The sequence below is a fragment of the Erythrobacter aurantius genome, assembly GCF_023823125.1.
Classification (GTDB): domain Bacteria; phylum Pseudomonadota; class Alphaproteobacteria; order Sphingomonadales; family Sphingomonadaceae; genus Erythrobacter; species Erythrobacter aurantius.
The window spans coordinates 2,045,772-2,100,455 of record NZ_CP090949.1 but is presented as its reverse complement, the minus strand read 5'-3'; the positions used below and the strand labels follow the sequence as shown (position 1 = coordinate 2,100,455).

Genomic DNA, 54,684 nt, shown 5'->3' with positions numbered 1-54,684 from the left:
TGCCGACGAATTGTTCGCGATCGCGAACGAACTGCGTCGACGTGACAGGATTGGCTCAGATGGGAAGGGACCCATCAATCTTGAGAAACCCTCCGGCTGGCCCAAAGCAACAGCCAGGTTTGCGGCAATCCCGCAGGGTCCATCAGTTCAAGAGCAAAACCGCGCCGCTTTTGCAGCCGCAGCCCGCCACACCTATGCAAGGCGGCGTACGAGAGCATCAATTTTCGGCAATGGCGACATCTTCGGCGAACCGGCCTGGGATATATTGCTCGATCTCTACATCGCCCATGCCGAGAAAAAGCCGGTTTCTGTGTCGAGCGCCTGCATCGGCTCTGCCGCCCCTCCGACGACGGGCCTGCGCTGGCTGGGTGTTCTCGCCGATATCGGACTTGTCATGCGCGAGCATGACAAGGAAGACCAACGCCGGGTTCTGGTGCGGCTGACCGAACGCGCCGTTGCCGCCATGGACGAATATTTCGCCAATGCGCTGAACGCTGCGCCCTAGCCTGTTGCCTTAGCTGTCCGGCTTGATCGTCTGTCCCCACTGTCGATCAGCCGGGCAGTGAACCGAAGCATCCCTTGCCCGCATAGACCGCACTGTCGCCCAGTTCTTCCTCGATACGGATCAGCTGGTTGTACTTTGCAAGCCGATCTGATCGCGCGAGCGAACCTGTCTTGATCTGACCGCAATTGGTGGCAACCGCCAGATCGGCGATAGTCGCGTCCTCGGTTTCGCCCGAACGGTGACTCATCACGCTGGTGTAGCGTGCGCGGGTCGCCATATCGACTGCGGCCAGCGTTTCGGTGAGCGTGCCGATCTGGTTGACCTTCACCAGCAGAGAATTGGCAAGGCCCCGCGCGATACCATCGGATAGGCGGACCGGATTGGTCACGAACAGGTCGTCACCCACCAACTGGACGCGATTGCCGATCAACTGCGTCACCGCGCCCCAACCTTCGAAATCGTCCTCGCTCATGCCGTCCTCGATCGACTTGATCGGGTAATCGTCGCACAGCTTGGCCAGATATTCCGCCATTTCCGCACCTGTAAGGCTGAGGCCTTCGCCCGAAATTTCGTATTTGCCATCGCGATAGAATTCGGTCGCCGCGCAATCGAGCGCGAGCACGATGTCTTCGCCCGGCTTGAAACCGGCTTCCTCGATCGAAGACATGATGAAATCGAGCGCCGCACGCGTGCTGGCAAGGTTGGGGGCAAAGCCACCCTCGTCCCCGACACTGGTGGCAAGCCCCTTTGCCGCAAGACCCTTCTTGAGCGTGTGGAACACTTCCGAACCCCAACGGACCGCTTCGGCGATGCTGTCTGCACCCACGGGCATGATCATGAATTCCTGGATGTCGATCGGATTGTCCGCATGTTCACCACCGTTGATGATGTTCATCATCGGAACCGGAAGGACATGCGCCGAAACCCCTCCGAGATAGGAATAGAGCGGCAGACCGCGCGCGTTGGCTGCGGCCTTTGCCACGGCCATGCTCACGCCAAGGATCGCGTTGGCCCCCAGCCTTCCCTTGTTCGCCGTTCCGTCGAGAGCGATCAGCGACAGGTCAATGTCGCGCTGGTCCTCGGCATCGAAGGCGCCGATCAGCAGATCGCGAATTTCGCTGTTCACCGCCTCGACCGCCTTGAGCACGCCTTTGCCCTTGTACCGGGCGGCATCTCCATCGCGCAGTTCCACAGCCTCGTGCGCACCGGTGGAAGCGCCGGACGGCACAGCGGCACGCCCGAAACTCCCATCGTCGAGCAGAACATCGACTTCGACGGTCGGATTGCCCCGGCTGTCGAGAATTTCGCGGCCATGGATGTCAATGATGGTGGTCATGGTTGGCTCCGGACGGAAAGTGTTGTATATGAATAAGACACCCGGAGTTATCTCGATTCCGGGTATCGAACGCTTGCCCGCGCACCCCTATTCCCCGGAACAAGCCGGCGCAAGCGACGTAGAGAATTATGTGGCTACACAGCGCTTTCGCACTGGCAAAGCGCATGAATGGAGGGCAAATACGCACCATGGCAGAGACAAAAACCACCAAGACCCCCGCGAAGTCATCGACCAAGGGCGCGACGACGCGTTCATCCGGCGCCAAGAAGGCCGCTCCGAAGAAAACCGGCGCGAGCGCGAACAAGCCCGATGAAGCGACCGCAACCGGCACTGCGGAAGCAAAGAGCCGCTTCAACGCAGCGCTCGAAGAGGCAAAGGCCGGTGCTGCTGCGCTGCGGGCCGAGGCCGGCAACCGTGCGGGTGAATATCGCGAACAGGCCAAGAGCCGCGGAGACGATTTGATGAACGAAGCAAAAGTGTACGGCGAGAAAGCCAAGACCCGCGCAGGCGAGCTTGCCACCGAAGGCAAGTCGGCAGCGAGCGATGCCTTGTCCTCGCTCGGCAAGGTCGTGGGTGACACCGCCAGCCAGATCGATGAACGTTTCGGCGAACAGTACGGCGACTATGCCCGTTCGGCATCGCGCAGCCTTGCTGAAACTTCGGCCAAGCTGGAAGCGAAGAGCGTCGAGGAACTCGGCGAAGATGCCCGCGAAATGGTCCGCAAGAGCCCGGCAGTGGCCGTTGGCATTGCAGCGGTTGCAGGATTCCTGCTGGCACGCCTGTTCCGCGGATCGCGCGACTAGGATCGGCTCCGTCGGAATGACCGACGGGACCGGCTGGAACGGGACGGGGGCATTTGATGGATGATCAGAACCGGCAAGATGGCGCTGGGCAGGAAGACGCTGTCCTGCCCGATGCCCCGGCTGACATCCATGCCCCGGCCGACGATACAGCCGCAACGCCAGAGGATGATTTCGACGATTCGCTGATGGGAGAAATCGGCGCGCTGATCGACGACGGGCGCACCTATGCCGAAGCCGAAATCGCGTTTCAGAAAACCCGGGCAAAACTGGCCGGTCGCACAATCGGTGTCGCGGCAGGCAGTCTCGTCCTCGCCATTATCCTGCTGCACATTGCCCTGCTCGCGCTCGCCGTGGGTCTGGTCATCGCGCTGGCGCCCTTGGTGACGATCTGGGGTGCGATCGCCATCGTGGTCGGAGGTTTGCTTGCCGGAATGGCGTTCTTCGTCTGGGTGGCGGCAAAAAGCGGCTCGAAAGTGTCCGGGCTGTTTGCCGCATCATCATCGGATAATGCATCATGAGCCCGCTTGAGCAGCAGTTCATTGAAGACCGTGCCCTGCGCGATGCCGCAAAGGCCGTGTTGCTGGCCGATATCGAGCATGCCCGCACAAACCTGACCGCTAAGGGATTCGCTGACCGGGTCGGCGGCCGCATCGGTGACGGGGCAAAGGACGTTTTCGAAGCCGCCAAGGCGCAGGCCGAAGACAATCGCGGCATCCTCGCCGTACTGATCGGCGCGGTGCTCTTGTGGCTAGCGCGCGAACCGATCATGGAATTGCTCGGCCTTGCGGACTTGGCGGAGGATGCCGACATCGAGCAAGGAGCAGCGTCGTCGGATGGATTGCCCGAGGTAGACATACCCCCCCAGACTTCGGCAGCAATGCCGAGTGGAGATGACAATGAGCAGTGACCTCACCCCTACCCCGCGCGACGAATTGCGCGCCCGGATCGAAGCGAGCGAACGTCGCATTGCGCAACGAACGCTCGCAGACCAGGCACAGGAAGCCGCCGAAGCCGCAGTCGAATACACCCGCAAGAACCCGCTTTCCGTGATTGCGGGAGCCGTCGCTGTCGGCCTCGTAGTCGGGGCGATGACCAGCCCCGGTCGCCGCGTCGTCCGCACGGCAGCAACCGGCGCGGCCAGTGCGGCCAGCGCGGTTGGCGGCACAGTATCCGGCGCTGCGAAAGGCGTTGGCGATGCCGCGAAGAAGCGGGGATCGGCTATCGGCGCGCTCGTCACCGATGCTGTTGTGGCTTACGGGATCAAGCTGATCGACGAGGCTCTGGACGGAGCGCGCGCCGGTCAGGACAAGTTCGAGGATATTTCCGACAGCGCCACTGCAAAGGCACGGGAACTACGCCGCGACGCCGCCTATTACGCGGGGACCGCGAGCGACAAGGGACGCGCCGTTACCCAGCGCACCCGCAGGCGTGCCGAACGGGCCGTGCGTGATCTGACGGACCGGATCAGGAACTGATCGCCGGTCAGCCGGGCCTTGGACCTTGCCAGATACGCGCGCTTCGCTAAAGCGCGCGCATCAACAGGCAAACCTCCCCAGGGATATTGATCATGGAAGAAACCACCCCCGCCCAGCGGCTCCACCTTGTCATGGGTGGACGCGTCAAGGATCCGCGCGGCCACGAATTCGCCGATCCCGAAAGCATCCACGTCGTCGGCGTTTACAGCACGTATGACGCGGCAGTCGACGCATGGCGCGCGCAGGCGCAGCGCACCGTCGACGATGCCGAAATGAAATACGTCGTCGTCCACATCCACAAGCTGCTGACGCCCGACGCCTAAGCTGCGCTTGGGCCGGAGCCTGCATGGCCTATTCCATCCGCCTGTATCGCGACAGCGACGCGGAACAGTTGTCGCAAATCGCGCTGGCGGCGATCACGGCGATCGGCTCACACGCTTATACGCCGGAACAGGTCCGCGCATGGTCTGGCCGACATGGCGGTGCGCAGATGTACCGCCGACGGGCAGCAGAAGGCCACATTATCTTTGTTGCGGTTGACAGTGATGATGTGGCCGTGGCCTACGCGCTGCTGGAGCCGGACTGGCATCTCGACAGGCTTTACAACCATCCCGACCATTCCCGACGCGGCCTTGCTTCACAGCTTCTCGCACAAGCAGAGCGCCATGCGCGGGCGGCGGGACTAACCCGGCTTTTTACCGAAGCGAGCGAACTGGCCCGGCCAGCGTTCGAACGCGCCGGTTACGCTGTGCAACATCGCAGAGATTTCGAAATCGAACACGACGGTACAGCCGTCGCGATCCATAATTACGCGATGGAAAAGCTCCTTTCCTGAGGAGCTTTTCCTCGGTTTCTCAGATGAATTCGATCTTTTCGACGAGATAGAACTTGTCGCCCGACGGGACAGTCACCTCGATCTCATCATCAACCTGCTTGCCGATCATGGCGCGTGCCAGAGGCGACGAATAGGAAATGCGCCCCTTTGAAGCATCAGCCTCGGTCTCGCCGACGATCTGATACTTCACCGGCTTGTCGTCTTCGTCGAGCAGGGTCACGGTGGCGCCAAAAATGATCTTGTCGCCCGAAAGCGACTTGGGATCGATGATCTGGGCGCGGCTGATCTTGCCTTCGAGATCGCCAATCAGAGCCTCGACCTGGCCCTGACGCTCCTTGGCCGCGTGGTATTCGGCGTTTTCCGACAGATCGCCATGCGCCCGAGCTTCCTCGATCGCATCGACAATCCGAGGGCGTTCCTCGCGCAGCGCCTTGAGGTCGGCGGTCAACCGCTCATACCCTTCGGCCAGCATCGGAACCTTTTCCATCGTCGCCATCCCCGTTTCTTTCTTTGTCTGTGCCCGCCCCGAAATCTCAATTCAGTGATTTCGACTGTGACCGCTTCGAAAAGAGGCGGCCTTGAAATCTTCTGAATTTCAGGAGGGGCAGCTTGAATGCTTAGGTATAATAGTCCTGCAACGAACGGACTTCAAGTTGCGATGGCGTAATCGCCGCAATCGCCGCCGATGCTGCGCGTGAAGCGGCTGCCGTGGTGTAATACGGCACCTTCTTTTCAAGCGCAGTCGCCCGGATCGACTTGGAGTCCAGCAAGGATTGCCACCCTTCGGTGGTGTTGAAAATCAGCGCCACTTCCCCGTCGATGATCTTGTCGACGATATGCGGCTGACCTTCCGCCACCTTGTTGACGCGTTCGACCGGTAGGCCCTGTTCGGCCAGATAGCTTTGCGTGCCACCGGTGGCGATCACGCTGAAGCCCTGATCGATCAGGTTCTTCACCGCCGGCACGATCCCGGCCTTGTCCGAATTCTTGACCGATACAAACACCGTTCCTTCACGCGGCAGGATCATGCCGGCGCCAATCTGCGATTTCAGGAAGGCGGCTTCGAAATTGGTGTCGATCCCCATCACTTCCCCGGTTGATTTCATTTCCGGGGTCAGGATCGGATCGGCTCCGGGGAAACGGCTGAACGGGAAGACCGCTTCCTTCACCGCCATATAGGGCAGATCGCGGCGGAACGGTTCGAATTCGGCGAGCTTCGCCCCTGCCATGACCCGCGCAGCGATCTTGGCGACGGGCTGGCCGATAGCCTTGGCGACGAAAGGCACGGTGCGGCTGGCACGGGGGTTCACCTCGATCAGGTAAACCTCCCCGTCCTTCACCGCGAACTGCACATTCATCAGCCCGCGAACACCCAGCGCGCGGGCAAGCGCTTCGGCCTGCCGCTCCATCTCGGCGACGATTTCTGCGGGCAGCGAATAGGGCGGCAGAGTGCAGGCGCTGTCGCCCGAATGGACCCCGGCTTCCTCGATATGCTGCATAACGCCCGCGATGCGGACTTCGTCTCCGTCGCACAATGCATCGACATCGCATTCGATCGCATCGCGCAGATATTGGTCGACCAGAACCGGGCTGTCGCCGGACACGGTCACGGCGGTCTTGATGTAGTCATCGAGCTGGGCTTCGGAATCGACGATCTCCATCGCCCTCCCTCCAAGCACGAAGCTGGGGCGCAGCAGCACCGGATAGCCGATCCGCGCAGCCACCGCTGCCGCTTCGTCGCGGGTATAGGCGATGCCGTTGTCGGGCTGTTTCAGCTTCAGCTTGTCGACCAGCTTGGCAAACCGTTCGCGGTCTTCGGCATGGTCGATCGCGTCGGGCGAGGTGCCAAGGATCGGGATGCCTGCATCTTCCAGCGCCTGCGCCAACTTAAGCGGGGTCTGTCCGCCGAACTGGACGATCACGCCCAGCAATTCGCCCGCCTGCTGTTCAACCCGCAGGATTTCGAGGACGTCTTCGGCGGTCAGCGGCTCGAAATAGAGACGGTCGGAAGTGTCGTAATCGGTCGAGACGGTTTCCGGGTTGCAATTGACCATGATCGTCTCGAACGCTGGGCCGTGCCACTCCTCGCCGAGCGCAAAGCAGGCGTGGACGCAGCAGTAATCGAATTCGATCCCCTGCCCGATCCGGTTCGGTCCGCCGCCGAGGATGACGATCTTCTTGCGGTCAGACGGCGCAGCCTCGCATTCGGCCTGCCCGAAGGTGGGCGCTTCATAGGTCGAATACATGTACGGCGTGATCGCCTCGAACTCGGCAGCGCAGCTGTCGATCCGCTTGAACACGGGCAGCACGCCAAGCTTGTGGCGCAGTTTGCGCACTTCGTCCTCGCTCGTCGCACCGGCCATCGCCACCAGCGCATCGTGGAGCAGACCTGAACGGCGCGCCTGCGTTTCCGCAAGACCGCCCGCCACACCAACCGAACGCACCGCCAGTGTCGCAAGCCGCTTGTCGGAGAAACCCATCGCCTTCAACCGGCGAAGCGCGGCGGCATCGTTGGGTAGACCGTCCGACTGCACTTCGCGTTCGGCCGCGATGATCGCCTCGATCTGACGCAGGAACCACGGATCATATCCGGTGACGGCGTTGATATCCTCAACGCTCAATCCTTCGCGGAACGCCTGCCCCACTTTCAGCAGCCGGTCGGGCGTGCGGCGCGAGATCGCGGCGGTGATGACATCGCGGGCCACGCCTTCGAGTTCTGGCACGCGGTTGAACCCGTCCAGCCCCGTCTCCAATCCCCTCAGCGCCTTTTGCAGGCTTTCCTGGAAGTTGCGGCCAATCGCCATCACTTCGCCGACCGATTTCATCGCCGTGGACAGAGCGGCTTCGGATCCCTTGAACTTTTCAAAGGCGAAACGCGGGATCTTGGTGACGACGTAATCGATCGTCGGCTCGAAACTGGCAGGCGTCGCGCCGGTGATTTCGTTGGTGATCTCATCCAGCGTGTAACCGACCGCCAGTTTCGCCGCGACACGCGCGATGGGGAAGCCGGTGGCCTTGGACGCGAGCGCAGACGAACGCGACACCCGCGGGTTCATCTCGATCACGATCAGACGGCCATCCTTGGGATTGACCGCGAACTGCACGTTCGAGCCGCCCGTCTCCACGCCGATTTCGCGCAGCACCTCGATGCTCGCGGTGCGCATGATCTGGTATTCCTTGTCCGTCAGCGTCAGTGCCGGGGCGACGGTGATGGAGTCCCCGGTGTGCACGCCCATCGGATCGACGTTCTCGATGGAGCAGATGATGATCGCATTGTCCTTGCGATCGCGCACCACTTCCATCTCGTACTCTTTCCAACCGAGCAGCGATTCCTCGATCAGCACTTCGGTGGTGGGGGACGCGTCGAGCCCTTCGCGTACGATCCGTTCGAATTCCTGAGTGTTGTAGGCGATACCCCCGCCCGTCCCGCCAAGCGTGAAGCTGGGACGGATGATCGCGGGCAGCCCGGTGCGTTCCAGCACTTCACGCGCCTGATCCAGCGTGTTGGCCACGCCCGAACGCGCGCTTTCCAGCCCGATCTTGTCCATCGCCTCACGGAAACGCTGGCGGTTTTCGGCCTTGTCGATCGCATCGGCTTTCGCGCCGATCATCTCGACCCCGTATTTCTCCAGCGTCCCCTCCGCATCCAGCGCCAGTGCGCAATTCAGCGCTGTCTGCCCGCCCATCGTCGGCAGCAGCGCGTCGGGCCGTTCCTTGGCGATGATCTTGGCCACGATTTCGGGCGTGATCGGCTCGATATAGGTGGCGTCGGCAAACTCCGGATCGGTCATGATCGTCGCCGGGTTCGAATTGACGAGGATGACGCGATAGCCCTCCTCCTTCAGCGCCTTGATCGCCTGTGTGCCCGAATAATCGAACTCGCAGGCCTGCCCGATGATGATCGGGCCAGCGCCAATGACGAGGATGGAGGAGATGTCGGTGCGTTTGGGCATCAGTTCTGGTTCTCGTTTTCGCCGGAATTGTCTGTGTCGCCAGAGGCGTCGGGTTCTGGTTCAGCGGGCACGGGGCTCGCGGTAAAATCGATCAGGCGCATTCCGGCCTTCTGCCGTTCGCACCCGGCCGTTGCGATTTCGCCTGCTGCAATCGCTTCGCCGCGCACGCGGTAAAGCGCGGGGTCGCGGCCCATGTAGAAGGCGCCATTTTCATCAACAGGCGTCGCCATGAAATTGTCTACAGCTGTGGAGGCTTGATTGGTCTGCCTGCGTTCGCGCGTTCCGGCGGTTTCGTCCGCCCCCGCAACCGTCAACGCCTGCAAATCCTCAAGGCTGAGCTTGGTAATGTCATAGGTGTAAGTCGGAACCAGCACATCTTCGTCAGCGGCTTCAGCCAGCAAATCGCGCTGTTTTGCGGCAACACGGCCAAGGCAGGCTTCCAGCGTTTCCTCGCCCTCACGCGGGTCTTCGGGAAACAGCAATTCGCAGCCTGGGAGCGCGGCAAGTGCGGTGATTGCAATGGCAGCCCGGATCATCCCTCGCCTCCCATAGCTGGCTCGAACGCGAAGCTGATGCGGGTGTAGCGCCCGACATAGGGCAGCACATCGGGCCGCGAAATCGCATTGCCATAAACAAAGGTGCAATTGCGGCGAATATCGATCAGCCGATCCCCGTCGCGCACGAGGATATAGCTGAGGACGTAATGCTGGCGCGGATTGGCACGGCGGCCGACCACGTCGAGCTGGCGCATCGTATCCGAATAATCGCGCAAGGCATCCATATCGACAAAGCCCTGCGCCTCCCGCAGATCGGCGTTGATCGCGTGCTTGGCTTCGGGATCGAATTCGTCCTCGGAAAATGCTCCGTCAGCGGCGACCACGCGGCAATCCATGCGCCCGGCAACGGGTTTGTCGCTGTCTTCGCGAAACAGGATTGGCCGCCAGAAAGCGACCACCGGAAGGCCGCTCGCCCCCCGTTCGATAGTCACTCCGCCATCACCCTGAAACGCCACGCCCTCGACGATTTCCGCACCGGGCCATTCAGACACGGGAGGCGGGATCATCGCCGGGTTCTGAGCGATCAGGCCCGACGACGTAAGTAGAGAGGCAAAGGCGATCAGACGCGTGATCACCCCAGCCCCCCAACAAACTTCTCGAACAGGTAGAAACTGTCCTGCGGCCCCGGCGATGCCTCGGGGTGATACTGCACGCCGAACGCGCGTTTGCCTTTCACCGCGATGCCGCAGTTCGATCCGTCGAACAGGCTGACGTGGGTCTGCTCGACCTCGGGCGGGAGGGTGTCGGCATCGACTGCGAAGCCGTGGTTCATCGAAGTGATCTCGACCAGTCCTGAAGTCTCACCCCAGCCTTCACCCACGCGCTGAACCGGGTGGTTCGCGCCGCGGTGGCCCTGATGCATCTTCACCGTCTTTGCACCCGCTGCCAGCGCCAGCATCTGGTGGCCAAGGCAGATGCCGAACAGCGGCATGTCTGCATCCAGCAGCGCCTTGATCACCGGCACGGCATATTGACCCGTCGCCGCCGGATCGCCGGGGCCGTTCGAGAGGAACACGCCATCGGGCTTCAGCGCCATGATCTCGTCAAACGAAGTCTTGGCCGGAACTACCGTCACCTTCGCCCCGGCCTTCACCAGATTGCGGAAGATGTTGTCCTTCGCGCCGTAGTCCACCGCGACAACGTGCGGCTTGTTCGACCAATCCGCACGGGCATAGCCGTGGCCCAGACGCCAGTATCCCCCGGCCCAATCCTCGCGCTCCTCACGGGTGACGCGCACGGCGAGATCCATCCCTTCAAGCCCCGCCCACTCCTGCGCGCGGGCGATCAGCGCGGGAATGTCGAACTTGCCATCAGGCGCATGGGCGATCACCGCATTGGGTGCGCCCGAGAGGCGGATGCGGCGGGTCAGTGCACGGGTATCGACACCCGACAGGCCGATCTTGCCGTTGCTTTCCATCCACTTCGCGAAACCTTCCACGCTGCGGAAATTGCTCGGCGCGGTCACATCTTCGCGCACGACGCAGCCGACTGCTCCTTCGACCCGGCTTTCGATATCTTCGGGATTGGCACCGACATTGCCGATATGCGGGAAGGTGAAGGTGACGATCTGCGCCGCGTAACTGGGATCGGTCATCACTTCCTGATAGCCCGTCATCGCGGTGTTGAAGCACACTTCGCCTACCGAGCTGCCCTCGACGCCGAAGCCCTTGCCCCAGATTACCGTGCCATCGGCCAGAACGAGACAACCCGTCGCATCTTTCGGTTGCGCAGGAGTAGATGCGGTGTCGGCCATGAGGCGCTCCGTTCAGAGTGATTTCCAGCAATGTCGCTAAGTCTCACCCGCTAAGCGCACACCGCCCCCTCGTCAACCTAGGCGAGACCCTCGCAATGCGTTAGAGCGCGCCCATATACCGATCCATCCACAGTTAAACCCAGACACAAGAGTTCAAGAAATGATCCGCGACGACATCAAGGCCGCCACCATCACCGCCATGAAAGCCGGCGAAAAGGACCGCACAGCGGCGCTTCGCCAGATCTCGGCCAAGATCAAGGACCGCGATATCGAGGAGCGCACCAGCGGCAAGGAAATCCCTGACGACGAACTGGTGACGAGCGTGCTCCAGAAAATGGCGAAGCAGCGCCGCGAATCGATTGAGATGTACGAAAGCGGCGGTCGTCAGGAACTGGCTGACAAGGAAAAGGCCGAGCTTGCCGTGATCGAGGAATTCCTGCCGCAGATGATGAGCGAGGAAGAAACCAAGGCTGCGATCGAGGCGATCAAAGCCAAAACCGGCGCTTCTTCAATGGCCGACATGGGCAAGGTCATGGGCGCGCTGAAAGCGAAGCACGGCGCGGTGCTCGACGGGAAGCTGGCAAGCGGCCTCGTCAAGGCTGCCCTGAGTTAAGAACAGACTGCTCCACAATGTGCGCTTGAACGCTGCGGCGTTCGGGCGCACTAAACGCTGATGGCCATCACCCCGCAATGGAAGGACGAGCTGCGCGCGCGGATCACGCTATCCACCGTGATCATGCGCACGACCAAGCTCACCAAGGCGGGTCGCGAATGGAAAGGGTGCTGCCCGTTCCATGACGAAAAGACGCCAAGCTTCTACGTTAACGATCAAAAGCAGTTCTATCACTGCTTTGGCTGCGGCGCGCATGGCGATGTCATCAGCTGGATGACGGAACAGCGCGGCCTGTCCTTCATCGACGCGGTAAAGGAACTGGCGGCGGAAGCCGGGATGGAAGTCCCCGCACCTGATCCGGTCGCGGCGCAAAAGGCGGAAAAGCGCGCCGAACTGGTCGATGTGACAACAGAGGCGCAGGACTGGTTCGTGCACAATCTGCACAGCGGCGCGGGCCGTGCGGCGGCGAAATACCTCAATGATCGCGGGCTGAAGCCGGAAACCCTGCGCGAATTCGGTTTCGGATACGCTCCTGAAAGCAAACAGGCACTGCCAAGTGCCCTGCCCCGTTTCGATGACAGAATGCTGGTCGAAAGCGGGATGAGAATCCGCAAAGATGACGGCACCACCTATGATCGCTTTCGCGACCGGATCATGCTGCCGATCCAGGACGCGCGCGGCCGGGTGATCGCGTTCGGCGGGCGCATTCTCGAAAAGCGCGATGGGGTCGCCAAGTATCTTAATTCGCCCGACACGCCGTTGTTTGACAAGGGGCGCACGCTCTACAATCTGCACCGTGCCGCGCCTGCTTCGCGTCAGACAGGCCGGGTCGTGGTGGTCGAAGGGTACATGGACGTGATCGCGCTGGCTCAGGCCGGGATCGCCGATGCCGTCGCGCCGCTCGGCACTGCTCTTACGGAAATGCAGCTGGAGATGCTTTGGCGCATGGTGGAAGTGCCGGTGCTGTGCTTTGACGGCGACGCCGCGGGACAGCGCGCCGCTATTCGTGCCGTCTCTCGCGCCCTGCCGATGCTGGCGCCAATGCGGTCACTTGCCATCGTACGATTGCCTGCGGGGCTCGATCCGGATGACCTGATCAGGCAGCAAGGGGCTGCCGCAATGGAAAAGCTGCTCGCCCAGCCCGCCAGCCTGCTCGACACGCTGTGGGAATACGAACGCGACGCAAAGCCGCTGAACAGTCCAGAGGCCAAGGCCGGATTGAAAGCGCGGCTGATGGAGCATGTCGATACGATTCAGGACAGCGACATCCGCGCGCTATACCGCCGCGAATTGCTCGATCGGTTCTCTGCCTTCGCCTATCCGCCGCGTGAACCGCGCCAGCAACGCTCGCACGGTGGCTGGACGGCTGCCAAACCGGCGCAATCGGGCCTTTCGCAATCGGCTCGCGACTTGTTGCAACGAGCCATGGCGGGCGGCCAGCGCGAAGGCCTTTTGTCGGCGGTGATTGCCGGACTGGTGCGCCATCCGGGAGAAATTTCGCGCCACTCGGAGAGCCTCTCCCGGCTCGCCCGGCTTGACCCAAAAGTCGCGCCTGCAATCGAATCGTTGATTGAACTGTCGGAAACGCTTGATTCGCAGCCGCCAAACGCCATATCTGGCGTGCAAGGCTATCCTGCCCCACCGGAAGACCAACGCTACGCCTTCCTCAGAGAAGGCACATCCCCCGGTGAAGCGCGCGAGGAATTGGCCGAAGCTGTATCGCTGCTGGCCCTCAAGCCAGCGCTCGAAGCTGCTATGGCGGCAACGATCGCTCGGTTTGACGAGGACCCCGAAGGGTGCCTTGCAGAACAGGCTCGCTTGCGTGAACAGCTCACGACAGTTGACGAGCGGCTGAAGGCATTCGGGCGCAGGAAGGCCGGGACCCCGGCCGAACAGGATTAAGCCGGCACAATATTTGCCGGTGTGGGATAAACATTTGTGGCTTGGCCGATGCTGCTCGCGGCATTGAACAACTCCGGACAGGTCACACGGGAACGGACTGAAAAGACTACATGGCCTCGACCGCAAATTCCGCCGACAAAGACGACGCCCCGCTGATCGATCTCAACGAAGCTTCGGTGAAGAAGCTGATGAGCAAGGCGAAGAAGAAGGGCTACATCACCTATGATGAGCTGAACGAGGCGCTGCCCTCTGGCGAGATGAGCCCCGACCAGATCGAGGACATCCAGACCGCGCTTTCGGAAATGGGTGTCCAGATCGTCGAGAATGACGAGGAGGCGGAAGCCGAGGCAGAGGCCGATTCCGAAGTCGATGAAGTTGATGTCGACGACGATGATGAGGACAAGAAGGCGTCTCGCAAGGACGCCAAGGCCAGCCCGGCCAAGAAAGCGGCAACCGGTGAACGCACCGACGATCCGGTGCGGATGTACCTGCGCGAAATGGGCGCGGTCGAACTGCTCAGCCGCGAAGGCGAAATCGCCATTGCCAAGCGGATCGAGGCCGGGCGCGACATGATGATCATGGGCCTGTGCGAAAGCCCGATCACCTTCCACGCGATCATCCAGTGGTCCGAAGCGCTCAATTCCGAAGACATGCAGCTGCGCGAGATCCTCGATCTCGACGCGATGCTTTCCAAGGAACCGCCGGCCGACAAGATGGCGGACGATGCCGACGATGACGATGACGACGGCGAAATCTCAGAAGCCACCGCAGGCCCGACCATCCGCGAGGATGACGAAGTCGAGGACGAACCCGAGGAAGACGGTGACGACGAGGACGGCGAAGGCCGGTCCAAGCGCGACGATGATGACGAGGAAGACAACACGCTCTCCCTCGCGCAGATGGAAGCCGCGCTGAAGCCTGACGCGATTGAACGCTTCGCCCGCATCACCAAGCTGTTCAAGACCTTCGAAAAGCTTCAGGCCGAGCGCGTCGAAACCCTTTCCGCCGGCAATGAATTCCCCAAGGCCAAGGAAAAGAAGTACGAGGAACTGTCCGAACAACTCACCGCCGAGGTCGAGAGCGTCCAGTTCCACGCGACCAAGATCGAATTCCTGGTCGACAACCTTTACGCCTTCAACCGTCGCCTGACCGCGCTTGGTGGTCAGATGTTGCGCCTTGCCGAAAGGCACAAGATCAAGCGCATCGACTTCCTCAATTCCTACGTCGGAAACGAGTTGGACGACGCATGGATCAAGGAAAAGGCAAAGAAGGACAAGAAGTGGGCCGCCTTCGCCGAGAAGGAAGAGGACGCGATCGAGCGCATCCGTTCGGAAATCGCCGATATCACCTCACAGACGGGCATGTCGCTCCCGGAATTCCGTCGCATCGTCAACATGGTGCAGAAGGGCGAGCGTGAAGCCCGCATCGCGAAGAAGGAAATGGTCGAGGCGAACCTGCGCCTGGTGATTTCCATCGCCAAGAAATACACTAACCGCGGCCTGCAATTCCTTGATCTTATTCAGGAAGGCAACATCGGCCTGATGAAGGCGGTCGACAAGTTCGAATACCGTCGCGGCTACAAGTTCAGCACCTATGCGACGTGGTGGATCCGTCAGGCGATCACCCGCTCGATCGCCGATCAGGCGCGCACCATCCGTATTCCGGTCCACATGATCGAGACGATCAACAAGCTGGTCCGCACTTCCCGCCAGTTCCTGCACGAGGAAGGCCGCGAGCCGACCCCTGAGGAAATGGCAGCACGCCTTTCGATGCCGCTCGAAAAAGTGCGCAAGGTGATGAAGATCGCCAAGGAGCCGATCTCCCTCGAAACGCCCATCGGGGACGAGGAAGATTCACACCTCGGCGATTTCATCGAGGACAAGAACGCGATCATTCCGGTGGATGCCGCGATTCAAGCGAACCTCAAGGAAACCGTTACCCGCGTCCTTGCATCGCTCACCCCGCGCGAAGAGCGCGTGCTGCGCATGCGTTTCGGCATCGGCATGAACACCGATCATACGCTGGAGGAAGTCGGCCAGCAGTTCTCGGTGACCCGCGAACGTATCCGCCAGATCGAAGCCAAGGCGCTGAGGAAGCTTAAGCACCCGAGCCGGTCGCGCAAAATGCGGTCGTTCCTGGATCAGTAATACACGAAAGGCCCCGCTTCGGCGGGGTTTTTCACGGACTGCGCGCGAACGGCCACACCAGCTGCCGTGCCCAGCCTACAGGTCCGCGCTCCCCGGTGAGGCCATAGCCCGCAGGCCAGCGGTATTCCGGCATGTGGTATGTCCCGAACCAGCGATCGATCATCGGCAGGTGCACGGCGAAGTTCACGTCCCGCGCTTCCTCCTCCACCCCATGATGCCAGTGGTGGAACCGGGGCATGGCAATCCACCGCTCCAGCCCGCCCAGGCGCGGTGCAAAATTGGCATGGATGAACACCGCGTGGAAGCTCACCAGTGCTAGATAGGCATAGACCACGCTCTGGGCGAAACCCGCTACCAGCAGCGCCAGCAGCACCAGCCCGCGCGTGACGATGACGTCAAACAGATGGAGGCGCGATCCGGCAAGCCAGTCCATCGCCTCGATGGAGTGGTGCACCTTGTGGAAGCGCCACAGGAACGGAACGGCGTGAAAGGCGCGGTGCACGCCATATTGGGCGAGATCCGCCACCAGCACCGCCAGGCCGAACTGAACCAGCCACGGCAGGCTCTGGACGAACGCCTGCGCCGAAGGCACCGCCAGCAGCGCGCCCAGCACCACAGCAGGGGCGAGCACCGCCACACTCATTACCTGCACGAGCCCATGGCTCGCAAAGAAATACTGGGTGTCGGTAAGCCAACCGGCCCGAAACGCGCCCTGCCCGCGCCGTAAGGGAAAAGCCTTCTCCAGCGGCACGAACAGGCCCGCCGTCGTCAACACGCCCAGCACAAACCAATCGAGGCCGAGATAGATGTCTTCACCTTCGTTCGGGCCAAGGGGCGCATCACCTCCGCCCAATGCCATGGCAATCGCCGCCATCGCCAATCCGGTCAGCCCCAATCGCTTGCGCTTTCGAAGCACCATCGACAGGCCCGCCAGTGCCAGCGAAGCCCAGATGCCTGCATTGATCGCCAACCGGATGTATTCGAGCGGATAGAGTGCGCGCAGTTCCGGAAGCGTCAGCCATTGGGGAAATCGCAGCGCAAGCACCGAAAGGCTCGCGAGAATGCCGAGCACGATGGACAGCACGCCGCTCAACCAGCCATGGCCGAAACTGCGTTTGGCACCATCGGAAAAGATGCGATTGAGCCAGAGCTCCAGAGCCTGCGTCAGTCCCGCCTCCTGTTCCCGGCAATTTCTTTCGAAAAGTGGACTATTGCAAGCAAGACTGACAAATACGTGATTGGGAGAAAAAGAAACGTCCAGTCTCGTTCAAGGGTTCAGCCTGCCATGTCCAAATCTGCTCCCACAACTATCGCCATCGTCTCCCAGAAAGGGGGCTCGGGCAAAACAACGCTCGCCGTCCATTTGGGCACGCGCGCTGCGCAGTCCAAGCATGAGAGTTGCATCATCGACCTCGATCCGCAGGCGACAGCGGCGGCATGGTCGGACTGGCGCGGGGACTTTTTGCCCGTTGTCGTTACCGCGCCCCCTGCCCGGCTGACTCGCACCATCGAAAGCGCGAAAAAGAACGGCGTTGATTTCGTCGTGATCGACACGCCTCCGCACGCCGATGCAGCCGCGCGAGAGGCCATCAAGGCGGCGGACATCGTGCTGATCCCGACGAAGCCGCGTGCCTTCGATCTGGCCGCGCTTGAACCGATTGCCGATCTGGTCGGCTTCGCCAAGACGCCTGCCTTTGTGGTGCTCAACGCGGTTCCGTCCGGCGCGACCGTGCTGGCGGAGGAAGCACGCAAGGTCGCCGGCGGCATGGGGCTGGAAATCTGCCCGGTCGAAATCGGCGATCGCGCCGCGTTCCATCGCTCCAGTGCAAAGGGCGAAACCGCGGCGGAAATCGATCCCTCGGGCAAAGCTGCGGAAGAGATAGAGGCGCTGTGGAAATGGCTGAAGAAGACGCTCAAGAAACAGAAGAAGTGACCCCCAAGGCGCCGCAGCGCCTGCCCACTCCCGAAGAACGCGGCTGGAGCGCGGGCGATCTGCTCGCCAATCGCCCCTTCGTCATCTGCGTCCTGTATCTTTGCACCTATTTCACGGTGTTTTCCTGCGTCGTCGGCGTGGTGCTCGCTTATGTCTTTTACGACAGCAAGTCAGAGGAATGGGAGCGCAGCCAGTTCCAGTATCTGATCCGGACGTTCTGGATCATGGTCGGATCATTCGTGATCGCGGTTTTCTGCGGTCTCGCCGTGCTGATCAGCAAGGGTGAAGATGGCGGCATAGTCGGCGTGCTGCTGATTGCATTGATGGCATTTGCTGCGTTCATTCTGGCCGCGGCGCGCACTGTCTACGCAATGCTGAACGCGGTGCGGCACAAGCCGATGCCGCGCCCGCGCACCTTGCTGATCTGACGGGTCTAATACCGCCGGTAACGATCATCCTCGAAAGTCCGGGCGTGAAGGCCGTATTTCAGCTTGAAATCCTCGGGCACTTCGGGCGCGGGCGCTATCGGCAACCGGGCAAAGCCTCTGCGAGCGCGGTCGATTTCATGCGCCGGGATCGGAGACCACTCGATCGTGTTGCGCGCCGTAAGTGCGAAATCGCCCGCATCGGTCAGCGAACCCGCACGAACCTCGAAGCTGGGCGCATCTTCGCCATAGCCGCGTGACGGGCGCGAGAGCACTTCGGCCCCGGCAATCCCCTGAACGTCGATCAGGCAGCGTTCGTCCTCTGCAGGCACCTTGGGACAATTCATGCCGTGCGCGACAAGCCGGTAGGTGCCCGGCGCAAGCTGATACGCCCTGATCTGGTATTCGACCGTGTCGTTGCCGAAAGCGAAGAAGCCCTGCCGCCGCTCAAACCGCACGACATCGCGATCATTGGTGATGCTGCCCCCTTCACGCAGGAAATACACCTGCAGCGGATCGTCAAGATACAGCTCGCTGCGGATCGAAATGATCACCGCGCCATAGCCGTCATCCACCGCGCTGGCGCGAGACACGCGCTCTGCCGCCACGCCCGGATCGGCCAGTGCAGGCGCAGCCGCTAGGCCAGTCATGCAGGCAAACAAAAGGGCGGGGAGAATGATGCGCATGGATGCGATACCCGGATTTCTTTGAGCGACGGCCAAAGGAATGAAACATGATGACCTGCGGCACAAGGGGCACAATCGGCGAAATCTCAGCGTCAGGCTGCTTCTGGCGTAGAAAAGCGGCATTCGCGGGGTGGAGTTGCGACCGGAGGCCCTCTATGGAGCGCGCATGCGTATAGCCATTGCATCCGATCACGCCGCCACTGATCTGAAGGCCGAACTGGCCGAATGGTTGATGGACGAAGGCCACGAAGTCGCCGACCTCGGCCCCGACGAAGGGGAGAGCGTCGATTATCCCGATTACGGCTACAAACTTGCTGAAGTGGTGGCCGACGGCACCGCGCAATTCGGCATCGCCTTGTGCGGCAGCGGGATCGGCATATCGATTGCGGTGAACCGTCACCCGGCGGTGCGATGCGCCAACGTGTCCGAGCCGCTTTCTGCGGCGCTGGCACGGGAACACAACAACGCCAATTGCATTGCCCTTGGTGCGCGACTTGTCGGCATCGAAATGGCGAAGTCCTGCGTAGCTACATTCCTGAACACCGATTTTGCCGATGCGGACAATCCGGCTGGCCGCCACCAGCGTCGCGTCGCAAAACTCGGCAATCCACCCACCGGCCCCGACCATATCGAGACCCACCAATGAGCACCCAGCCTGATCACTCGACCGACCCGATGCACGGTTTCTGGCACGATGACCTTGCCACTGCCGATCCCGAAATCGCAGCCGCCATCGGCAAGGAACTGAAGCGGCAACAGGACAAGATCGAACTGATCGCGTCGGAAAACATCGCATCGAAGGCTGTGCTCGAAGCGACCGGCAGCGTCTTCACCAACAAATACGCCGAAGGGTATCCGGGCAAGCGGTATTACGGCGGCTGCGACTATGCCGACGTGGTCGAAACGCTGGCGATCGAACGCGCCAAGCAGCTGTTCGGATGCAACTTCGCCAACGTCCAGCCCAACAGCGGCAGCCAGATGAATCAGGCCGTGTTCCTCGCCCTGCTCAATCCGGGCGATACCTTCATGGGCCTCGACCTGAATTCAGGCGGACACCTCACCCACGGCTCACCCGTCAATATGAGCGGCAAGTGGTTCAACGTCGTATCCTATGGCGTGAGCCAGGGTGACGAATTGATCGACATGGACGAGGTCGCCGCCAAGGCACGCGAGCACAAGCCAAAGATCATCATCTGCGGCGGCACCGCCTATTCGCGCACATGGGACTTCCCGGCATTCCGCGCCATCGCCGATGAAGTGGGCGCGGTGCTGCTGTGCGATATGAGCCACATTTCCGGCCTCGTCGCGGGCGGCGCGCATCCTTCGCCCTTCCCGCATTGCGACATCGTAACCTCCACCACGCACAAAAGCCTGCGCGGCCCCCGCTCGGGCATCATTCTGTGGAATGACGAGAAGTTCACCAAGCCGCTGAACATGGCCGTTTTCCCTGGCCTGCAGGGTGGCCCGCTGATGCATGTCGTCGCGGCTAAGGCGGTTGCCTTCCGTGAAGCGCTGCGCCCCGAGTTCAAGACTTATGCCCATCGAATCGTGGAAAATGCGCGCGCACTGGCTTCCAGCCTTGAAGAAAACGGCCTGCGGATCGTTTCGGGCGGCACGGACAACCACTCGATGCTGGTCGATCTGACGGCCAAGGACGTGACCGGCAAGGACGCCGAAAAGGGTCTCGATCGCGCCTGGCTGACCTGTAACAAGAACGGCATCCCCTTCGACACCCGCTCACCCTTCGTCACCAGCGGCATCCGCCTTGGCACGCCCGCGGGCACGACCCGCGGCTTTGGCCCGGTCGAATTCCGCAAGGTGGGTGAGTTGATCGCACGCGTGGTCGACGGCCTTTCAAAGAACGGCCCCGAAGGCGATGCGCAGATCGAAGAGCAGGTGCGCGGCGAAGTTGCGAAGCTTTGCACAGCCTTCCCGGTTTACCCGGAAAGCTGAGCCGGCCCTGCCATGCGCTGCCCGTTTTGCGCCCATGACGACACGCAGGTGAAGGATTCGCGCCCGACCGAGGATTCAACCTCGATCCGGCGCCGTCGTCAGTGTTCGTCCTGCGGAGCTCGCTTCACCACCTTTGAACGCGTGCAATTGCGCGAAGTGACCGTGGTAAAATCGGGCGATCGGCGCGAAGCCTTCGACCGGTCGAAAATCGAGCAGTCTGTCGCGCTCGCCTGTCGCAAACGCAATGTGACTCAGGAACGGATCGACCAGCTGATCTCAGGCATCCAGCGGCAGGTGGAAACCGCCGGAGAACCCGAGGTTCCTTCCGCGCGTATCGGCGAAATGGTGATGGAAGGGCTGAAGCAGATCGATTCGGTCGCCTACATCCGCTTCGCCAGCGTCTACCGCGACTTTTCCGAAGCGAAGGACTTTGAGGAATTCGCCAGCACGGTAGCCGAAGCGGCGAAGGAATAGACCGGTGGCCGACGAAGCCAGCAAGCCCATCATCGTGCTCGTGCGCCCGCAACTGGGCGAGAACATAGGCAAGGCGGCGCGCGCCATGCTCAATTTCGGGCTCACCGAAATGCGCATCGTCAACCCGCGCGACGGCTGGCCCAACCCTTCGGCCGGGCCGGCTGCGGCGGGGGCTGATTTCGTGCTGGATCAGGCAAAGATCTATGACACGGCCGCCGAAGCCGTCGCCGATTGCGAACACGTCTATGCCACCACGGTGCGCAAGCGCGGAGTGACCAAGCCGGTCGTCGGGGCAGATGGGGCCGCACGGCTGATGCACGCCAATCCGGGCCGTCACGCCGTGCTGTTCGGGCGCGAGGCATCGGGCCTTGAAACCGAGGACGTGGCCCTTGCCCGCCACATCCTGACCGTGCCGATCAATCCCGAATTCGGCTCGCTGAACCTCGCGCAGGCGGTGATCCTTGTGGCCTATGAATGGTCGCGCATCGGGCGCGAACTGACCGAAGACCTTACAGGGCTGGTCCAGCCCACTGCCGAAGAGGAAACCCTGCCCCCTGCCCCGCAGGACGAGCTCGAAGGGTTGATCGGGCATTTCGAGAAGTTGCTGGAGCCGAGAGGGTATTTCCTTCCTGCAAGTCGCCGAGAAGCGACCGCACGCACTCTTCGCAGTGTTCTGACCAAACCGGGCTGGAACCATCTCGAGGTTCGCACCCTGCGAGGCATATTGAGCACACTTGAACGCGAACCGCGAAATCTCGATTGATTTCTGCCAGTTCCGCGCTGGACATGGCCGCGCCGCCTCGTTAGCCCTTGTCTCTCCCTCTCCCCTAAGCTGTGAGAATATCGATGAAAATGCTCCCACCGCTCGCTGCGGCTGCCGCCCTTCTTGTGTTCGCCGCTCCTGCCTTGTCGAACCCGGCACAGGATGCGCCCGCTCAGCAGCAAACCGAGCAAGAGCAGCCTGCCAACGAGCAGACCGCCCCGGCTGTGATCGAAATCCCGGCCATCACCGCTCCTGATGCCGCCCCGGCCGAAACCACCGACGCGCCCGAAGCGGAGGAAGAGCTTATCTGCCGCAGCATCCGCCTCGACATGTCGAGCCGCCGCAAGACCCGCGTGTGCCGCACCGAGGAAGGCTGGCGCCAGCTCAACCAGCAGCGGTGATCGATCTTCGGGCGGACGAAAACGCCCGTTCATTTAAGGGCAAGGTGAAATCCGCAAAACTTTGAACCTCTTAGAAGGAGGTCGCCATGTCTTTTCTGATTGCTGCTGCGGTTTTGCCGCTCGTTCCCGTTGCCGCTGATGATGCGCGTTTCGAAAAGCGTGGGACATTCGTCTCGCCAGGAGCGGTTGCAGTGCTCGAACAGGGCGAGGACTCGGTCTATTGCCTCGATCGCTCGCGATACGAGCGTTATCGCTCAATCTGCTTGACCAAGGCGGAGTGGGTCCAGGCGATCGCGTTGGCCGAAACCGCACCAAAGAGCGGCCCGCGTCCCTTCATTCCGCAACCTGGCAATAGTGGGTTTGGTGGCAATCACCGAGGCTTTGGAAACCGCAATTTTTCCGTCTCTCATCGATAGGCGTACAAACACCTCAGGCGCTTCACGGCCATAGACCACATCTGAAACTTGACGCGCGGACGCGCCCCGGCTAAGGGCGCGCGTTCGCAGATTGGCCCCGCACCCCGGTGAAGCAGTGGCCGCACAAGACAATTGCTCTTGTGGTGCGATGCCGGGTTCAAAGGTCACCAGCGGGGTGATCCAGCAAATTGAAGGAAAGACTTATGTCGAAGCGCAAGAGCGCCAAGTACAAACTCGACCGCCGGATGGGTGAAAACATCTGGGGTCGCCCGAATTCCCCGGTCAACAAGCGTTCCTACGGCCCGGGCCAGCATGGTCAGCGTCGCAAGAGCAAGATGAGCGACTTCGGCCTGCAGCTGCGCGCCAAGCAGAAGCTCAAGGGCTATTACGGCGACGTCACCGAAAAGCAGTTCCGCGCCACCTACAAGGCTGCGGCTCGCATGAAGGGCGACACCGGCCAGAACCTGATCGGCCTGCTCGAGCGTCGTCTCGACATGATCGTTTACCGCGCCAAGTATGCGCCGACGATCTTCGCCGCGCGCCAGCTCGTCAGCCACGGCCACATCTACGTCAATGGTGTGAAGTGCAACATCGCCTCGCGTCGCTGCGACGTGGGCGACGTGATCAGCCTCGGCAACAAGGCCAAGGAAATGGCACTCGTGATCGAAGCACAGAGCCTGCCCGAGCGTGAAATCCCTGACTATGTCGCGCCCGACGGCAACGACAAGGTGCAGTTCACCCGCGTGCCGAAGCTCGACGAAGTGCCCTACCCGGTCACCATGGAACCGAACCTGGTCGTCGAATTCTATTCGCGCTGATCATTCGGCACATCCGGAACAAGAAAGGGCGGCCTTGCGGGGCCGCCCTTTTCTTTTGTGCCGTGTGCAGTCATGCTGCGGAATATATTCCGGGAGAACCCTATGAAAGTGCTGCTGGTTGACGGCCATCCCGACACGGACAGGTATTGCACACACCTGCTCGACATTTATCAGGCCGCGCTGCCAAAAGATGCCGAGGTAAACCGTGTCGCCGTACGCGACATGGAGTTCTCACCCAATCTCAGCCACGGCTATCGCATCCGCACTGATTGGGAACCGGATGTCGCCGCCTTTGCGGAGCAACTGGACGCCTGCGACCACGTCACTTTCGTGTTCCCGATGTGGTGGGGCGCAGAACCCGCGCTGCTGAAGGGCTTGCTGGACCGGGTGCTGCTGCCCGGTTTCACCTTTGCCTATCACGAAAACGACACATGGTGGGATCGCAACATGGCGGGACGATCAGCCGACGTGATCATCACCATGGACACCCCGCCGATCTTCCTGTGGCTGGCCTATGGCAATTCCATCATCAAGCGCTGGAAAGGGCAAATTCTGGAGTTTTGCGGAATGAAGCCGGTGCGCATCCTGCCGATTGGGCAGGTCAAGTTCGGCGGCGCGGAAAAGCATGCCGCGAAATGGACCGCGAAGATCGAGAAGCTGGCCCGAACGGTCAGACAGGTCGAACCGGCCAAGAAGCAGCTTCGCCTCGACGCGTTCCTTGGCCGCAAGCAGGCCTAGTCCCTGATACGGTCCCACTCGACGAATTCATAGGCGATCGAGCCTTCGACCAGACGCTCCCAGATGTCGGCGATGACGTCGCCGGGAATGCCGCGCGCTTCTGCATCCTTCACCGCCTGATCGATGACATAGGCCTTGCGCTCTTCATCGCGCACGGCATCGCGCGTCCCCTTGATCCGGGCAGCAGCGCGCATGTAGCCGAAGCGGCGATCAAGCAGCGCGACCAGCTCCCGGTCCGTCGCATCGACACCCGCGCGCACATCGATCATGGTTTCACAGTCTTCGGGCAGCTTTGGCATCAATCACGTACTTCCAAGGTAGTTGCGCCGGAATTCGGCGGCAAAGTCGGCAAAACGCCCCGCCCCAATGGCATCGCGCATCGCCTGCATCAAGGCTTGGTAAAACCACAGATTGTGTTCCGTCACCAGCATCGCGCCAAGGATTTCGCCGCTCTTGTGCAGGTGATGGAGATAGGCGCGCGAATAATGGGTGCAGGCGGAACAGCCGCATTTATCGTCGAGCGGGCCGGTGTCCTCCGCATGGCGGGCGTTGCGCAGGTTAAGCGGGCCGTTCCAGGTGAAGGCCTGCCCGTTGCGCCCCGAGCGCGTCGGCAGGACGCAATCGAACATGTCGATCCCGCGTTCGACTGCGCCCACCAGATCATCGGGCTTGCCCACCCCCATCAGGTAGCGCGGACGATCAACCGGAAGCATGTCGGGCGCGTAATCGAGCACCCCAAACATCGCCTCCTGCCCCTCACCCACGGCAAGTCCGCCCATGGCATAGCCGTCGAAACCGATGTCGGTCAGTTTCTGCGCGCTGATAGCCCGCAATTCGCGGTCAAGTGCGCCTTGCTGAATCCCGAACAGCGCGGCGCGCGCCGCATGTTCCTCGCCGCTGTTGAACCCGTCGCGACTGCGGCGTGCCCAGCGCATCGAGAGTTCCATGCTGTCGGCAATTTCGTCGCGGGGACGGTCGGCGCGGGGGCATTCGTCAAACGCCATGACGATATCGGAACCGAGCAACCGCTGGATTTCCATTGATCGTTCAGGCGTCAGCATATGCTTCGACCCGTCGATATGGCTGCGGAATTCGACGCCCCGCTCCGTCAGCTTGCGCAGCTCGGAAAGGCTCATCACCTGATAGCCGCCGCTGTCGGTCAGGATCGGGCGATCCCAGTTCATGAAGCGGTGCAGCCCGCCAAGCCGCGCCACCCGTTCCGCTCCGGGCCGGAGCATCAGGTGATAGGTGTTGCCAAGGATGATGTCGGCACCCGTGGCGCGTACGGCTTCGGGCTTCATCGCCTTGACCGTGGCAGCGGTGCCGACGGGCATGAATGCGGGCGTGCGGATTTCCCCGCGCATCATCTCGATTACGCCGGTTCGCGCCTTGCCGTCAGTGGCATGAAGGGTGAAGGAAAAGCGGGTCGCCATGGCCGCCCGCTCTAGTGTCTCGCCCAAGGATGTCGAGTGGGAAGTCGGCCCGAGGGCAATGGCGAAATGGCAGAGACGGTCGCGAAACCACCCCTGCCATCGGATCAGTCAGGGCTGATCAGAAGTTGAACAACAGACCCACGGTTGCGCGGGTCGAATCGAACGAGATCGTGTCCACGCCAGCCCGCATACGGATCGGCCCGTCGCCAAGCCCGAATTCGACACCGGCGCCCACAAGGTAATCGCCATCGGTATCGTCCAGCCCGACAACGGCGGGAGTGACGAACCGGCCGAGATCAACGTCGACTTCCTGATAGCCGCCGCGAACGAACAGCTTGCCAGATTGGCCGACGCGCACGCCTGCGCGGGCTGCAACGCCGTATTCGCTGTCGATCGCGCCATCGCCGAGGTGGAAGTTGCCCTCTGCCCCGACAAAGAAGGTGTCGCCAACCGGGACGTCCACACCCGCGACGACACCGTAAATGCCGCCATCGTCGCCCGGCAGGCCGATTCCGAGATCGTGAATACCGGCAGAGGCGCCGATATAGGTTTCTACTGCGGGGGTGTCGTTCGACTGCGCCTGAGCCGCAGCCGGAAGTGCCATCGCGCCCATCGCAGCAAGCGTGGTGAATGCGATTTTCCTCATGTTCTCATATCCTTTCACATTACCGCCGCAGGGGGCGCGACGGCATGCAAGTGGCTATGAATCCGGGGATTTCTGCGAGGTGAATGAATGCACCAAGGGTGCATGAGAGCCGATGAAACGCCGGAAATGTTCGACCAGTGCGGGTATCCGCATGTGTGCGCAACTCCTACTCGCGCAGACGCCAACCGGTCTTGAAGATGAAGGCGATGATGGCCGTGCAGATCGCCAGAAATCCAAGCGTCAGGCCCAGCGAAAGCCAGATCGAGACATCCGAAGTGCCATAGAACGTCCAGCGCAGCCCGCTCACCAGAAACGCGATCGGATTGGCGAGCGCAATTGTGCTCCACGGCTCCGGCAGATCGCCGATCGAATAGAAGGTGCCACCCAGAAATGTCAGCGGTGTGAGGATCAGAATTGGAATGATGCCAAGTTTTTCGAAACTGTCGGCCCAGATGCCGAGAATGAAGCCGAACAGCGAAAAACTCGCTGCCACCAGCATGATATAGCCGATGGCGTAAACCGGATGCGCGATCTCGTAATCGACGAAGAAAGTCGCCGTGCCGAGGATGATCGCGGCGAGGATCAAACCCTTGGTCGCTGCCGCTCCGACAAATCCGATCAGCGTTTCGGCAACGCCTACGGGAGCGGATAGCAGTTCGTAAATCGTGCCGGTGAAGCGCGGCATGTAAATGCCGAAACTGGAATTGCTGGTCGTCTCCCCCAACAACGTCAGCATCAGCAGGCCGGGAATGATGAAGGCGCCATATGGCACCCCGCCAATCGGCTCCATCCGAGCGCCGATCACCGTGCCGAACACCACGAAATAGAGCGAAGTCGTCAGCACAGGCGACAGGATCGACTGGAACGCGGTGCGCATCGCCCGCATCAGTTCGCGCTGGTAAATCGACCATGCGCCTCTGGCGTTGAAGCCGCTCATGCCGCTTCCTCCTGGCTCAGAAGATCGACGAAGATGTCTTCAAGCGAGGAATCGTGAATGTCGATACCCCGATAATCGATCCCCGCCGCGACGAGCGCCTTTGTCAGCGCAGCGACTTCTTCACTTCCCGTGCCGCTGCCGTCGCCTCCGCGATAGGTCAGTTGCATCCCGTCTTCGCTGAGGCTGACAGGGAACGCAGCAATGCTTGCGGGCAGTTCGCCAAGCGGCTGCGACAGCGCGATCACCGCCTCGGTCGTTCCCATGCGCTGCATGATCTGGGCCTTGTCATCCACCATGAGGATGCGGCCGCCGCGAATGATACCGACCCGATCGGCCATCAATTCGGCTTCCTCGATGTAATGGGTGGTGAGGATGATCGTGGTGCCGCATTCGCGCAGCGCCGCGATCTGATCCCACATACCCTTGCGCAGTTCGACATCGACCCCGGCGGTCGGCTCGTCCAAGAACAGCAGGTCGGGTTCATGCGCCAGCGCCTTGGCGATCAGGACGCGGCGCTTCATACCGCCCGACAATTCTCGAATCTGGCTGCTGCGCTTCTCCCACAGGCTGAGCGAGCGCAGGATCTCCTCGATGCGCGCCCTGTCCGGGGAATGGCCGAACAGGCCGCGCGAATAGGCTACCGCGCGTTCGACGGTTTCGAACATGTCGGTGCTAAGCTCTTGCGGCACCAGCCCGATGCGTGCGCGTGCCGCACGCCAGTCCTTTGCAAGATCATGGCCGAAAGCGGCGATCGTGCCTGATGTTGGCCGCACCAGCCCGCAGACCGAGCCAATAAGGGTGGTCTTTCCCGCGCCATTGGGGCCGAGCAGCGCGAAGATCTCGCCCTTGCGGATGACGAGATCCACCCCGTCGAGCGCCCTTGTGCCGCCGCTGTAGACCTTGGTCAGGCCTTTGATGTCGAGGATGATTTCGGTCACGCCCCGTCATGTGGCACAGGCACAAGCGATTGCAAGCGCGGCCTATGGCAAAAGCAGGGAAGAATCGCCGTAGGAGTAGAAGCGATACTTGCCCGCGATCGCGTGGGCGTAGGCCGCCATCATCCGATCGCGCCCCATCAAAGCGCTGACCAGCATCATCAGGGTCGATTTGGGCAGGTGGAAATTGGTCATCAATCCGTCCACCGCGCGGAAGGTGTAGCCCGGCGTGATGAAGATGTCGGTATCGCCCGCGAATTCGTGGATCACCCGGTTTTCATCCGCCGCGCTTTCCAGCAGCCGCAGCGAAGTCGTGCCCACTGCGATGATCCGCCCGCCCTCAGCCCGCGCCTGATTGAGCCGCGCGGCAGTGGCGGCATTGATACGGCCAAATTCGGAATGCATCTGGTGATCATCGGTATCGTCCGCCTTCACCGGAAGGAACGTCCCCGCGCCTACGTGCAGCGTCAGCATCTCCCGCTTGATCCCGCGTGCATCCAGCGCGGCGACAAGCCGATCCGTGAAATGGAGCGAAGCGGTGGGTGCGGCAACCGCGCCGTCCTCCTTCGCGAACATGGTCTGGTAATCCTGCTGGTCCTGCTCATCCACGCCGCGCCGCTGCGCGATATAGGGTGGCAAGGGCATGGTTCCGGCGCGGTCCAGCAGCACTTCGACCGGTTCCTCGCCTTCAAAGAACAGCGTGATCGAGCCGTCGCCATGGCGCGCTTCGGCAATCGCGGTGACGCCGCCGCCAAAAACGATCTGGTCGCCTTCCTTCACCCGCTTGGCATTGCGCACAAATGCCTGCCAACGGCGCAAGTCGATGCGTTTGTGTAGCGTCGCGCCGATCCTCGCTTCGCCCCCTGCACGCCGCCCTTCGAGCTGCGCGGGGATCACGCGGGTATCGTTGAACACCAGCACATCGCCCGGTTCGAGCAGGCCGGGCAGGTCCAGCACACCCTTGTCTTCGAAAGCAGCTTCCTGCCCGCGCACCAGCAGCATGCGCGCAGCATCGCGCGGGCGCACCGGGCGCAGCGCGATCAGCTCTTGCGGAAGGTCGAAATCGAACAGGTCAACACGCATGGTAGGCGCGTCTAGTGCCTGCGCGCCGCCTGCGAAAGCCTGTTTCTACTGCAGCGGCGCGTTCAGCAGATCGGCGGTGATTTCCGCTTCGGGCTGCGGTTGCGGCGCGGCGACCGGCTTCGGCTTGCCATCGCTCAGCAGCGAAGCCTGCAGGATGCGCGTCGGGTTCTGCGGCGGCTCCCCGCGGTTGATCGCATCGACAGCGGCCATGTTCTCGATCACGCGGCCGAAATTGGTGTACCGCTTGTCGAGGCTGAAACGCGGATAGAACACGATGAAGAACTGGCTGTTGGCGCTGTTTTCCTCATTCGCGCGGGCCATCGCCACGCTGCCGCGCACATGCGGCATCGGATTGAATTCCTCTTCGAGGTCGGGAAGCTCAGATCCGCCCTGCCCGGTGCCCGTCGGATCGCCGCCCTGCGCCATGAAGCCGTCAATCACGCGGTGGAAGATGATGCCGTCGTAAAAGCCCTGCTGGGTCAGCGTCTTGATCCGCTCGACATGCTTGGGAGCCCATTCCTTCATCAAGCGGATTTTCACCCGTTCGCCATTGGACAGGTCAAGCACCCAGACGTTTTCCGGCTCCACGCTCTGATCATAGACGATATCGGGATAGGTCCGGCGGTCGACTTCCTTGGCGGCGACTTCGTCATCGCGCGAAGTGTCCTGATCGCCCTCGTCGCTTTGCGCAAAGGCGGTGGCAGGAATGGTAAGCAGCGCGAGCGCGGCAAAGGCGCCAAGAGTGTTTTTCAGCATTGCGGTCTTCATCTTGTGATCCGGATTGTGCAGCAGCATCTAACCGTGTGCGGCTGACACTTCAATGAATGACTGGGTGAACGTCACCAGTCTTAATAATCGCCCTTGCGCCCGATCTGGTCGACCCGCGCCACCACTTCCTCGCGCACGGGCGCGCTGACGAAGGGGGTGATGTCGCCGCCGTAGATCGCGATTTCCTTGACCAATTTCGACGCGATCGGTTGCAGCGAGACATCGGCCATGAGGAACACGGTTTCAATATTGTCGTCGAGCTGCTGGTTCATACCCGCCATCTGGTATTCGTATTCGAAATCCGCGACGGCACGCAGCCCGCGGATAATCACCGAGGCGCCCTGATTCTGCGCGAACTTCACCAGCAGCGCGTTGAACCCGACGACCCTGACATTGTCGAGGCCCATGTCCTTCACTTCGCGCTCCACCATGGCAAAGCGTTCCTCGGTCGAGAACATAGGGTTCTTTGAAGGGTTAGTGGTCACGCCGATTATCAGATGATCGACCAGTTTGGCCCCGCGCCGGATGATATCGGCATGTCCCAGAGTGATGGGGTCAAAGGTTCCGGGGTAAATCCCGATGCGGCGTGTCATGTGCTGATCCTCTTGCTCGGCCGGGTTCTGCGCCCGGCTTACCCGTTATCTGTCCCGCTCGACGATAAAGCGCGCCAATGCGCGCAGCGTGTCGGCTTCCTTGCCGTGGCTGGCGAGGTGCGCGATGGCCTGATCGACGAAGGCGCGCGCCTGTTCGCGGGCCTTGTCCACGCCCATCAGCGTGACGAATGTCTGCTTGCCCTGTTCGTCATCCTTGCGCAGCGCCTTGCCGGCCTTTTCCTGATCGCCCTCCACGTCGAGCAGATCGTCGGCAATCTGGAACGCAAGGCCGATATCGCGGGCATAGGCGCGCAGATGCGCGCGGCCTTCGGGTGCCACGCGGCCAAGGATCGCGCCCATTTCCACGCTCGCCGCCAGCAGCGCGCCAGTCTTCAGCTGTTGCAGCCGGGTGATGGTGTGAAGGTCGTATTCAACACCTTCTTCATCGGCGACCATGTCCATCATCTGACCGCCTGCCATGCCGTTCATGCCGCTGGCTGTGCCCAGAGTGGTGATCAGTTCGGACCGGACGAAGGGATCGCTGCAAGTCCCCGGATCAGCCAGAATCTCGAACGCCAGCGCGTGCAGCGCATCACCCGCAAGCACGGCGGTTGCCTCGTCATAGACCTTGTGCACCGTCGGTTTGCCGTGGCGCAAATCGTCATCATCCATGCACGGCAGATCATCGTGGATCAGCGAATAGACGTGGATTGCCTCCACCGCCGTACCGGCGCGCAGCGCGGCGTTGCGATCGACCCCGAACAATTCCGAAGTGCTCACCACCAGCAGCGGGCGTACCCGCTTGCCGCCGCCGATCGCAGCATAACGCATCGCCTCGACGAGCCGGGCGCGCGTGTCAGCGGGCACGGGCATGAAGGCGTCAAAGACCGAATCGACCTCTTCCTGAACCCGCCTGAGATTGTCCCTGAGCTGGTTTCCTTCGGCGCCGACGACGTTCACCTCAATTGCCTCCGTCAAGCGGGACGGTGCCGCTGGGCCTGCCATCGGCCCCGGCAACTATCTTCTCGATCCGGGCCTGCGCCGCATCGAGCCTTTGCTGGCACGCGCTGCGCAATTTCTCGCCCCGTTCGTAAAGCGAAATCGACTGGTCGAGCGGGACGTCACCGCGCTCAAGCTGCTGCACGATTTCCTCCAGCGCAACCAGCGCCTGCTCAAAGGTCAATTGCGAAATGTCATCCGCGCCGGTGGCGGAACTGTTTCCCTCGTCCATGCAGCGGAGCATTGACGGTGCAGCCAAGCCCGGTCAAGGTTCGATCAAGGGGTTCAGCCGTCCAATCGCCGGCCAAATCGAAAAACAAACGGGGAAACGCATCAAATGAGGTGGATAATCGCCACGCTGTGCGCGGCTGTGATCTTCGGATTGCTGGACGCTATGTGGCTGCGCTGGGCCGCGGACAATCTCTATCGCCCGGTAATCGGCGAAATCATGGCCGACGAATTCGACATGATCGCAGCGGGCGCTTTCTACGTCATCTATCTGCTCGGGACGATCTGGTTCGCGGTGCGCCCCGGCGTCGAATCGGGCAAGGTCAGCGTGGCACTGCTCAACGGCGTGCTATTGGGCGGGCTGTGCTACGCCACATTCGACCTGACGAGCCAGGCGGTGTTCAAGGTGTGGGCAACCCATGTGACGCTGGCCGACATTGCATGGGGCGCGTTTGCGACCGGCACGACCAGTGCGATCGTTACCTGGATCACGCTCAAATACACCGACTGACATAACAACTACGGGGCGCACGCATGTTCATTGGTCATTTCGCACCGGCATTCCTAGCTGCAGCCGTCTATTCGCGCGGCCCCAAGCTGGGGACCTATTTCGTCGCCGCGCAGCTGGTGGACTGGGGGTTCTTCGGCCTTGCCACCGTTGGCATCGAGAAAATGCGGATTGATCCCGATGCGACGGTGATGGTGCCGTTCGACCTTTATTTCATGCCCTACACCCACAGCCTTGCCGGGGCGGCGATCTGGGCGCTGGTGTTCGCGATTGGCGTCGCGATCTGGCACCGCGACAGTATTGCAGGGTTGCTTACGGCAGGCGTTGTGCTGTCGCACTGGGGGCTGGACTGGCTGACCCACCGCCCCGATCTCACTCTGGCAGGCGGACCGGATACCTATGGCCTTGGCCTGTGGAACTTTCCCCAAATCGCCATGCCACTGGAAATCGGCATCACGCTTGGCGCCTTCCTGTTCTACATCATGCGATCGCGCGGCCCGCTGGGCCAGCCCCTGATCCTGATGGCCGTCCTGCTGCTGTTGCAGGCGTTCAACTGGTTTGCGCCGCACCCGGATGCCGCAGGTCTTTTCCTCTACATTCAGGCGCTGTTTGCGTTTGCGCTGGTGACAGCGCTGGCGTTCTGGGTGGGGAAGAATCGTTACTTCATGCATCGTCGTGGCTTGGCGATGGCGAGACTGTGACCTATGGGCTTCGCCCATGACCACAGACACCCGCCAGATCACCCCTGAAACCGTCGAACAGCACGGCCTTTCGCCTGAGGAATACGAGCGCGTTCTCAATGCGCTTGGCCGCGAGCCCAACCTTGTAGAGCTCGGGATTTTCTCGGTCATGTGGTCCGAGCATTGCAGCTACAAGTCGAGCCGCCTGCACCTGAAGAAACTGCCTACAGAGGCACCGTGGGTAATCTGCGGCCCGGGGGAGAACGCGGGCGTGATCGACATCGGTGATGGCCAAGCGGCGATCTTCAAGATGGAGAGCCACAACCACCCCTCTTACATCGAACCGTATCAGGGCGCGGCGACGGGCGTTGGCGGCATCCTGCGCGACGTCTTCACTATGGGTGCGCGGCCCGTGGCGAACATGAACGCGTTGCGTTTCGGACGGCCCGATCACCCGAAGATGAAGCATCTGGTGCAGGGCGTGGTCGCGGGAATCGGCGGATACGGCAATTGCGTGGGCGTGCCGACCGTGGGCGGAGAAACGAATTTCCACCCCGCCTATGACGGCAACATCCTCGTCAACGCCATGACCGTCGGCATCGCCGATGCTGACAAGATTTTCTATTCGGCCGCCACCGGCGTCGGCAATCCGATCGTCTATGTCGGATCGAAGACCGGGCGTGACGGCATCCACGGCGCGACCATGGCTTCTGCCGATTTCGAGGAAGACGCCGAAGCCAAGCGCCCAACGGTGCAGGTCGGCGATCCCTTCACCGAAAAACTGCTGATCGAGGCGTGTCTTGAACTGATGGCGACCGATGCGATCGTCGCCATTCAGGATATGGGCGCGGCTGGCCTCACCTCCTCCAGCGTCGAAATGGCAACCAATGGCAAGGCCGGCATCCGGCTCGACATGAACAAGGTGCCCTGCCGCGAAGAGGGCATGACGCCCTATGAAATGATGCTGTCGGAAAGCCAGGAGCGAATGCTCATGGTGCTCAAACCCGGCAAGGAGGCCATGGCAGAGGCGATCTTCCGCAAGTGGGAGCTCGATTTCGCGGTGATCGGCGAAGTGACCGACACCCGCCACATGGTGCTGGAATTCGATGGCGAAGTCGTGTGCGACATTCCGCTCGGCCCGCTGGCAGCCGACGCGCCCGAATATGATCGTCCATACCTGTCGAAAGAGGAATACACCGCATGGGCTGGCATCACCCCGATGCAGGACGTGCCCGACACCGACAATCCGGGCGCGGACCTGCTCAAACTGCTTGCCAGCACCAACCTCGCCTCGCGCCGGTGGATTGCCGAACAATATGACAGCCAGGTGATGGCCGACACGCTCCAGACCGGGGGCGATGCGGCTGTCGTGCGCGTTCACGGCACCGGGAAGGCGCTGGCGATCAGCACCGATTGCACCCCGCGCTATGTCCATGCCGATCCGTATGAAGGCGGCAAGCAGGCGATTGCAGAGGCTTATCGCAACCTGTGCGCGGTAGGTGCGCGTCCGTTGGCGGTGACCAACTGCCTCAATTTCGCGAACCCGCAACGTCCCGAGATCATGAGCCAGTTCGTCCACGCTCTCGAAGGCATGGGCGATGCCTGCCGGGCGCTCGATTTCCCGATCGTGTCGGGCAACGTCTCGCTCTACAACGAAAGCAAGGCGACCGGCGGCGGCAGCGCAATCCTGCCCACCCCGGCAATCGGCGGCGTCGGCATTCTCGAAGACGCCAGCGTGATGGTGACCCCGGCGTTCAAGGGTGAAGGCGATGCGATCTACCTGATCGCGCCCGAATTCTGGGCCAAGCCCGATCCGACCCGTTCGCACCTCGGCAAGTCGCTGTGGCTCGATGTGGTCAAGGGCCGCGACGAAGGGCGCGCTCCGCCTGTTGATCTCGCAGCCGAACTCGGTGCGGGTCACATCGTGCGGGCTCTGATCCGCGATGGTCTGGTCAATGCGGTGCACGATCTGTCCGACGGCGGACTGGCCGTGGCGCTGGCGGAAATGGCGATGAGCGGCGGCATCGGCGCCGAAGTCACCGCCAGCACCGACTACACCGCCGCACAATGGTGGTTTGGCGAGGATCAGGCGCGCTACATCGTCACCGTTTCGCCCGAGCAATTCGAAGCCTTCAACGAGGAGCTTGCACGCGGGCCGGAGATTGCCGAGGCCGAACTGGTGGGCTTCCACCGCATCGGCACCGTCGGCGGTGACAGCCTACTTGGCGTATCGCTGGCTGACATGCGGGCGGCGCACGAAAGCTTCTTTGCCGAATGGATGGAAGCATAGAGCTTCTTCAGCCCCTGCTGCATTACGGCGGGCATTTCATCGTCCCGTTCCTGATCGCCGCGCTGATCTGGCGCGGCGAATGGAAACGCAGCGGGGCGGTGATGGTCGCGGCGAACCTGATCGATCTCGATCATCTGCTGGCTGATCCGATCTTTGATCCCAACCGGTGCAGCATCGGCTTCCACCTGCTGCACGGGTGGGAAGCCGCGCTTGCCTATCTCGCCCTGCTGCTTGTGCCGCGATGGTGGGTGCGCGCCTTTGCTCTGGGCGCGCTATGGCACCTTGCGGTCGATTATGGCGATTGCTCGATGCAGGGGCTTTAAGCCGTCTGAGGCTGCCCCTGCCGCACCATGACAATGCCGAGCAGGACCAGCCACGCAAGCTGCGCGATGTAAGTCGCCATCGCCCCGTAAAACCGCATGTCGATAACCCCGGCGACAAGCAGCGCCGCTGGCACCAGTCCTGCGAGAACACCCAGCGCCCCGGTCACCCGCCAGCCTGATTGCCACAGCGCAACGGCAAAGCAGGCGATCCCCGCCCCCATTGCCACGGCACCATTGCGCGCGAATTGCTGGTTTATCTCCCACGCCAGTTCACCGATGCCCGGTCCGATCACATCCGCCGGATATTCGGCGATTGCAGGCACGACAAAGCCGTTGATTGTCCCTGCGACAAGCGCCCCCAGCGTCCCGACGATTACAAGGCCAAGCGCCAGAGCCGTCTTGAGGTTCCATCCCAGCGCCCGTGCGAGCAACGCCATCACCGCCGGTTGCACCACGATCATGGCGAGCAGCGCGCCATGAACCCCTCGGATCAGACCCGGACCGTCGCCGCCGTGCGGATGATGATGCATCAGCACCACCGCCAACAGCGCCGACGCGGCCAGCGTGATCCCGGCGGAGCGCAAGGATTGCAGTTTCTCGATATCCATGATTAGCCTTCCTTTTTGGTCGGCAATCAATGGCGCCAATGCGGGAGTGACAACAATGGACAATGTCGGTCAAAAGTCCGGTTCGACCCGCGACACCACCCGCGCGCAGATCGTCTCGACCTTCAATCGACTGTTGCTTGAAGGCGAAAGCAAACGCCCGCGCGTTGCCGAAATCGTTGCCGAAGCCGGAGTGGCGCGCAGCACTTTCTACGATCACTTCGACGGGGTCGAAGCGCTGTTCGATGAAAGCCTTTCCATGCTGCTTGGCCGGATCGCGAAGGCGATTGTCGGTGCCGACGATCGGGAGGACATGGTCTGGCTGCTGGAGCACATTTACGAAAACCGCGAGCGTGGCCGCGACCTGCTGGCAGGCCCCAGTGCCGACCGGACGGAAAAGCTATTGTCGCGGCTGTTGTTGCAGGAGCTCGAAGGAAAAACCGACGCGCGGCTCCACGCGATCCTGATCGCCGGAACGGTGATGGCCGCGCTTGGCGCGTGGGTGGCGGGCCAGCTCTCGGCTAGACCGGAAGAACTGGCGACCCGGCTGCTCAAGACGGGCCAGGCGATATTGCAAGCCTGATCGCGCAAGCGCGGTCGGACCCGTCTAGGCCGCTTGGGCCTCAGACAGGCCGAGTGTTTCCTCGGCAAAGCCTTCGCTCTGCAATTCGGCAAGGCACTGGCGGTAAATCACCGGTTTGCCGATGCCGAGCCGCGCGCGAGCGGCGTCGATATCTTCGCGCATCACCGCTTCGACATCCATATGCGCCAGCTTGGCCGCGGCCTTGCCCAGACGCTGCCCTTCGCGCACGGCGGAAAACAGCGGTGCGGCGGTGCCGGTCACCTTCTTGATCTGGCGCGCACCGGCATAGGCGATGAACAGGATGCCCTTGTTGTGGTTCTGCGAATAGCTGAAGCCCAAGAGGCACGCCTCGCCCAAGGCATCGCGGCCATAGCCGGTCAAAACGTGAAACAGATCATGCGTGTCGCGCAGGCGGTTGAAATACCATTCGGTGAGATCGTCGGGACGGGATTCGGGCGGCGCCCACTTGTGGCTTTCCGCAACCAGTCCGGCGGCGGACAGGCCTTCGCGCTTCATGAAGGCCATGTAATGTTTGCCCACCGAATTTTCCGGCAGATCGGCCCAGCGGGCGTGATCGTCGAGCATGGCGGGAATATCGACTTCGTCGCGCAGGAACCGCTGGCCTTCGGGCGAACGGATGAAATCCCATGCCTGACGATGGCTCTTGCGGCCCTTGGTCGCCTCGATGATGTGGAACACCTGTTCGGTGTCTTCCTTGTCTTCGACCAGCTTGGCGAAGTGGCGCAGCACCTTGCCCGGTTGGAAACCGGCGATCTTGCGGTCGGGCGATACCAGCGGACGATCAATCAAAGCCATCGGGGACTCCTGCTCTCAACCCTCACTATTTACACCCCTGTCAGTTAATTGTCCACTTCACTTTGCGAAGGGAAAGGGTGATAGCGGCGGCCTATGAAAACGCATGAAACCGTCCCCTTTTCGCTCGAAACCCTGCCTGATCACGAAAGCGTGGCGCGTGCGCAATCCTTGCGTGACCGGCTGAAGCAACGGCGCACCTGCCGGTATTTCTCCGACGCGCCCGTCCCGCCCGAAGTGATCGAAGCCGCGATCGAGGCAGCCGGGACCGCCCCCAATGGCGCGAACCACCAGCCCTGGCACTTCGCCGTGGTGCAATCGCCGGAAAAGAAACGCGCCATCCGCGAAGCCGCCGAAGCCGAAGAGCGGCGCTTTTACGGAGAGGACGGCGGTGATCCCAAGGCGAGCGAGGAATGGCTCGGCGCGCTCAGGGATCTGGGCACCGATGCGGACAAACCCTTCCTTGAAACCGCGCCCTACCTCATCGTCGTCTTCGCGCAGCGCAAGGGCGGGATCGACGAGGACGGCAAGACGCAGAATTACTACGTCAACGAAAGCGTCGGGATCGCCTGCGGAATGCTGATTGCGACCCTGCACGAAGCGGGACTGGCGACGCTCACCCACACGCCCTCGCCCATGGGTTTCCTGCGCGAGGCATGCGGGCGGCCCGAATGGGAAAAGCCGCTGATGATCGTGGTGGTCGGCAGGCCGAGCGAGGACGCAACCGTCCCCGCCCATGCCCTGAAGAAAAAGCCGTTGAGCCAGATTTCAAGCTGGCTCTGAAACGGTTTACGCCGCGAGCGGTTCGCCGCCTTCGTTTTCGCTGGCGAGCAGGTTGTAAGGGTCGATCCCTTCCGAACGCCACACCCGGTGACATTCGCGGTAAACGCTCGGTTCTGGGATGTTGAGCGCAGCTCGCACGCTTTCGATCGGCTGCTTCAGCAGTTCGCGGATCGGCTGTTCGATCAGGCGTGGTGCGCCCTTGCCGGTGCGCTTGGCCTGATTGACCGCGCCCATCACGGGTGCCTTGCTGCCCTTAACCTGCATTTTGATATTGAGCGCGCCGGCATAGCCGATCAGCAGATGCCCGTGCGCGGGCGACTGGCCGTGCGTGAACAGCAGCACGCATTGTTCGCCCAGAGCATCGCGGCCATAGCCGGTCAGCACATGGAACAGATCATGCGTGTCGCGCGAACGCTCGGCAAACCACTGAACCAGATCATTGTATTTCGGACGGCCCAGCTTTTCCGCTTCGGCCACCAGGCCGGCAGCCGAAAGACCTTCGGTTTCCATGAAGTCGCAATAGGCATGGGCCAGACTACCCTTGGGCGTCTTGCGCAGTTCTGCGTGATCGTCGAGGATTTCGGGCAGGCTCGGTTCGCTGCTGCGCAGGAATTCGCCGCGCTCGGACAGCGCCAGCTCCTTCACCCGCGGCAGAAAATCGTTCGAAGGGAGCGATTCATAGATCTTGAAGACAAGGCTGGTATCTTCCTTGTCCTTCATCAGCAGTCGGAAATTCTTGACCGCACGCGTCAGCGAATAGCGCGGTTCAGGCCGGTCGGGATGGCGCAGAACAGTGCCGTCAGCGGCGAACAGGGCGGAATAATCGGCAGCGGATGACATTTCGGGGCAAGGCCTCTTGTGCGATGGAAACGGATCGCGACGCGATAGCATCACTTACTTACATTTGTGTAAATAACACCCTTGGGTTCAAAAATCAAAACCCATTTTCCGTCAATTCACCGCAAGCTTGTCACAACCCGGCCCAATCCTTGCGCGAGATACCCAGCAGCGAAAGAATCGCGGTGAGATCGCCCCGGTCGATCCGCCCGTTCGCCGCAGACCGTGCCTTGGGCTTGGCGCGATAGGCAAAGCCATAAGTCGCCGCCTCGATCATCGGAATGTCATTGGCACCATCACCGCTGGCCAGCACACCTGCGCCCTCACCCAGCAATGCCGCCTCTTCCTGCAAAACGGCTAGCTTGGTGCTTGCATCCGAAATCGGCCCGTCAAGCGTGCCGGTCAGCTTGCCCCCTTCCACGGCAAGGCGATTGCCCACCACCCGATCAAACCCCAGCATCTCCGCGACCGGATCAGCGAAATGATGGAAACCGCCCGTCACCAGCACATTGCGACAACCATGCGCCTTCAGTGTCTCACTTAATACCTTTGCGCCCGGCGTGGGCGTGATCCGCTCTGCCAGACATTGCGCAATCGCGCCTTCGTCCAGCCCGCCAAGCAGCGCGACACGTTCGGTCAGCGCGCTTTGAAAATCGAGTTCGCCCTGCATCGCGCGTTCGGTTATCTCGGCAATGCGGTCCTTGATCCCTGCATAGTCGGCCAGCTCGTCGATGCATTCCTGCCCGATCATGGTGGAATCCATGTCGGATACGAACAGTTGCGGCACAGTGATTGGCGCGGATGCCAGCAGAGTGTCGCACGGGCCGAAATGCACCTCGATAAAGCCGTGGACCGCCTCGGGCTCGTCAAGGTCGAATTGCAGCTCCAGCACAGGCTCGGACAAAGGCAATCGCTCCACCGATTGCAGCGCCCGATCGACGGTGCTGCCCACCAGACTTTGCTCCAGCGTTGCCCTCATCTGATTGAGGCGTGTTTCCCAATCGTCATTGTCTGCTATCAGCCGCGCGATGAGCACCAAGGAATCTCCCATGAAGACGACCAGTGCGCCGCCTGTCGCGCTCATTGCAGGGCCGACAGCCAGCGGCAAGAGCGCGATTGCGGTAAAGCTGGCACAGGCGCTGGCAAAGCGCGGACAAACCGGCGTGGTGATTAACGCCGACAGCGCGCAGGTCTATGCCGATCTGCAAGTGCTTTCCGCCCGCCCGACCGAGGAGGAAATGGCGGGGATCGAACACCGCCTGTTCGGGACCTGGGACGGCGCGGAGGCCTGTTCGGCCGCGGCATGGGCCGTGCGGGCCAAGGATGAAATTGCCGATTGCCATGCCAATGGCGCGGTGCCGATCCTGGTCGGCGGCACGGGCATGTATCTCAAGGTGCTGATCGAAGGCATCGCCCCCATCCCCGAAATAGAGCCCGAAGTCCGCGAAGTGGTTCGCGCGATGTCGACGCAAGCCGCCTATGCCGCGCTGATGATCGAAGACCCCTTGCGCGCCGCCGCGCTCGATCCGGGCGACAGCCAGCGCATTTCGCGCGCGCTGGAGGTGAAGCGTTCGACAGGGGTGACGCTGGGCGACTGGCAACAGGCCAAAACCGGCGGGATCGGGGAGGAAGTGACGCTGCACCCGCTGGTGCTGATGCCCGAACGCCAGTGGGTCTATGATCGCTGCGACCAGCGGTTTGCGCAGATGATCGAGGCCGGGGCGTTGGAAGAAGTCGAAACCCTGCTGGCGCGCGATCTTTCGCCCGATCTTCCGGTGATGCGCGCCATCGGCGTGGCCGAGGTGGCGGCCTTGGTGCGCGGCGAATGCACCAGGGAAGAAGCCATCGCCGCCGGTTCGCAGGCAACGCGGCAATATGCGAAGCGCCAGTTCACCTGGCTGCGCAACCAGTGCCCGGACGATTGGCCGCGAGTTGAATCGCAAAATATCGACGTTGAGGCAATTTTCGCATCATTATTACAAGATTAATGGTTGACGCGTTAGATTCTGCCATCTAGCGGGGGTGCAAGACAGGGCCCTTCGGGTCGCTTGGCTCTGTCATCAAACACCGGTATGAACCGGGAAACAAACGAAGGCGAAGGTTACTCAAGTCATGCTCATTGTCATTCTTGTACGGGAAACGGGCTGACTCGGGGTTTGCGACAGTGAATTTCCGGACCGGCCCGATGCGAACTTCCGCCTCGGGCCGTTTTCATAGGTAGGAGAATAAAGTGGCGAAGCGCTCTGGGGCCGCCTTGTTGATGGAATGCCTGATCGAACAGGGGGTCGAATATGTGTTCGGCTATCCCGGCGGTGCGGTGCTGCCCATCTATGACGAGCTGTTCGGCGATGAACGCATCCGGCACATCCTCGTCCGCCATGAAGCAGGCGCGGCGCACGCTGCCGAAGGATATGCACGCGCCACCGGCAAGCCGGGCGTGGTGCTGGTGACTTCAGGTCCGGGCGCGACCAATGCCGTCACCGGCATTGCCGATGCCTTCCTCGATTCCATTCCGATGGTCGTCATCACCGGACAGGTGCCCACCGCGCTGATCGGGACTGACGCGTTTCAGGAAGCCGACACGGTCGGCATCACCCGCCACTGCACCAAGCACAACTATCTGGTGAAAGACCCCGCCGATCTGGTCGCGACGGTGCAGGAAGCGTTCCGCATCGCCACCACCGGCCGCCCCGGCCCGGTCGTGATCGACATTCCCAAGGACGTGCAGATCGCCGTCCCGTCCAAAAGCCACGCCGTCGTCGCACCCGGATCGCATCGCTATGCGCCGCAGATGGTCGCCCCGGCGGAACAGGTGGCCGAAGCGGTCGAGATGATCGCCAGCGCCGAACGCCCGATCCTCTACACCGGCGGCGGGGTGATCAATTCCGGGCCGGAGGCAAGCCGCCTGCTGCGCGCGTTTCAGGATATGACGGGCGCGCCCGTGACATCGACGCTGATGGGCCTTGGCGCTTTCCCCTCCACTCATCCCGACTGGCTCGGCATGCTGGGGATGCACGGCACCTACGAAGCCAACATGGCGATGAACAAATGCGATGTGATGGTCTGCATCGGCGCCCGCTTTGATGACCGGGTGACCGGCAGGCTCGATGCGTTTTCGCCTGACAGCAAGAAAATCCACATCGACATCGATCGCAGCTCGATCAACAAGAACGTGCCTGTCGACCTCGGCATTGTCGGCGATTGCGCGACCGTGCTGGAACAGCTGATCACCGCATGGGGCAGCCGCAAGGCGCAGGACATGGGCGAATGGAAGGCACGGATCGCCGGCTGGCGCGCGCGGGAATGCCTCGCCTATCCCGAAAGGTCGAAGAAAGAGCCCAACGCGATCATGCCGCAAAAGGCGGTGGAGCGGCTCTACGCGCTCACGCACAAGCGCAAGCCGATCATCACCACCGAAGTCGGCCAGCACCAGATGTGGGCGGCGCAGTATTTCGGGTTCGAAGATCCCAACAAATGGCTCACCTCGGGCGGGCTCGGGACGATGGGCTACGGCCTGCCTGCCGCTATCGGCGCGCAACTTGGCCATCCGGACGCGCTGGTGATCGACATTGCGGGCGAAGCCAGCATTCAAATGAACATCCAGGAACTTGGTACCGCGTCGCAGTACCGCCTGCCGGTCAAGATTTTCATCCTGAACAACGAATACATGGGCATGGTCCGCCAGTGGCAGGAACTGACCTATGAAAGCCGCTATTCGAACAGCTATTCCGACAGCCTGCCCGATTTCGTGAAGCTGGCGGAGGCCTATGGCTGGAAGGGCATAAGGATTGAGCGCGAGGAAGACCTCGACGCAGGGATCCAGCGGATGATCGATCACGACGGCCCCGTCATCGTCGATTGCTGCGTTGCCAAGGACGCCAACTGCCTGCCGATGATCCCGTCAGGCGCGGCGCACACCGACATGCTGCTGTATGGCGACGCCCACGGCGGCACCATGGACGACGAAGCGAAGGCGCTGGTTTAAGGGGCGGCCGCATGGCCGCGCGCAAGGGATAATCCGACACATGAAAATTAAGAGCGCCGAAAGCGAACGCCACGTGCTGACCGTGATGGTCGACAACGAGCCGGGGATTCTTGCCAAGATCACCGGCCTGTTCACCGCACGCGGCTATAACATCGACAGCCTGACCGTGGCCGACATCACCGAAGACCACGCCGTCAGCCGGATCACCATCGTCACCAACGGCCCGCCCGCCGTGATCGACCAGATCGAGGCGCAGCTTGAACGGCTTGTGCCGGTGCACAAGGTCACCGATCTCACCACCGCCGGCCCGCATGTCGAACGCGAGCTGGCGCTGATCAAGGTGGCAGGAACCGGCGACAAGCGCGTCGAGGCTCTGCGCATCGCCGAACTGTTCCGCGCCAAGGTGGTCGACACCACCACGCAAAGCTTCGTCTTCGAACTTACCGGAGCGCCCGACAAGATCGACAGCTTCATCGCCCTGATGCGCGAGCTTGGCCTTGTCAGCGTGGGTCGTTCCGGCGTCGTCGGCATGCTGCGCGGCCTGTCAGAAGCCTGAAATTCCATTCCAGAACACACCAGAATACAAGAGGGAAAACCCATGAAAGTTTATTACGACGCCGACGCCGATTTGGGCCTCGTCAAGAGCAAGAAGATCGCCGTTCTCGGCTATGGCTCGCAAGGCCACGCCCATGCCCAGAACCTGCGCGACAGCGGTGTGGCCGAAGTCGCTATCGCGCTGCGCGAAGGGTCTGCCACCGCAAAGAAGGCCGAAGCTGCGGGTTTCAAGGTGCTGTCCAACACCGAAGCGGCCAAATGGGCCGACATCCTCATGGTGCTTGCCCCTGACGAACATCAGGCCGGCATCTGGGAAAACGATCTTGCCGGGCACATGAAGCCGGGCAGCGCGCTCGCCTTCGCCCACGGGCTCAACATCCATTTCGGCCTGATCGAGCCGCCCGCCGATATCGACGTGATCATGATCGCGCCCAAGGGTCCGGGCCACACCGTGCGCAGCGAATATCAGAAGGGTGGCGGCGTGCCGTGCCTGATCGCGGTGCATCAGGATGCCAGCGGATCGGCCAAGGACGTGGCGCTTGCCTATGCCAGCGGCGTTGGCGGTGGTCGCTCGGGCATCATCGAGACGAACTTCCGCGAGGAGTGCGAAACCGATCTGTTCGGCGAACAGGCAGTGCTGTGTGGCGGGATCACCCACCTGATTCAGGCCGGTTTCGAAACGCTGACCGAAGCCGGTTACGCGCCTGAAATGGCCTATTTCGAATGCTTGCACGAAACCAAGCTGATCGTCGACCTGCTGTATGAAGGCGGCATCGCCAACATGCGCTATTCGATCAGCAACACCGCCGAATATGGCGACATCACCACCGGCCCGCGCATCATCACCGCCGACACCAAGGCCGAAATGAAGCGCGTGCTCGACGACATCCAGTCGGGCCGTTTCGTGAAGAACTTCGTGCTCGACAACCGTGCCGGCCAGCCCGAGCTGAAAGCCGCCCGCAAGCGCGCCGAAGCCCACCCGATCGAACAGACCGGGGCCAAGCTGCGCGCCATGATGCCGTGGATCAGCGCCAACAAGCTGGTCGACAAGACCAAGAACTAAGGGCATCGGGTGGAGCGATGTTCGAAGGTCGCTCCACCCGCATCCTCTACGCGATCTGCGCGGTCGCCTTTGTCGTGATCATCGCGCGCGCCTACATGAACGTCAAAGGCACCGACGCGCTGCAACCCGTCCTGCCGCAATCACAGGTCGAAGCCTTCGCCCGCCAGCAGCTTGACGCATTGCAAGCCGAAAGCTTTGCCAGCGACCGCGAATTGTGCGGGATCATCTTCGAAACCTCCGATGGAGAACTGGGCGTGTCGCGCCCCACCGACGGGGACGAAGCCAGCTGCGACATCTCCTATTTCGACGAACCGGGCATGGTTCCCGTCGCCAGCTTCCACACCCACGGGCGCCACAGCCCGCAGTATGATGGCGAAGTGCCGTCGCTGATCGATATCGAAAGCGACATCGCAACCGGGATGGACGGATACATCTCCACCCCCGGCGGCAGGTTGTGGCATATCGACCATGAAGCCGCGGCTGCGCGGATGGTGTGCGGGCCGGGATGCCTGACGCAGGATCCGAATTACGTCCCCTGCCCTTCCGACAGGATCGAGCCGAGCTATTCGGTCAGTTCGCTGAAACAGCGTTTCACCACGCCGCGTTCGGGCTGCTGAAGGCAAGAAAAAGCCCGCAGAAGGTCCTCTCTCCTGCGGGCTTTATCCATTTGCGACCGTCGGGGCGGGCAATCACGGGACGCCGCATCCCTCAACCTGCGACCCTTGCGGATCATCGGATGGTCGGGCTCAAGGGCAAGAAAGGCCCGACCACCCGCATTTGCCTGAAAATGGGTGCGGCCAGGGAGACTAGGAGGAACACCCCCGGCCACACCCAAGAATGCGCGCCTGTCAGGCAGCCGACGCGCAAGCCTTGATGTTTCGTTCTTGCGGCGTCCATCCTGCGATACTCGATCGGTTCGGGGGTCATCAGAGGCCGGATCGGTGGGCAACCGATCCGTTTCGTCACAAGCCGCAGGATGAACCCACATCAGGTCATTCGCGGGCGCGAGGGTTTTGGTGACAGGCATGGTAAAATATTTTCCGCCCTTGCAGCCAGAGCCGCTCACCTCGGCGAGCCTCTCGACACGCAATCGCCAATCGGCCAGAGGCGGATGCGAAAGGAACGGCGGCTCATGCGGCTGACAGATTGCCACAATATCGACGATTTCCGCATGCTGGCGAAGGCACGGCTGCCCTTCCCCGTGTTCGATTACATCGACGGCGCGGCGGATGACGAACTGACCAAGGCGCGCAACACCGCCGCCTATGACAGCGTCGATCTGGTGCCCGATGTGCTGGCGGGCGTGGAGACGATCGACACCTCCTGCATGATCCTCGGCCGCAAATCGGCATTGCCGCTGATGCTGTCACCCACTGCGGTGCAGCGCGCTTTCCACTGGCAGGGCGAAACCGCCGTGGCCAAGGCGGCGGAGAAATTCGGCCTGTGGTTCGGCATTTCCAGCCTTGCGACCCGCAGTATCGAGGAAATCGCCGCGCTCACCAGTGGGCCAAAGCTGTTCCAGCTCTACGTCCACAAGGACAAGGGGCTGAACACGCACATGATCGAACGCTGTCAGGCGGCGGGCTTTGATGCGCTGGCGCTGACGGTGGACACGATCGTTTCGGGCAAGCGCGAACGCTGCCTCAGAAGCGGCTTCACCACCCCGCCCCGCTTCACCCCGGCGAGCGTGTGGAGCTATGCCACCCGCCCGCGCTGGACGCTGGATTACGTCCTGCGCGAGAAATTCCGCCTGCCCAATCTCGACACCCATGTCAGCGAGGGGACGAACAAGGCGGTGAGTATCGCGGAATATTTCAACACCATGCTCGACACCTCGATGGACTGGGACACCGCCGCCGCGATCCGTCAGCAATGGGGCGGCACCTTCGTGTTGAAAGGCGTGATGAGCGTCGCCGATGCGCGCCGTGCGGTGGAAATGGGCGCGGATGCGATCATGCTGTCGAACCACGGCGGACGGCAATTGGACGGCAGCCGCGCGCCGTTCGATCAACTCCCCGAAATAGTCGATGCGGTGGGCGGGCAGATAGAAATCATCTGTGACGGCGGCGTGCGGCGCGGCACGCACGCGCTCAAGGCGCTGTGCAGCGGCGCGACGGCGGCGTCTGGCGGGCGGCTGTATCTCTACGCGCTGGCGGCTGCGGGACAAGACGGGGTCGAACGCGCGCTGGGCATCCTCAAGGACGAAATCGAGCGGGCGATGCGGCTGATGGGCGTGACAAGCGTGGACCAGTTGACCGCGGATCGCCTGCGCGCGCGGCCGGTGTTATGATCCTGTCATGAAACCGCAACGCAAAGGGCGCTTTGGCGGGCGGGAATACTTGATGCGACGGGAAAGCCCCATGAACAGACTTTCGATCATCTTCACCGTCCCTGCACTGCTGGCGCTGGCCGCTTGCGGCGCGCCTGAGGAAACCGATACTTCGGCAGCGGCGAATGATTTCGCGGCACGCATTAACGGTGGCGGTGCGGGCAATGCGCCTGCTCCTGCGGCGACGGTCGCGCCCACGATCGCTCCTCCGCGCGAAAACGCCGCACCGGGCGCGTTTGCTCCCGGTACGGCGACCGATCCGGCCAGCCAGACCTGCAACGCCAACAAGATGGGGCCGTTCCTTGGTCGCACGGCGGACGAAGCCACCCGGCTTGAGGTGATGAGCGCCGCGGCAGGCGCGGCAGAGGTGCGCTTCATTCAGCCGGGCAGCGATTTCATCAATCCCGACCCGACCAATCCGCGCCTCAACATCATGCTCGACAATCAGGGTATCATCCGCGACGCGCGTTGCGGTTAAGGCAATAGAAAACCCCGCCACTCTGCTGAGCGACGGGGTCTTCCGTCAGGGTTGGTCCAACAATCAATCCTGATAGTGCTCGTCCGGCGTGTGGGTCGGATAGTTCACATCCGCCTTCTCGATGAAACCGGGGATGTCCTTGTTCCAGCGGTTCGCCACGTCTTCGCTGAAGTTCAGATACAGCGTGCCGTCGACGATCTTGTAAACATTGGGATCACCCGGCGCAAGCGCGTCATTGGCGCCGATCGCCCATGCGCAATAGCCGCCATAGGCAGGCGCATATTTCGCCGGGTCTTCGATAAAGGCCTTGGCGTTGTCTTCGCTGGCAAAGCGATAATCATAGCCCTGATAACGGACGGTGAATTCCTCGCTCCCTTCGACAGGCACACCGTCGCCGGTGAAATAGCTGACGACATCAAAGCCGGACACGGCAAGCGTGTCGGCCTTGGCCTTGCGATAGACCGGGCCGGTCGGTTCTCCGCCAAGATCGGCGTAAAGCGCGGTCTCCGCCGCCTCGACAACGGCGACGGTATCGCCTTCGGCGGTTTCGGCGGTCGCGCCACAAGCGGAAAGGCCAAGCACCAGCGCGCTGGCGAAAATCGGGGGAAACAGGGATTTCTTCATCGGGTTCCTCCTTGGGGACGAATTTTCAGCCGACGGCCTGACAGCCGGCAACACCCTGTATTTCGCCAGCTGCGCGCCCTTGGTTACACGCAGATTTGCGTGCCGTTCGAAGCTAGCGTTCTTCCCGGCTTGCGCCGGGCGCAATTATCGGCAAAGAAAGGGGCATGGTTATGCACGGCACGCTGCTTCTACGACTTATGCGCCCTTGGGCGGCATAGGGTACGCGCGCGTGAGAGCGGCGCGGCCCACCGTCCAAGGGGTCCGCAGCCATCTCCCTGAAATCTTCTCAAAAAGAGCACTCGCGTAAGCCATGTTGAAGAACCCTTCGGCCAAATACCGCCCCTTCCCCCAGATCAACCTGCCAGACCGGCAGTGGCCAGGCCGCGTGATCGACACCGCGCCGCGCTGGCTTTCCACCGATCTGCGCGACGGCAACCAATCGATCATCGATCCGATGGACGCTGTGAAGAAGCGCCGCTTTTTCGATCTGCTGGTCGAAGTCGGCGTCAAGGAAATCGAAGTCGGCTTCCCCAGCGCCGGGGCGACCGAATTCGATTTCATCTCCGGCCTCGTCAAATCGGGTGTGATCCCCGATGACGTGATCGTGCAGGTCCTCACGCAAAGCCGCGAAGACCTGATCCGCACCAGTTTCGACAGCCTGCGCGGCGCGCGCGCGGCTATCGTCCACCTCTACAACGCCGTCAGCCCGGCTTGGCGCGACATCGTGTTCCGCATGAGCAAGGATGAAGTGCGCGAAATCGCCATGACTGGCGCCAAGGTGATGCGCGACGAGGCAGCAAAGCAGCCCGATACGCAGTGGCATTTCCAGTACAGCCCCGAAACCTTCTCCACCGCCGAACTCGGTTTCAGCATCGAGGTTTGCGAGGCGGTGATGGACGTGCTCCGGCCCACGCCGGAACATCCGATCATCCTGAACCTGCCGGCCACGGTCGAAGCGGCCACGCCCAATATCTACGCCGACCAGATCGAATACTTCTGCCGCAACCTGCCCAATCGCGAAAGCGCGGTGATCTCGCTCCACACCCATAATGATCGCGGCACCGGCGTCGCGGCGGCGGAACTGGGGCTGATGGCGGGCGCGGACCGGGTCGAAGGCTGCCTGTTCGGCAATGGCGAGCGCACCGGCAATTGCTGCCTCGTGACAATGGCGCTCAACATGTACACGCAGGGCGTCGATCCCGGCCTCGATTTCTCCGATATCGACCGGGTGATCGAGACGGTCGAATATTGCAACGACCTGCCGGTTCACCAACGCCACCCCTATGGCGGCGAACTGGTCTACACCGCGTTTTCGGGCAGCCACCAGGACGCAATCAAGAAGGGTTTCGAAGCGCACCAGCAGCAGAACGACGAGCTGTGGCGCGTCCCCTATCTTCCCATCGACCCGGCAGACCTCGGCCGCAGCTACGAAGCGGTGATCCGCGTCAATTCGCAAAGCGGCAAAGGTGGCTTTGCATGGGTGCTGGAACAGGATCAGGGCCTCAAACTCCCCAAGAAGATGCAGGCCGATTTCTCCCGCCATGTTCAGCGCATGGCCGATGAACTGGGCCGCGAACTCAATGCCGCAGACATCTGGTCGGCGTTCAAGACGGCCTATCACATCGACGATGCCGACAAGCATTTCCAGCTGGTCGATTACGAGGAAAGCCGGGGAACCGACGGCACCCGCATCTTCGCCGGGAAAATCGCGGTCGATGGCGGCGAACAGAGCGTGTCGGGTCGCGGCAACGGCCTGATCTCAAGCGTGGTCAGCACACTCGAAGGCGCGTTCGATCTCGACATCCATGTGCTCGATTATTCCGAACACGCATTGGGTAAAGGCCGCGACGCACGCGCCGCCGCCTACATACTTTGCCAGTCGGGCGACCGGATCATCTGGGGCTGCGGCATCGACGAAGACGTCGCCACCGCCAGCGTGCGCGCTGTGCTTAGCGCGGCGAATTCGATTGTGGGGGGTTAGGTCGTTTCCTCCAGAAGGCAGTCTGCGAAATCAGCGTAAAGCCTGCGCGTCTTTTCCAGATCATCCATGATGATGTCGTGATCGGTATCCCACACTTGCACAAAGGGGGGAAGTTCACTCGTGCGTTCGATATAAGCGGGTGCGCGGATCCTTGCGGCCCAGCACCAGCGTCGAACAGCGGCCCTTTAGCGACACGTATTTCCATGGGTAATCGGCGTCCCCAAGGTACTTCTCGATGTAATCAGATGTCAGCGCCATCCGCGTGTGATCGAAGGCGAACCCCTCGTCTCTCCGTATGAAGACGGTCAAGCGGCCCCAACCCGACTTTGGCTCGCCATCGGCCTTGTCTTTCGCAATTTCGTCAGTGAAGCGGTTGATGTGCTGCTGCAGTCCATCCATAACCGGGACAAGCGACAGGACGTTCATTCCTTCCAGCCTCTCCCGGCCAAGCGCAGCCAAGGCCAGATGGTTACCAAGGCTGGACGTGATCAAAGGCGGATCCGCCCTGATCTGATCGCGGTGGAAATTGATCGCAGTCCGCACATCCTGAGCGCCCAGTTCAAATTCGTTGCGTTCTTCGAGAGTGCGTAGGCTGGTCCCCCAATAGCCAACCGACACGACTGTAATCCCGCGTTCCATCAATTGAACATACGGCCTGTCCAGTTCAGAAACGCCGATCAACTCGATCGCTCCGCTGCGACGAAGCCGAGCGAGTAACTCCTCCGTTATCGCCTCGTTGCTGTATGTAGGATCGCCCCGGGGGCCGCCCTGAACATCGATGACAAACCGTCTGTTCCCGGTGGGGCCGGGAAGCCGGTTTTCGATGACTGGCACGGTCTCAGGGCCCGACTGCAAGGCTACCAAAGTTGATTCCACACCCTGGGCTGTCCAGCTCTTGCATACCACCTTCTGGGAAGTGCCCGAGGGCAAAGGACTCAAGCGGTCGAGACAATCGATCCAGACGCCCTCCAGGCCCATCGGCTTTTCGGTTGAATGGGAGTCGGCAAAGAACTCTCGCAATTCTGCATCTGTTGAGGGCAATTGCCCGGCTGCCGGGGATACGCTTTGCGAATATGCAAGTGCCGAAAGACCGAGACCTACAGCAGCAAAGACAGACAAAATCCCAACTCGCGACAAAAGGCCCCTCCTTTTTCACAAACCCTTCTACACAATTTCAATAACTTGCGAATACACAAGATCAAATGTTCGCAACCGGCAGAATTTGATCCGGCGCAAAGAAAGTGCCAAAGCTGCATGGCAAAGTGATGTTTCCTTGGGAGGGGAGAACCACGATGGCCACGCTGGATAGCGCTATGCCCGCACCCGCGATTGTCGCAAGCGACCTTTCGTTAGCCGATCTTCGCGCCGCGCTTGGCGCCGGATGGCGCGATTTTCTTGCCATGCCGCAATACGGGCTGTTTTTTGGCGGCATCTATGTGCTGGCCGGCATCCTGATCGGCTATGTCGCATTTGTCGGGGGCGAGCTTTCGTGGCTGATCCCCGCGACAGCCGGGTTCCCGCTTGTCGCCCCTTTCATCGCGGTCGGCCTGTACGAAGCCAGCAGACGGCGAGAGGCGGGTGAGCCGCTGAGCTGGGGCAAGGTGCTGGGCGCGCTGAAAGGGCATGGTGACGAACAGATCCTGTCGATGGGGGTGATCGTTTTCGTCGCCTTCGGTTTCTGGATGATCGTCGCGCACGCGATCTTCGCGATCTTCATGGCGGAAAACGGCGTGGGCGGTGAATCGCTGGCCGCGCTGCTTACGCCAACGGGGCTGACGATGCTGGCAGTTGGCAGCGCCGTGGGCGCGGTGATGGCGTTTGCGTTCTATACCGTCACGGTGATCAGCCTGCCGATGCTGGTGGATCGTAACATCGATTTCCTCACCGCGATCATCGCCAGCATCCGCACCGTCAAAACCAACCTCTTCGCCATGCTGGCATGGGCGGTGATCATTTCAGTGCTGCTGTTCATCGCCATGATCCCGGCGTTCTTCGGCCTGATGGTGGCTCTGCCCGTCCTCGGCCACGCAACATGGCACCTGTATCGCCGGGTAGTTCACTGACGCGAAAGCCTGGCACGTTTCCTACTCGCTTTCCGGCGCGTAGGCTGCGCGTATGACCACCCCACCTTCCCGCGTGACACTTTGCCCCTGTCCAAAGCGACACTTTGCGATGGTGAAAGGTGCCACTATCGCCCCTTCGGGTTACACTTCGGGGCGCGGGGTGACACTTTGCGCGGCAAAGGTGACACTCTGGGCCAGAACAGTGACAGAAAACGATTCTTTCCTCAGGACAGTGTTCCACATGTTCCATCCTGTAGGGAAAGCGCATGGGAGACGCGTTGAATGACCGAAGCCATCCTTGAACCCGATCTGCCAATCATCGACCCGCACCATCACCTGTGGGACTTGCGGCCGATGCTGCCGATGTTTCCGCAGCCGCGCCATCGCTTCATCGAAACGCTGGTGCCGGTGGCGCACTACACTTTCGACCAGTTCAGCGCAGAGGTGAACAACAGCGGCCACAATGTCGTGGCGACGGTCTTCATGGAATGCGGGGCGTTCTACAACGGAGCCTATGGCGATGCTCTGAAGCCGGTGGGCGAAGTCGAGTATGTGAACGGCGTCGCTGCACAAAGCGCGAGCGGGCTTTATGGCAAGGCGCGGCTGTGCGCCGGGATCGTCGGTCATGCCGATCTGACGCGCGGCGCGGCGGCGGGCGAAGTGCTCGATGCCTTGCAGGCGGCGGCTCCGGGCCGGTTCCGCGGCATCCGCCATCAGGGCGCGTGGGATGCAGATCCCGAAGTGCTCGGCCCTCCGTTCCATGCCCCGCCCCAGCTGTACCGCGATGCGACCTTTCGCGAAGGCTTTGCCGAACTGGGCAAACGCGGGATGAGCTTTGACGCGTGGATACTGGAGCCGCAGATCGGCGATGTGATCGATCTGGCCCGCGCCTTCCCCGATACGCCCATCTGCCTTGACCATTGCGGCACTCCGCTGGGCATGGCGAGCTATACCGGCAGGCTGGAGGAACGCTTTGGCATCTGGCGCGATGCGATCATCGAACTGGGCAAATGCGAAAACGTGATGGTGAAGCTCGGCGGGCTGGCGATGCACAATTGCGCCCTGCCCGAACAAGGCCCCGCCGCCGGAGTCGGATCGGAGGAACTGGCGCGGCTGTGGAAGCCCTACATCGAGACATGCATCGAAGCCTTCGGCACTAACCGGGCGATGTTCGAAAGCAACTATCCGGTCGATCGCTGGGGCGCGACCTATCCGGTGCTGTGGAACGCGTTCAAGCGGATCACGGCAGGGGCCAGCGCGGACGAGAAAGCGGCGCTTTATGCCGGGAACGCGAAGGCCTTCTATCGCATTGAGGAGGTTGCGTAGTTGCAGATCGCAACCTAACGCGCCGCAAGACAACTGGAGAGATCACCCATGCCGCTTCCCGCCCCGTTTGACCGCCTTCGCCTGCCGCTGATCGGATCGCCGCTTTTCATCGTATCCGGCCCGGAACTGGTGATCGCGCAGTGCAAGGCCGGGATCATCGGCAGCTTTCCGGCGCTGAATGCGCGCCCGCAATCGCTGCTCGACGAATGGCTGCACCAGATCACCGAAGAGCTGGCGAAGCACAACCGCGAGAACCCCGATCGCCCGGCGGCTCCGTTCGCCGTGAACCAGATCGTCCACAAGACCAATGACCGCATCGATGCCGACATGGCGACCTGCGAGAAGTGGCAGGTGCCGATGGTCATCACCTCCTTGGGCGCGCGCGAGGAAGTGTATCAGGCGGTCAAGAACTGGGGCGGGATCACGATGCACGACGTGATCAACAACCGCTTTGCCATGAAAGCCATCGAAAAGGGCGCGACCGGGCTGATTCCGGTGGCAGCGGGCGCTGGCGGCCATGCGGGCGCGCTGTCGCCATTTGCGCTGATGCAGGAGATTCGCGAGTGGTTTGACGGGCTGGTCGCACTGTCCGGCTCGATCGCGCACGGTGCCTCGATCCTTGCCGCGCAATCGCTGCGCGCCGACTTCGCCTATGCCGGAAGCGCCTTCATCGCGACCGAGGAAGCCAATGCCGACGCCGCCTACAAGCAGGGCATCGTCGATGGCGACGCAAGCGGGATCGTCTACACC

At 61.8% G+C, this 54,684-nt stretch carries 61 protein-coding genes (2 of these 61 running past the window's edge); 37 read left to right on the top strand and 24 right to left on the bottom strand.

The window, feature by feature from the left end:
- Positions 1 to 505: the 3' portion of a MarR family transcriptional regulator gene (locus tag L1K66_RS10010; RefSeq protein ID WP_252257740.1), read on the top strand. 92 nt of this gene lie to the left of the window's left edge; only the last 505 of its 597 coding nucleotides appear in the window; its start codon lies beyond the left edge, outside the window; it ends in the stop codon at positions 503 to 505.
- Positions 506 to 551: 46 nt separating this feature from the next.
- Here L1K66_RS10010 and eno read toward each other — a convergent pair whose 3' ends face one another.
- Positions 552 to 1,841, bottom strand: a complete 1,290-nt coding sequence (eno, locus tag L1K66_RS10005) for a phosphopyruvate hydratase (protein WP_252257739.1) — start codon at positions 1,839 to 1,841, stop codon at positions 552 to 554.
- Positions 1,842 to 2,029: 188 nt separating this feature from the next.
- Here eno and L1K66_RS10000 point away from each other — a divergent pair, with 188 nt between their 5' ends.
- The 6 genes from L1K66_RS10000 (at position 2,030) to L1K66_RS09975 (ending at position 4,954) form a co-directional block, all read left to right on the top strand.
- The gene (locus L1K66_RS10000; protein WP_252257738.1) at positions 2,030 to 2,644 is read left to right on the top strand and encodes a hypothetical protein; all 615 of its coding nucleotides are present in this window, start codon (positions 2,030 to 2,032) and stop codon (positions 2,642 to 2,644) included.
- A 56-nt stretch (positions 2,645 to 2,700) separates the two neighbouring features.
- Positions 2,701 to 3,162 (top strand): phage holin family protein, encoded by a 462-nt coding sequence (locus L1K66_RS09995; RefSeq protein WP_252257737.1) that lies wholly within the window; start codon positions 2,701 to 2,703, stop codon positions 3,160 to 3,162.
- Positions 3,159 to 3,551 (top strand): hypothetical protein, encoded by a 393-nt coding sequence (locus tag L1K66_RS09990; RefSeq protein ID WP_252257736.1) that lies wholly within the window; start codon positions 3,159 to 3,161, stop codon positions 3,549 to 3,551. The genes L1K66_RS09995 and L1K66_RS09990 overlap by 4 nt, the downstream gene beginning before the upstream one ends.
- Positions 3,541 to 4,119: a hypothetical protein gene (locus L1K66_RS09985; protein WP_252257735.1), complete on the top strand. Its 579-nt coding sequence runs from the start codon at positions 3,541 to 3,543 to the stop codon at positions 4,117 to 4,119. Before L1K66_RS09990 ends, L1K66_RS09985 begins: the two co-directional genes overlap by 11 nt.
- 92 nt (positions 4,120 to 4,211) lie before the next feature.
- A complete protein-coding gene (locus L1K66_RS09980) occupies positions 4,212 to 4,442 on the top strand; it encodes a DUF4170 domain-containing protein (protein WP_252257734.1) in 231 nt (76 codons plus the stop codon).
- A gap of 23 nt (positions 4,443 to 4,465) precedes the next feature.
- A complete protein-coding gene (locus L1K66_RS09975) occupies positions 4,466 to 4,954 on the top strand; it encodes a GNAT family N-acetyltransferase (protein WP_252257732.1) in 489 nt (162 codons plus the stop codon).
- A 19-nt stretch (positions 4,955 to 4,973) separates the two neighbouring features.
- Here the strand turns inward: L1K66_RS09975 and greA are convergent, their stop codons facing one another.
- The 5 genes from greA to carA form a co-directional block, all read right to left on the bottom strand.
- Complete coding sequence (gene greA, locus L1K66_RS09970; RefSeq protein ID WP_252257731.1) at positions 4,974 to 5,450, bottom strand: transcription elongation factor GreA; 477 nt, start codon at positions 5,448 to 5,450, stop codon at positions 4,974 to 4,976.
- A gap of 121 nt (positions 5,451 to 5,571) precedes the next feature.
- Positions 5,572 to 8,907, bottom strand: coding sequence for a carbamoyl-phosphate synthase large subunit (gene carB / locus L1K66_RS09965; RefSeq protein ID WP_252257730.1), 3,336 nt, complete (start codon positions 8,905 to 8,907; stop codon positions 5,572 to 5,574).
- Positions 8,907 to 9,443, bottom strand: coding sequence for a hypothetical protein (locus L1K66_RS09960; RefSeq protein ID WP_252257729.1), 537 nt, complete (start codon positions 9,441 to 9,443; stop codon positions 8,907 to 8,909). The genes carB and L1K66_RS09960 overlap by 1 nt, the downstream gene beginning before the upstream one ends.
- Positions 9,440 to 10,039 (bottom strand): carbamoyl-phosphate synthase large subunit, encoded by a 600-nt coding sequence (locus L1K66_RS09955; RefSeq protein ID WP_252257727.1) that lies wholly within the window; start codon positions 10,037 to 10,039, stop codon positions 9,440 to 9,442. Before L1K66_RS09955 ends, L1K66_RS09960 begins: the two co-directional genes overlap by 4 nt.
- Positions 10,036 to 11,217, bottom strand: coding sequence for a glutamine-hydrolyzing carbamoyl-phosphate synthase small subunit (gene carA, locus L1K66_RS09950; protein ID WP_252257726.1), 1,182 nt, complete (start codon positions 11,215 to 11,217; stop codon positions 10,036 to 10,038). The genes L1K66_RS09955 and carA overlap by 4 nt, the downstream gene beginning before the upstream one ends.
- A gap of 160 nt (positions 11,218 to 11,377) precedes the next feature.
- Here carA and L1K66_RS09945 point away from each other — a divergent pair, with 160 nt between their 5' ends.
- From L1K66_RS09945 to rpoD, 3 genes are all read left to right on the top strand, one after another.
- The gene (locus L1K66_RS09945) at positions 11,378 to 11,830 is read left to right on the top strand and encodes a GatB/YqeY domain-containing protein (protein ID WP_252257724.1); all 453 of its coding nucleotides are present in this window, start codon (positions 11,378 to 11,380) and stop codon (positions 11,828 to 11,830) included.
- Between the two features lie 60 nt (positions 11,831 to 11,890).
- Entirely contained in the window at positions 11,891 to 13,732 is a 1,842-nt protein-coding gene (gene dnaG, locus L1K66_RS09940; RefSeq protein WP_252257723.1) for a DNA primase, read from the top strand.
- Between the two features lie 110 nt (positions 13,733 to 13,842).
- A complete protein-coding gene (gene rpoD, locus L1K66_RS09935; protein ID WP_252257722.1) occupies positions 13,843 to 15,879 on the top strand; it encodes an RNA polymerase sigma factor RpoD in 2,037 nt (678 codons plus the stop codon).
- A gap of 31 nt (positions 15,880 to 15,910) precedes the next feature.
- Here rpoD and L1K66_RS09930 read toward each other — a convergent pair whose 3' ends face one another.
- Positions 15,911 to 16,963 carry a sterol desaturase family protein gene (locus L1K66_RS09930; protein ID WP_252257721.1) on the bottom strand — a complete coding sequence of 351 codons (1,053 nt, stop codon included), beginning with the start codon at positions 16,961 to 16,963 and terminating at the stop codon, positions 15,911 to 15,913.
- Positions 16,964 to 17,164: 201 nt separating this feature from the next.
- Between L1K66_RS09930 and parA the strand changes: the two genes are divergently transcribed.
- Positions 17,165 to 17,812, top strand: a complete 648-nt coding sequence (gene parA / locus L1K66_RS09925) for a ParA family partition ATPase (protein ID WP_252257720.1) — start codon at positions 17,165 to 17,167, stop codon at positions 17,810 to 17,812.
- Entirely contained in the window at positions 17,776 to 18,240 is a 465-nt protein-coding gene (locus tag L1K66_RS09920) for a hypothetical protein (protein WP_252257719.1), read from the top strand. The genes parA and L1K66_RS09920 overlap by 37 nt, the downstream gene beginning before the upstream one ends.
- Positions 18,241 to 18,245: 5 nt before the next feature.
- Here L1K66_RS09920 and L1K66_RS09915 read toward each other — a convergent pair whose 3' ends face one another.
- Positions 18,246 to 18,887: a hypothetical protein gene (locus L1K66_RS09915; protein WP_252257718.1), complete on the bottom strand. Its 642-nt coding sequence runs from the start codon at positions 18,885 to 18,887 to the stop codon at positions 18,246 to 18,248.
- 202 nt (positions 18,888 to 19,089) lie between these two features.
- On the opposite strand from L1K66_RS09915, the gene L1K66_RS09910 reads away from it, so the two are divergent.
- From L1K66_RS09910 to L1K66_RS09875, 8 genes are all read left to right on the top strand, one after another.
- A complete protein-coding gene (locus L1K66_RS09910) occupies positions 19,090 to 19,569 on the top strand; it encodes an RpiB/LacA/LacB family sugar-phosphate isomerase (protein WP_034953953.1) in 480 nt (159 codons plus the stop codon).
- Entirely contained in the window at positions 19,566 to 20,876 is a 1,311-nt protein-coding gene (glyA, locus tag L1K66_RS09905; protein ID WP_330221224.1) for a serine hydroxymethyltransferase, read from the top strand. The genes L1K66_RS09910 and glyA overlap by 4 nt, the downstream gene beginning before the upstream one ends.
- A gap of 12 nt (positions 20,877 to 20,888) precedes the next feature.
- A complete protein-coding gene (gene nrdR, locus L1K66_RS09900) occupies positions 20,889 to 21,350 on the top strand; it encodes a transcriptional regulator NrdR (protein ID WP_252257717.1) in 462 nt (153 codons plus the stop codon).
- 4 nt (positions 21,351 to 21,354) lie between these two features.
- A complete protein-coding gene (locus tag L1K66_RS09895) occupies positions 21,355 to 22,113 on the top strand; it encodes an RNA methyltransferase (RefSeq protein ID WP_252257716.1) in 759 nt (252 codons plus the stop codon).
- Between the two features lie 83 nt (positions 22,114 to 22,196).
- On the top strand, positions 22,197 to 22,514 hold the full coding sequence (locus tag L1K66_RS09890) for a hypothetical protein (protein ID WP_252257715.1): 318 nt from the start codon (positions 22,197 to 22,199) through the stop codon (positions 22,512 to 22,514).
- 86 nt (positions 22,515 to 22,600) lie between these two features.
- Positions 22,601 to 22,930, top strand: a complete 330-nt coding sequence (locus L1K66_RS09885) for a hypothetical protein (protein ID WP_252257714.1) — start codon at positions 22,601 to 22,603, stop codon at positions 22,928 to 22,930.
- Between the two features lie 203 nt (positions 22,931 to 23,133).
- Positions 23,134 to 23,748 (top strand): 30S ribosomal protein S4, encoded by a 615-nt coding sequence (rpsD, locus tag L1K66_RS09880; RefSeq protein ID WP_034953946.1) that lies wholly within the window; start codon positions 23,134 to 23,136, stop codon positions 23,746 to 23,748.
- A gap of 102 nt (positions 23,749 to 23,850) precedes the next feature.
- A complete protein-coding gene (locus L1K66_RS09875) occupies positions 23,851 to 24,486 on the top strand; it encodes an NAD(P)H-dependent oxidoreductase (protein ID WP_252257713.1) in 636 nt (211 codons plus the stop codon).
- On the opposite strand, the gene L1K66_RS09870 is transcribed toward L1K66_RS09875, so the two are convergent.
- The 10 genes from L1K66_RS09870 to L1K66_RS09825 all read right to left on the bottom strand — a co-directional run bounded on the left by L1K66_RS09870 (position 24,483) and on the right by L1K66_RS09825 (position 32,112).
- Positions 24,483 to 24,785 carry a chorismate mutase gene (locus tag L1K66_RS09870; RefSeq protein WP_034954745.1) on the bottom strand — a complete coding sequence of 101 codons (303 nt, stop codon included), beginning with the start codon at positions 24,783 to 24,785 and terminating at the stop codon, positions 24,483 to 24,485. The genes L1K66_RS09875 and L1K66_RS09870 overlap by 4 nt on opposite strands.
- 3 nt (positions 24,786 to 24,788) lie before the next feature.
- Positions 24,789 to 25,919: a tRNA guanosine(34) transglycosylase Tgt gene (gene tgt / locus L1K66_RS09865; protein ID WP_252257712.1), complete on the bottom strand. Its 1,131-nt coding sequence runs from the start codon at positions 25,917 to 25,919 to the stop codon at positions 24,789 to 24,791.
- 118 nt (positions 25,920 to 26,037) lie between these two features.
- A complete protein-coding gene (locus L1K66_RS09860; RefSeq protein WP_034953942.1) occupies positions 26,038 to 26,565 on the bottom strand; it encodes an outer membrane beta-barrel protein in 528 nt (175 codons plus the stop codon).
- 166 nt (positions 26,566 to 26,731) lie between these two features.
- Complete coding sequence (locus L1K66_RS09855) at positions 26,732 to 27,502, bottom strand: ABC transporter permease (protein WP_252257711.1); 771 nt, start codon at positions 27,500 to 27,502, stop codon at positions 26,732 to 26,734.
- Positions 27,499 to 28,440 carry an ABC transporter ATP-binding protein gene (locus tag L1K66_RS09850; RefSeq protein ID WP_252257710.1) on the bottom strand — a complete coding sequence of 314 codons (942 nt, stop codon included), beginning with the start codon at positions 28,438 to 28,440 and terminating at the stop codon, positions 27,499 to 27,501. The genes L1K66_RS09855 and L1K66_RS09850 overlap by 4 nt, the downstream gene beginning before the upstream one ends.
- A 42-nt stretch (positions 28,441 to 28,482) precedes the next feature.
- Complete coding sequence (queA, locus tag L1K66_RS09845; RefSeq protein ID WP_034953938.1) at positions 28,483 to 29,520, bottom strand: tRNA preQ1(34) S-adenosylmethionine ribosyltransferase-isomerase QueA; 1,038 nt, start codon at positions 29,518 to 29,520, stop codon at positions 28,483 to 28,485.
- 45 nt (positions 29,521 to 29,565) lie between these two features.
- Positions 29,566 to 30,276, bottom strand: coding sequence for a peptidylprolyl isomerase (locus tag L1K66_RS09840; protein ID WP_338302487.1), 711 nt, complete (start codon positions 30,274 to 30,276; stop codon positions 29,566 to 29,568).
- 92 nt (positions 30,277 to 30,368) lie between these two features.
- Positions 30,369 to 30,881, bottom strand: a complete 513-nt coding sequence (coaD, locus tag L1K66_RS09835; protein ID WP_252257707.1) for a pantetheine-phosphate adenylyltransferase — start codon at positions 30,879 to 30,881, stop codon at positions 30,369 to 30,371.
- A 45-nt stretch (positions 30,882 to 30,926) separates the two neighbouring features.
- Entirely contained in the window at positions 30,927 to 31,841 is a 915-nt protein-coding gene (locus tag L1K66_RS09830) for a polyprenyl synthetase family protein (protein WP_407931941.1), read from the bottom strand.
- Position 31,842: 1 nt separating this feature from the next.
- The gene (locus L1K66_RS09825) at positions 31,843 to 32,112 is read right to left on the bottom strand and encodes an exodeoxyribonuclease VII small subunit (RefSeq protein ID WP_252257704.1); all 270 of its coding nucleotides are present in this window, start codon (positions 32,110 to 32,112) and stop codon (positions 31,843 to 31,845) included.
- A gap of 105 nt (positions 32,113 to 32,217) precedes the next feature.
- On the opposite strand from L1K66_RS09825, the gene L1K66_RS09820 reads away from it, so the two are divergent.
- The 4 genes from L1K66_RS09820 to L1K66_RS09805 are packed head-to-tail and all read left to right on the top strand — an operon-like array spanning position 32,218 to position 35,909.
- Positions 32,218 to 32,619 carry a DUF2177 family protein gene (locus tag L1K66_RS09820; protein ID WP_252257703.1) on the top strand — a complete coding sequence of 134 codons (402 nt, stop codon included), beginning with the start codon at positions 32,218 to 32,220 and terminating at the stop codon, positions 32,617 to 32,619.
- A 23-nt stretch (positions 32,620 to 32,642) separates the two neighbouring features.
- Entirely contained in the window at positions 32,643 to 33,317 is a 675-nt protein-coding gene (locus L1K66_RS09815) for a metal-dependent hydrolase (protein ID WP_252257702.1), read from the top strand.
- Positions 33,318 to 33,333: 16 nt separating this feature from the next.
- Positions 33,334 to 35,586 carry a phosphoribosylformylglycinamidine synthase subunit PurL gene (gene purL, locus L1K66_RS09810; RefSeq protein WP_252257701.1) on the top strand — a complete coding sequence of 751 codons (2,253 nt, stop codon included), beginning with the start codon at positions 33,334 to 33,336 and terminating at the stop codon, positions 35,584 to 35,586.
- Positions 35,571 to 35,909, top strand: a complete 339-nt coding sequence (locus L1K66_RS09805; RefSeq protein WP_252257700.1) for a DUF6122 family protein — start codon at positions 35,571 to 35,573, stop codon at positions 35,907 to 35,909. Before purL ends, L1K66_RS09805 begins: the two co-directional genes overlap by 16 nt.
- On the opposite strand, the gene L1K66_RS09800 is transcribed toward L1K66_RS09805, so the two are convergent.
- Entirely contained in the window at positions 35,906 to 36,517 is a 612-nt protein-coding gene (locus L1K66_RS09800) for a hypothetical protein (protein ID WP_252257699.1), read from the bottom strand. The genes L1K66_RS09805 and L1K66_RS09800 overlap by 4 nt on opposite strands.
- A 55-nt stretch (positions 36,518 to 36,572) precedes the next feature.
- On the opposite strand from L1K66_RS09800, the gene L1K66_RS09795 reads away from it, so the two are divergent.
- Positions 36,573 to 37,097, top strand: coding sequence for a TetR/AcrR family transcriptional regulator (locus tag L1K66_RS09795; protein WP_252257698.1), 525 nt, complete (start codon positions 36,573 to 36,575; stop codon positions 37,095 to 37,097).
- A 24-nt stretch (positions 37,098 to 37,121) separates the two neighbouring features.
- Here the strand turns inward: L1K66_RS09795 and L1K66_RS09790 are convergent, their stop codons facing one another.
- Positions 37,122 to 37,913: a ubiquinone biosynthesis protein COQ4 gene (locus L1K66_RS09790; RefSeq protein WP_252257697.1), complete on the bottom strand. Its 792-nt coding sequence runs from the start codon at positions 37,911 to 37,913 to the stop codon at positions 37,122 to 37,124.
- 93 nt (positions 37,914 to 38,006) lie between these two features.
- Between L1K66_RS09790 and L1K66_RS09785 the strand changes: the two genes are divergently transcribed.
- Complete coding sequence (locus L1K66_RS09785; RefSeq protein WP_252257696.1) at positions 38,007 to 38,693, top strand: nitroreductase family protein; 687 nt, start codon at positions 38,007 to 38,009, stop codon at positions 38,691 to 38,693.
- A 6-nt stretch (positions 38,694 to 38,699) separates the two neighbouring features.
- Here L1K66_RS09785 and L1K66_RS09780 read toward each other — a convergent pair whose 3' ends face one another.
- Together L1K66_RS09780 and serB are read right to left on the bottom strand one after the other, a co-directional pair.
- On the bottom strand, positions 38,700 to 39,533 hold the full coding sequence (locus tag L1K66_RS09780) for a Coq4 family protein (protein ID WP_252257695.1): 834 nt from the start codon (positions 39,531 to 39,533) through the stop codon (positions 38,700 to 38,702).
- A gap of 130 nt (positions 39,534 to 39,663) precedes the next feature.
- Positions 39,664 to 40,614 (bottom strand): phosphoserine phosphatase SerB, encoded by a 951-nt coding sequence (serB, locus tag L1K66_RS09775; RefSeq protein WP_252257694.1) that lies wholly within the window; start codon positions 40,612 to 40,614, stop codon positions 39,664 to 39,666.
- On the opposite strand from serB, the gene miaA reads away from it, so the two are divergent.
- The 7 genes from miaA to L1K66_RS09740 all read left to right on the top strand — a co-directional run bounded on the left by miaA (position 40,559) and on the right by L1K66_RS09740 (position 47,940).
- Complete coding sequence (gene miaA, locus L1K66_RS09770; protein WP_252257693.1) at positions 40,559 to 41,518, top strand: tRNA (adenosine(37)-N6)-dimethylallyltransferase MiaA; 960 nt, start codon at positions 40,559 to 40,561, stop codon at positions 41,516 to 41,518. The two genes, serB and miaA, sit on opposite strands and share 56 nt — an antisense overlap.
- Before the next feature lie 272 nt (positions 41,519 to 41,790).
- Positions 41,791 to 43,515 (top strand): biosynthetic-type acetolactate synthase large subunit, encoded by a 1,725-nt coding sequence (ilvB, locus tag L1K66_RS09765; RefSeq protein ID WP_252260480.1) that lies wholly within the window; start codon positions 41,791 to 41,793, stop codon positions 43,513 to 43,515.
- A gap of 40 nt (positions 43,516 to 43,555) precedes the next feature.
- Entirely contained in the window at positions 43,556 to 44,071 is a 516-nt protein-coding gene (gene ilvN / locus L1K66_RS09760; RefSeq protein WP_034953918.1) for an acetolactate synthase small subunit, read from the top strand.
- A gap of 42 nt (positions 44,072 to 44,113) precedes the next feature.
- On the top strand, positions 44,114 to 45,133 hold the full coding sequence (ilvC, locus tag L1K66_RS09755) for a ketol-acid reductoisomerase (protein WP_252257692.1): 1,020 nt from the start codon (positions 44,114 to 44,116) through the stop codon (positions 45,131 to 45,133).
- Between the two features lie 17 nt (positions 45,134 to 45,150).
- A complete protein-coding gene (locus tag L1K66_RS09750) occupies positions 45,151 to 45,750 on the top strand; it encodes a DUF4329 domain-containing protein (protein ID WP_252257691.1) in 600 nt (199 codons plus the stop codon).
- 515 nt (positions 45,751 to 46,265) lie between these two features.
- On the top strand, positions 46,266 to 47,423 hold the full coding sequence (locus tag L1K66_RS09745; RefSeq protein WP_252257690.1) for an alpha-hydroxy acid oxidase: 1,158 nt from the start codon (positions 46,266 to 46,268) through the stop codon (positions 47,421 to 47,423).
- Between the two features lie 70 nt (positions 47,424 to 47,493).
- Entirely contained in the window at positions 47,494 to 47,940 is a 447-nt protein-coding gene (locus tag L1K66_RS09740; RefSeq protein WP_034954734.1) for a hypothetical protein, read from the top strand.
- 63 nt (positions 47,941 to 48,003) lie between these two features.
- Here L1K66_RS09740 and L1K66_RS09735 read toward each other — a convergent pair whose 3' ends face one another.
- Positions 48,004 to 48,564 carry a YHS domain-containing (seleno)protein gene (locus tag L1K66_RS09735; protein WP_252257689.1) on the bottom strand — a complete coding sequence of 187 codons (561 nt, stop codon included), beginning with the start codon at positions 48,562 to 48,564 and terminating at the stop codon, positions 48,004 to 48,006.
- 310 nt (positions 48,565 to 48,874) lie between these two features.
- On the opposite strand from L1K66_RS09735, the gene leuA reads away from it, so the two are divergent.
- Positions 48,875 to 50,545 (top strand): 2-isopropylmalate synthase, encoded by a 1,671-nt coding sequence (gene leuA / locus L1K66_RS09730; protein WP_252257688.1) that lies wholly within the window; start codon positions 48,875 to 48,877, stop codon positions 50,543 to 50,545.
- A 114-nt stretch (positions 50,546 to 50,659) separates the two neighbouring features.
- Here leuA and L1K66_RS09725 read toward each other — a convergent pair whose 3' ends face one another.
- The gene (locus L1K66_RS09725; protein WP_252257687.1) at positions 50,660 to 51,682 is read right to left on the bottom strand and encodes a hypothetical protein; all 1,023 of its coding nucleotides are present in this window, start codon (positions 51,680 to 51,682) and stop codon (positions 50,660 to 50,662) included.
- Between the two features lie 155 nt (positions 51,683 to 51,837).
- Here L1K66_RS09725 and L1K66_RS09720 point away from each other — a divergent pair, with 155 nt between their 5' ends.
- The 3 genes from L1K66_RS09720 to L1K66_RS09710 all read left to right on the top strand — a co-directional run.
- Positions 51,838 to 52,608 carry a DUF2189 domain-containing protein gene (locus tag L1K66_RS09720; RefSeq protein WP_252257686.1) on the top strand — a complete coding sequence of 257 codons (771 nt, stop codon included), beginning with the start codon at positions 51,838 to 51,840 and terminating at the stop codon, positions 52,606 to 52,608.
- A 282-nt stretch (positions 52,609 to 52,890) separates the two neighbouring features.
- Positions 52,891 to 53,934, top strand: coding sequence for an amidohydrolase family protein (locus tag L1K66_RS09715; RefSeq protein WP_252257685.1), 1,044 nt, complete (start codon positions 52,891 to 52,893; stop codon positions 53,932 to 53,934).
- 48 nt (positions 53,935 to 53,982) lie between these two features.
- Positions 53,983 to 54,684, top strand: partial view of an NAD(P)H-dependent flavin oxidoreductase gene (locus L1K66_RS09710; protein ID WP_252257684.1) — the 5' portion only. The gene runs 303 nt beyond the window's last position; 702 of the gene's 1,005 nt are visible here — the first part of the coding sequence; the start codon lies at positions 53,983 to 53,985; its stop codon lies off the right edge, out of view.

What these genes read in the sequence shown, in the direction of transcription:
- eno (WP_252257739.1), bottom strand. Translation starts at nt 1,841, where the DNA reads ATGACCACCATCATTGACATCCATGGCCGCGAAATTCTCGACAGCCGG.
- L1K66_RS10000 (WP_252257738.1), top strand. Translation starts at nt 2,030, where the DNA reads ATGGCAGAGACAAAAACCACCAAGACCCCCGCGAAGTCATCGACCAAG.
- L1K66_RS09995 (WP_252257737.1), top strand. Translation starts at nt 2,701, where the DNA reads ATGGATGATCAGAACCGGCAAGATGGCGCTGGGCAGGAAGACGCTGTC.
- L1K66_RS09990 (WP_252257736.1), top strand. Translation starts at nt 3,159, where the DNA reads ATGAGCCCGCTTGAGCAGCAGTTCATTGAAGACCGTGCCCTGCGCGAT.
- L1K66_RS09985 (WP_252257735.1), top strand. Translation starts at nt 3,541, where the DNA reads ATGAGCAGTGACCTCACCCCTACCCCGCGCGACGAATTGCGCGCCCGG.
- L1K66_RS09980 (WP_252257734.1), top strand. Translation starts at nt 4,212, where the DNA reads ATGGAAGAAACCACCCCCGCCCAGCGGCTCCACCTTGTCATGGGTGGA.
- L1K66_RS09975 (WP_252257732.1), top strand. Translation starts at nt 4,466, where the DNA reads ATGGCCTATTCCATCCGCCTGTATCGCGACAGCGACGCGGAACAGTTG.
- greA (WP_252257731.1), bottom strand. Translation starts at nt 5,450, where the DNA reads ATGGCGACGATGGAAAAGGTTCCGATGCTGGCCGAAGGGTATGAGCGG.
- carB (WP_252257730.1), bottom strand. Translation starts at nt 8,907, where the DNA reads ATGCCCAAACGCACCGACATCTCCTCCATCCTCGTCATTGGCGCTGGC.
- L1K66_RS09960 (WP_252257729.1), bottom strand. Translation starts at nt 9,443, where the DNA reads ATGATCCGGGCTGCCATTGCAATCACCGCACTTGCCGCGCTCCCAGGC.
- carA (WP_252257726.1), bottom strand. Translation starts at nt 11,217, where the DNA reads ATGGCCGACACCGCATCTACTCCTGCGCAACCGAAAGATGCGACGGGT.
- L1K66_RS09945 (WP_252257724.1), top strand. Translation starts at nt 11,378, where the DNA reads ATGATCCGCGACGACATCAAGGCCGCCACCATCACCGCCATGAAAGCC.
- dnaG (WP_252257723.1), top strand. Translation starts at nt 11,891, where the DNA reads ATGGCCATCACCCCGCAATGGAAGGACGAGCTGCGCGCGCGGATCACG.
- rpoD (WP_252257722.1), top strand. Translation starts at nt 13,843, where the DNA reads ATGGCCTCGACCGCAAATTCCGCCGACAAAGACGACGCCCCGCTGATC.
- parA (WP_252257720.1), top strand. Translation starts at nt 17,165, where the DNA reads ATGTCCAAATCTGCTCCCACAACTATCGCCATCGTCTCCCAGAAAGGG.
- L1K66_RS09920 (WP_252257719.1), top strand. Translation starts at nt 17,776, where the DNA reads ATGGCTGAAGAAGACGCTCAAGAAACAGAAGAAGTGACCCCCAAGGCG.
- L1K66_RS09915 (WP_252257718.1), bottom strand. Translation starts at nt 18,887, where the DNA reads ATGACTGGCCTAGCGGCTGCGCCTGCACTGGCCGATCCGGGCGTGGCG.
- L1K66_RS09910 (WP_034953953.1), top strand. Translation starts at nt 19,090, where the DNA reads ATGCGTATAGCCATTGCATCCGATCACGCCGCCACTGATCTGAAGGCC.
- glyA (WP_330221224.1), top strand. Translation starts at nt 19,566, where the DNA reads ATGAGCACCCAGCCTGATCACTCGACCGACCCGATGCACGGTTTCTGG.
- nrdR (WP_252257717.1), top strand. Translation starts at nt 20,889, where the DNA reads ATGCGCTGCCCGTTTTGCGCCCATGACGACACGCAGGTGAAGGATTCG.
- L1K66_RS09890 (WP_252257715.1), top strand. Translation starts at nt 22,197, where the DNA reads ATGAAAATGCTCCCACCGCTCGCTGCGGCTGCCGCCCTTCTTGTGTTC.
- L1K66_RS09885 (WP_252257714.1), top strand. Translation starts at nt 22,601, where the DNA reads ATGTCTTTTCTGATTGCTGCTGCGGTTTTGCCGCTCGTTCCCGTTGCC.
- rpsD (WP_034953946.1), top strand. Translation starts at nt 23,134, where the DNA reads ATGTCGAAGCGCAAGAGCGCCAAGTACAAACTCGACCGCCGGATGGGT.
- L1K66_RS09875 (WP_252257713.1), top strand. Translation starts at nt 23,851, where the DNA reads ATGAAAGTGCTGCTGGTTGACGGCCATCCCGACACGGACAGGTATTGC.
- L1K66_RS09870 (WP_034954745.1), bottom strand. Translation starts at nt 24,785, where the DNA reads ATGCCAAAGCTGCCCGAAGACTGTGAAACCATGATCGATGTGCGCGCG.
- tgt (WP_252257712.1), bottom strand. Translation starts at nt 25,919, where the DNA reads ATGGCGACCCGCTTTTCCTTCACCCTTCATGCCACTGACGGCAAGGCG.
- L1K66_RS09860 (WP_034953942.1), bottom strand. Translation starts at nt 26,565, where the DNA reads ATGAGGAAAATCGCATTCACCACGCTTGCTGCGATGGGCGCGATGGCA.
- L1K66_RS09855 (WP_252257711.1), bottom strand. Translation starts at nt 27,502, where the DNA reads ATGAGCGGCTTCAACGCCAGAGGCGCATGGTCGATTTACCAGCGCGAA.
- queA (WP_034953938.1), bottom strand. Translation starts at nt 29,520, where the DNA reads ATGCGTGTTGACCTGTTCGATTTCGACCTTCCGCAAGAGCTGATCGCG.
- L1K66_RS09840 (WP_338302487.1), bottom strand. Translation starts at nt 30,276, where the DNA reads ATGCTGAAAAACACTCTTGGCGCCTTTGCCGCGCTCGCGCTGCTTACC.
- coaD (WP_252257707.1), bottom strand. Translation starts at nt 30,881, where the DNA reads ATGACACGCCGCATCGGGATTTACCCCGGAACCTTTGACCCCATCACT.
- L1K66_RS09825 (WP_252257704.1), bottom strand. Translation starts at nt 32,112, where the DNA reads ATGGACGAGGGAAACAGTTCCGCCACCGGCGCGGATGACATTTCGCAA.
- L1K66_RS09820 (WP_252257703.1), top strand. Translation starts at nt 32,218, where the DNA reads ATGAGGTGGATAATCGCCACGCTGTGCGCGGCTGTGATCTTCGGATTG.
- L1K66_RS09815 (WP_252257702.1), top strand. Translation starts at nt 32,643, where the DNA reads ATGTTCATTGGTCATTTCGCACCGGCATTCCTAGCTGCAGCCGTCTAT.
- purL (WP_252257701.1), top strand. Translation starts at nt 33,334, where the DNA reads ATGACCACAGACACCCGCCAGATCACCCCTGAAACCGTCGAACAGCAC.
- L1K66_RS09805 (WP_252257700.1), top strand. Translation starts at nt 35,571, where the DNA reads ATGGATGGAAGCATAGAGCTTCTTCAGCCCCTGCTGCATTACGGCGGG.
- L1K66_RS09800 (WP_252257699.1), bottom strand. Translation starts at nt 36,517, where the DNA reads ATGGATATCGAGAAACTGCAATCCTTGCGCTCCGCCGGGATCACGCTG.
- L1K66_RS09795 (WP_252257698.1), top strand. Translation starts at nt 36,573, where the DNA reads ATGGACAATGTCGGTCAAAAGTCCGGTTCGACCCGCGACACCACCCGC.
- L1K66_RS09790 (WP_252257697.1), bottom strand. Translation starts at nt 37,913, where the DNA reads ATGGCTTTGATTGATCGTCCGCTGGTATCGCCCGACCGCAAGATCGCC.
- L1K66_RS09785 (WP_252257696.1), top strand. Translation starts at nt 38,007, where the DNA reads ATGAAAACGCATGAAACCGTCCCCTTTTCGCTCGAAACCCTGCCTGAT.
- L1K66_RS09780 (WP_252257695.1), bottom strand. Translation starts at nt 39,533, where the DNA reads ATGTCATCCGCTGCCGATTATTCCGCCCTGTTCGCCGCTGACGGCACT.
- miaA (WP_252257693.1), top strand. Translation starts at nt 40,559, where the DNA reads ATGAGCACCAAGGAATCTCCCATGAAGACGACCAGTGCGCCGCCTGTC.
- serB (WP_252257694.1), bottom strand. Translation starts at nt 40,614, where the DNA reads ATGAGCGCGACAGGCGGCGCACTGGTCGTCTTCATGGGAGATTCCTTG.
- ilvB (WP_252260480.1), top strand. Translation starts at nt 41,791, where the DNA reads ATGGAATGCCTGATCGAACAGGGGGTCGAATATGTGTTCGGCTATCCC.
- ilvN (WP_034953918.1), top strand. Translation starts at nt 43,556, where the DNA reads ATGAAAATTAAGAGCGCCGAAAGCGAACGCCACGTGCTGACCGTGATG.
- ilvC (WP_252257692.1), top strand. Translation starts at nt 44,114, where the DNA reads ATGAAAGTTTATTACGACGCCGACGCCGATTTGGGCCTCGTCAAGAGC.
- L1K66_RS09750 (WP_252257691.1), top strand. Translation starts at nt 45,151, where the DNA reads ATGTTCGAAGGTCGCTCCACCCGCATCCTCTACGCGATCTGCGCGGTC.
- L1K66_RS09745 (WP_252257690.1), top strand. Translation starts at nt 46,266, where the DNA reads ATGCGGCTGACAGATTGCCACAATATCGACGATTTCCGCATGCTGGCG.
- L1K66_RS09740 (WP_034954734.1), top strand. Translation starts at nt 47,494, where the DNA reads ATGAACAGACTTTCGATCATCTTCACCGTCCCTGCACTGCTGGCGCTG.
- L1K66_RS09735 (WP_252257689.1), bottom strand. Translation starts at nt 48,564, where the DNA reads ATGAAGAAATCCCTGTTTCCCCCGATTTTCGCCAGCGCGCTGGTGCTT.
- leuA (WP_252257688.1), top strand. Translation starts at nt 48,875, where the DNA reads ATGTTGAAGAACCCTTCGGCCAAATACCGCCCCTTCCCCCAGATCAAC.
- L1K66_RS09720 (WP_252257686.1), top strand. Translation starts at nt 51,838, where the DNA reads ATGGCCACGCTGGATAGCGCTATGCCCGCACCCGCGATTGTCGCAAGC.
- L1K66_RS09715 (WP_252257685.1), top strand. Translation starts at nt 52,891, where the DNA reads ATGACCGAAGCCATCCTTGAACCCGATCTGCCAATCATCGACCCGCAC.